Annotated in this window: 61 protein-coding genes (2 of these 61 only partly in view); 46 read left to right on the top strand and 15 right to left on the bottom strand. The window is 49.5% G+C overall.

Annotation, left to right across the window (positions count from 1 at the left end):
* The 4 genes in view from ACYVSB_RS08765 to ACYVSB_RS08780 are tightly spaced (at most 11 nt apart) and all read left to right on the top strand, a layout consistent with a single transcriptional unit that may run on beyond the window.
* A protein-coding gene (locus ACYVSB_RS08765; RefSeq protein ID WP_461219135.1) for a thiolase family protein crosses the window boundary here: on the top strand, positions 1 to 198 show its 3' end. 972 nt of this gene lie to the left of the window's left edge; 198 of the gene's 1,170 nt are visible here — the last part of the coding sequence; its start codon lies off the left edge, out of view; it ends in the stop codon at positions 196 to 198.
* A gap of 11 nt (positions 199 to 209) precedes the next feature.
* The gene (locus ACYVSB_RS08770; RefSeq protein WP_461219136.1) at positions 210 to 1,481 is read left to right on the top strand and encodes a hydroxymethylglutaryl-CoA reductase, degradative; all 1,272 of its coding nucleotides are present in this window, start codon (positions 210 to 212) and stop codon (positions 1,479 to 1,481) included.
* A gap of 8 nt (positions 1,482 to 1,489) precedes the next feature.
* Entirely contained in the window at positions 1,490 to 2,674 is a 1,185-nt protein-coding gene (locus tag ACYVSB_RS08775) for a hydroxymethylglutaryl-CoA synthase (protein ID WP_461219177.1), read from the top strand.
* Complete coding sequence (locus ACYVSB_RS08780) at positions 2,671 to 3,669, top strand: NAD(P)-dependent oxidoreductase (protein ID WP_461219137.1); 999 nt, start codon at positions 2,671 to 2,673, stop codon at positions 3,667 to 3,669. The genes ACYVSB_RS08775 and ACYVSB_RS08780 overlap by 4 nt, the downstream gene beginning before the upstream one ends.
* Positions 3,670 to 4,648: 979 nt before the next feature.
* Here the strand turns inward: ACYVSB_RS08780 and ACYVSB_RS08785 are convergent.
* The 4 genes from ACYVSB_RS08785 to rlmD form a co-directional block, all read right to left on the bottom strand.
* Positions 4,649 to 5,122: a nucleoside 2-deoxyribosyltransferase gene (locus ACYVSB_RS08785; protein WP_461219138.1), complete on the bottom strand. Its 474-nt coding sequence runs from the start codon at positions 5,120 to 5,122 to the stop codon at positions 4,649 to 4,651.
* Positions 5,123 to 5,155: 33 nt separating this feature from the next.
* Positions 5,156 to 5,917 carry a DUF975 family protein gene (locus ACYVSB_RS08790; RefSeq protein ID WP_461219139.1) on the bottom strand — a complete coding sequence of 254 codons (762 nt, stop codon included), beginning with the start codon at positions 5,915 to 5,917 and terminating at the stop codon, positions 5,156 to 5,158.
* Between the two features lie 38 nt (positions 5,918 to 5,955).
* Positions 5,956 to 6,720: a DUF975 family protein gene (locus ACYVSB_RS08795; RefSeq protein WP_461219140.1), complete on the bottom strand. Its 765-nt coding sequence runs from the start codon at positions 6,718 to 6,720 to the stop codon at positions 5,956 to 5,958.
* A gap of 169 nt (positions 6,721 to 6,889) precedes the next feature.
* Entirely contained in the window at positions 6,890 to 8,308 is a 1,419-nt protein-coding gene (gene rlmD, locus ACYVSB_RS08800) for a 23S rRNA (uracil(1939)-C(5))-methyltransferase RlmD (protein ID WP_461219141.1), read from the bottom strand.
* 98 nt (positions 8,309 to 8,406) lie between these two features.
* Here rlmD and recX point away from each other — a divergent pair, with 98 nt between their 5' ends.
* A complete protein-coding gene (gene recX, locus ACYVSB_RS08805) occupies positions 8,407 to 9,210 on the top strand; it encodes a recombination regulator RecX (protein ID WP_461219142.1) in 804 nt (267 codons plus the stop codon).
* Here recX and ACYVSB_RS08810 read toward each other — a convergent pair.
* Positions 9,170 to 9,436, bottom strand: a complete 267-nt coding sequence (locus ACYVSB_RS08810; protein ID WP_461219143.1) for a hypothetical protein — start codon at positions 9,434 to 9,436, stop codon at positions 9,170 to 9,172. The genes recX and ACYVSB_RS08810 overlap by 41 nt on opposite strands.
* A gap of 216 nt (positions 9,437 to 9,652) precedes the next feature.
* On the opposite strand from ACYVSB_RS08810, the gene ACYVSB_RS08815 reads away from it, so the two are divergent.
* The 4 genes from ACYVSB_RS08815 to ACYVSB_RS08830 all read left to right on the top strand — a co-directional run bounded on the left by ACYVSB_RS08815 (position 9,653) and on the right by ACYVSB_RS08830 (position 12,451).
* Positions 9,653 to 9,934, top strand: coding sequence for a hypothetical protein (locus tag ACYVSB_RS08815; protein ID WP_461219144.1), 282 nt, complete (start codon positions 9,653 to 9,655; stop codon positions 9,932 to 9,934).
* A 182-nt stretch (positions 9,935 to 10,116) separates the two neighbouring features.
* On the top strand, positions 10,117 to 10,656 hold the full coding sequence (locus ACYVSB_RS08820; RefSeq protein WP_125596548.1) for a DUF402 domain-containing protein: 540 nt from the start codon (positions 10,117 to 10,119) through the stop codon (positions 10,654 to 10,656).
* 313 nt (positions 10,657 to 10,969) lie between these two features.
* Positions 10,970 to 11,818 (top strand): DNA/RNA non-specific endonuclease, encoded by an 849-nt coding sequence (locus ACYVSB_RS08825; protein ID WP_461219145.1) that lies wholly within the window; start codon positions 10,970 to 10,972, stop codon positions 11,816 to 11,818.
* Positions 11,819 to 11,923: 105 nt separating this feature from the next.
* Entirely contained in the window at positions 11,924 to 12,451 is a 528-nt protein-coding gene (locus ACYVSB_RS08830; protein WP_461219146.1) for a hypothetical protein, read from the top strand.
* 112 nt (positions 12,452 to 12,563) lie between these two features.
* Here ACYVSB_RS08830 and ACYVSB_RS08835 read toward each other — a convergent pair whose 3' ends face one another.
* A complete protein-coding gene (locus ACYVSB_RS08835; RefSeq protein ID WP_461219147.1) occupies positions 12,564 to 13,025 on the bottom strand; it encodes a hypothetical protein in 462 nt (153 codons plus the stop codon).
* Between the two features lie 16 nt (positions 13,026 to 13,041).
* Positions 13,042 to 13,497, bottom strand: a complete 456-nt coding sequence (locus ACYVSB_RS08840) for a GNAT family N-acetyltransferase (protein ID WP_461219148.1) — start codon at positions 13,495 to 13,497, stop codon at positions 13,042 to 13,044.
* Between the two features lie 82 nt (positions 13,498 to 13,579).
* Between ACYVSB_RS08840 and ACYVSB_RS08845 the strand changes: the two genes are divergently transcribed.
* Complete coding sequence (locus ACYVSB_RS08845) at positions 13,580 to 14,716, top strand: AI-2E family transporter (RefSeq protein ID WP_461219149.1); 1,137 nt, start codon at positions 13,580 to 13,582, stop codon at positions 14,714 to 14,716.
* On the opposite strand, the gene ACYVSB_RS08850 is transcribed toward ACYVSB_RS08845, so the two are convergent.
* Entirely contained in the window at positions 14,660 to 14,941 is a 282-nt protein-coding gene (locus tag ACYVSB_RS08850; RefSeq protein WP_461219150.1) for a hypothetical protein, read from the bottom strand. The genes ACYVSB_RS08845 and ACYVSB_RS08850 overlap by 57 nt on opposite strands.
* 92 nt (positions 14,942 to 15,033) lie before the next feature.
* Between ACYVSB_RS08850 and ACYVSB_RS08855 the strand changes: the two genes are divergently transcribed.
* The 6 genes from ACYVSB_RS08855 (at position 15,034) to ACYVSB_RS08880 (ending at position 19,977) form a co-directional block, all read left to right on the top strand.
* Positions 15,034 to 15,399, top strand: a complete 366-nt coding sequence (locus tag ACYVSB_RS08855) for a hypothetical protein (protein ID WP_125596527.1) — start codon at positions 15,034 to 15,036, stop codon at positions 15,397 to 15,399.
* 150 nt (positions 15,400 to 15,549) lie between these two features.
* On the top strand, positions 15,550 to 15,912 hold the full coding sequence (locus tag ACYVSB_RS08860; RefSeq protein ID WP_461219151.1) for a hypothetical protein: 363 nt from the start codon (positions 15,550 to 15,552) through the stop codon (positions 15,910 to 15,912).
* 45 nt (positions 15,913 to 15,957) lie between these two features.
* Positions 15,958 to 17,301 (top strand): hemolysin family protein, encoded by a 1,344-nt coding sequence (locus ACYVSB_RS08865; protein WP_461219152.1) that lies wholly within the window; start codon positions 15,958 to 15,960, stop codon positions 17,299 to 17,301.
* Positions 17,302 to 17,520: 219 nt separating this feature from the next.
* Complete coding sequence (locus ACYVSB_RS08870; RefSeq protein ID WP_461219153.1) at positions 17,521 to 19,101, top strand: peptide chain release factor 3; 1,581 nt, start codon at positions 17,521 to 17,523, stop codon at positions 19,099 to 19,101.
* Between the two features lie 142 nt (positions 19,102 to 19,243).
* A complete protein-coding gene (locus ACYVSB_RS08875) occupies positions 19,244 to 19,369 on the top strand; it encodes a hypothetical protein (RefSeq protein ID WP_263853211.1) in 126 nt (41 codons plus the stop codon).
* Positions 19,370 to 19,647: 278 nt separating this feature from the next.
* Positions 19,648 to 19,977 carry a hypothetical protein gene (locus ACYVSB_RS08880; RefSeq protein ID WP_461219154.1) on the top strand — a complete coding sequence of 110 codons (330 nt, stop codon included), beginning with the start codon at positions 19,648 to 19,650 and terminating at the stop codon, positions 19,975 to 19,977.
* On the opposite strand, the gene ACYVSB_RS08885 is transcribed toward ACYVSB_RS08880, so the two are convergent.
* Complete coding sequence (locus tag ACYVSB_RS08885) at positions 19,957 to 20,790, bottom strand: LysR family transcriptional regulator (RefSeq protein ID WP_461219155.1); 834 nt, start codon at positions 20,788 to 20,790, stop codon at positions 19,957 to 19,959. The genes ACYVSB_RS08880 and ACYVSB_RS08885 overlap by 21 nt on opposite strands.
* A gap of 323 nt (positions 20,791 to 21,113) precedes the next feature.
* On the opposite strand from ACYVSB_RS08885, the gene ACYVSB_RS08890 reads away from it, so the two are divergent.
* The 5 genes from ACYVSB_RS08890 (at position 21,114) to ACYVSB_RS08910 (ending at position 26,816) form a co-directional block, all read left to right on the top strand.
* A complete protein-coding gene (locus ACYVSB_RS08890) occupies positions 21,114 to 22,382 on the top strand; it encodes a YeeE/YedE family protein (protein ID WP_461219156.1) in 1,269 nt (422 codons plus the stop codon).
* Between the two features lie 107 nt (positions 22,383 to 22,489).
* A complete protein-coding gene (locus tag ACYVSB_RS08895) occupies positions 22,490 to 24,196 on the top strand; it encodes an FAD-dependent oxidoreductase (protein WP_461219157.1) in 1,707 nt (568 codons plus the stop codon).
* Positions 24,197 to 24,232: 36 nt separating this feature from the next.
* Positions 24,233 to 24,997 (top strand): ABC transporter permease, encoded by a 765-nt coding sequence (locus ACYVSB_RS08900; protein WP_461219158.1) that lies wholly within the window; start codon positions 24,233 to 24,235, stop codon positions 24,995 to 24,997.
* An 83-nt stretch (positions 24,998 to 25,080) separates the two neighbouring features.
* Positions 25,081 to 26,070 (top strand): taurine ABC transporter substrate-binding protein, encoded by a 990-nt coding sequence (locus ACYVSB_RS08905; RefSeq protein WP_461219159.1) that lies wholly within the window; start codon positions 25,081 to 25,083, stop codon positions 26,068 to 26,070.
* Positions 26,067 to 26,816 (top strand): ABC transporter ATP-binding protein, encoded by a 750-nt coding sequence (locus tag ACYVSB_RS08910; protein WP_461219160.1) that lies wholly within the window; start codon positions 26,067 to 26,069, stop codon positions 26,814 to 26,816. The genes ACYVSB_RS08905 and ACYVSB_RS08910 overlap by 4 nt, the downstream gene beginning before the upstream one ends.
* Before the next feature lie 99 nt (positions 26,817 to 26,915).
* Here ACYVSB_RS08910 and ACYVSB_RS08915 read toward each other — a convergent pair whose 3' ends face one another.
* From ACYVSB_RS08915 to ACYVSB_RS08925, 3 genes are all read right to left on the bottom strand, one after another.
* Complete coding sequence (locus ACYVSB_RS08915; protein ID WP_461219161.1) at positions 26,916 to 27,941, bottom strand: MucBP domain-containing protein; 1,026 nt, start codon at positions 27,939 to 27,941, stop codon at positions 26,916 to 26,918.
* A 32-nt stretch (positions 27,942 to 27,973) separates the two neighbouring features.
* The gene (locus ACYVSB_RS08920; protein ID WP_125596485.1) at positions 27,974 to 28,255 is read right to left on the bottom strand and encodes a DUF1827 family protein; all 282 of its coding nucleotides are present in this window, start codon (positions 28,253 to 28,255) and stop codon (positions 27,974 to 27,976) included.
* A 407-nt stretch (positions 28,256 to 28,662) separates the two neighbouring features.
* Positions 28,663 to 30,897 carry an ATP-dependent Clp protease ATP-binding subunit gene (locus tag ACYVSB_RS08925; RefSeq protein ID WP_461219178.1) on the bottom strand — a complete coding sequence of 745 codons (2,235 nt, stop codon included), beginning with the start codon at positions 30,895 to 30,897 and terminating at the stop codon, positions 28,663 to 28,665.
* Between the two features lie 226 nt (positions 30,898 to 31,123).
* Here ACYVSB_RS08925 and ACYVSB_RS08930 point away from each other — a divergent pair, with 226 nt between their 5' ends.
* From ACYVSB_RS08930 to ACYVSB_RS09050, 25 genes are all read left to right on the top strand, one after another.
* Positions 31,124 to 31,318 (top strand): hypothetical protein, encoded by a 195-nt coding sequence (locus ACYVSB_RS08930; protein WP_125596482.1) that lies wholly within the window; start codon positions 31,124 to 31,126, stop codon positions 31,316 to 31,318.
* Positions 31,319 to 31,481: 163 nt separating this feature from the next.
* On the top strand, positions 31,482 to 31,748 hold the full coding sequence (locus ACYVSB_RS08935) for a phosphocarrier protein HPr (RefSeq protein ID WP_125596480.1): 267 nt from the start codon (positions 31,482 to 31,484) through the stop codon (positions 31,746 to 31,748).
* Entirely contained in the window at positions 31,748 to 33,466 is a 1,719-nt protein-coding gene (gene ptsP, locus ACYVSB_RS08940) for a phosphoenolpyruvate--protein phosphotransferase (RefSeq protein ID WP_461219162.1), read from the top strand. The genes ACYVSB_RS08935 and ptsP overlap by 1 nt, the downstream gene beginning before the upstream one ends.
* 509 nt (positions 33,467 to 33,975) lie before the next feature.
* Positions 33,976 to 34,347, top strand: coding sequence for a type II toxin-antitoxin system RelE/ParE family toxin (locus tag ACYVSB_RS08945; RefSeq protein WP_461219163.1), 372 nt, complete (start codon positions 33,976 to 33,978; stop codon positions 34,345 to 34,347).
* On the top strand, positions 34,340 to 34,615 hold the full coding sequence (locus ACYVSB_RS08950) for a helix-turn-helix domain-containing protein (protein WP_461219164.1): 276 nt from the start codon (positions 34,340 to 34,342) through the stop codon (positions 34,613 to 34,615). The genes ACYVSB_RS08945 and ACYVSB_RS08950 overlap by 8 nt, the downstream gene beginning before the upstream one ends.
* 289 nt (positions 34,616 to 34,904) lie before the next feature.
* Positions 34,905 to 35,114, top strand: a complete 210-nt coding sequence (locus ACYVSB_RS08955; RefSeq protein WP_461219165.1) for a hypothetical protein — start codon at positions 34,905 to 34,907, stop codon at positions 35,112 to 35,114.
* Positions 35,115 to 35,260: 146 nt separating this feature from the next.
* A complete protein-coding gene (locus ACYVSB_RS08960) occupies positions 35,261 to 35,722 on the top strand; it encodes a CopY/TcrY family copper transport repressor (RefSeq protein WP_461219166.1) in 462 nt (153 codons plus the stop codon).
* Positions 35,719 to 37,968, top strand: a complete 2,250-nt coding sequence (locus ACYVSB_RS08965) for a heavy metal translocating P-type ATPase (RefSeq protein WP_461219167.1) — start codon at positions 35,719 to 35,721, stop codon at positions 37,966 to 37,968. The genes ACYVSB_RS08960 and ACYVSB_RS08965 overlap by 4 nt, the downstream gene beginning before the upstream one ends.
* A 493-nt stretch (positions 37,969 to 38,461) precedes the next feature.
* Entirely contained in the window at positions 38,462 to 38,770 is a 309-nt protein-coding gene (locus tag ACYVSB_RS08970) for a hypothetical protein (RefSeq protein WP_461219168.1), read from the top strand.
* A 484-nt stretch (positions 38,771 to 39,254) separates the two neighbouring features.
* Complete coding sequence (gene nrdD / locus ACYVSB_RS08975) at positions 39,255 to 41,468, top strand: anaerobic ribonucleoside-triphosphate reductase (RefSeq protein ID WP_125596462.1); 2,214 nt, start codon at positions 39,255 to 39,257, stop codon at positions 41,466 to 41,468.
* Positions 41,465 to 42,067: an anaerobic ribonucleoside-triphosphate reductase activating protein gene (gene nrdG / locus ACYVSB_RS08980; protein ID WP_191987490.1), complete on the top strand. Its 603-nt coding sequence runs from the start codon at positions 41,465 to 41,467 to the stop codon at positions 42,065 to 42,067. The genes nrdD and nrdG overlap by 4 nt, the downstream gene beginning before the upstream one ends.
* A gap of 253 nt (positions 42,068 to 42,320) precedes the next feature.
* Positions 42,321 to 42,500, top strand: coding sequence for a hypothetical protein (locus tag ACYVSB_RS08985; RefSeq protein WP_125596459.1), 180 nt, complete (start codon positions 42,321 to 42,323; stop codon positions 42,498 to 42,500).
* A 543-nt stretch (positions 42,501 to 43,043) separates the two neighbouring features.
* The gene (locus ACYVSB_RS08990; RefSeq protein ID WP_379860892.1) at positions 43,044 to 43,325 is read left to right on the top strand and encodes a hypothetical protein; all 282 of its coding nucleotides are present in this window, start codon (positions 43,044 to 43,046) and stop codon (positions 43,323 to 43,325) included.
* On the top strand, positions 43,300 to 43,422 hold the full coding sequence (locus tag ACYVSB_RS08995) for a hypothetical protein (protein ID WP_263853210.1): 123 nt from the start codon (positions 43,300 to 43,302) through the stop codon (positions 43,420 to 43,422). Before ACYVSB_RS08990 ends, ACYVSB_RS08995 begins: the two co-directional genes overlap by 26 nt.
* A gap of 145 nt (positions 43,423 to 43,567) precedes the next feature.
* Entirely contained in the window at positions 43,568 to 43,783 is a 216-nt protein-coding gene (locus tag ACYVSB_RS09000) for a hypothetical protein (protein ID WP_379860890.1), read from the top strand.
* A gap of 191 nt (positions 43,784 to 43,974) precedes the next feature.
* On the top strand, positions 43,975 to 44,649 hold the full coding sequence (locus ACYVSB_RS09005; protein WP_125596453.1) for a response regulator transcription factor: 675 nt from the start codon (positions 43,975 to 43,977) through the stop codon (positions 44,647 to 44,649).
* A 10-nt stretch (positions 44,650 to 44,659) separates the two neighbouring features.
* On the top strand, positions 44,660 to 45,733 hold the full coding sequence (locus tag ACYVSB_RS09010; protein WP_125596450.1) for a sensor histidine kinase: 1,074 nt from the start codon (positions 44,660 to 44,662) through the stop codon (positions 45,731 to 45,733).
* Positions 45,726 to 46,538 (top strand): bifunctional hydroxymethylpyrimidine kinase/phosphomethylpyrimidine kinase, encoded by an 813-nt coding sequence (gene thiD / locus ACYVSB_RS09015; RefSeq protein WP_125596447.1) that lies wholly within the window; start codon positions 45,726 to 45,728, stop codon positions 46,536 to 46,538. The genes ACYVSB_RS09010 and thiD overlap by 8 nt, the downstream gene beginning before the upstream one ends.
* Positions 46,539 to 46,838: 300 nt before the next feature.
* Positions 46,839 to 47,615: an ABC transporter ATP-binding protein gene (locus ACYVSB_RS09020; protein ID WP_125596444.1), complete on the top strand. Its 777-nt coding sequence runs from the start codon at positions 46,839 to 46,841 to the stop codon at positions 47,613 to 47,615.
* A complete protein-coding gene (locus tag ACYVSB_RS09025; protein ID WP_164511049.1) occupies positions 47,593 to 49,653 on the top strand; it encodes an FtsX-like permease family protein in 2,061 nt (686 codons plus the stop codon). Before ACYVSB_RS09020 ends, ACYVSB_RS09025 begins: the two co-directional genes overlap by 23 nt.
* A gap of 42 nt (positions 49,654 to 49,695) precedes the next feature.
* Entirely contained in the window at positions 49,696 to 50,433 is a 738-nt protein-coding gene (locus ACYVSB_RS09030; RefSeq protein ID WP_461219169.1) for an MBL fold metallo-hydrolase, read from the top strand.
* A gap of 324 nt (positions 50,434 to 50,757) precedes the next feature.
* Positions 50,758 to 51,156: a transcriptional regulator SpxA gene (spxA, locus tag ACYVSB_RS09035; protein WP_125596435.1), complete on the top strand. Its 399-nt coding sequence runs from the start codon at positions 50,758 to 50,760 to the stop codon at positions 51,154 to 51,156.
* Between the two features lie 250 nt (positions 51,157 to 51,406).
* A complete protein-coding gene (locus ACYVSB_RS09040) occupies positions 51,407 to 52,117 on the top strand; it encodes an adaptor protein MecA (protein WP_125596432.1) in 711 nt (236 codons plus the stop codon).
* Positions 52,118 to 52,243: 126 nt separating this feature from the next.
* The gene (locus ACYVSB_RS09045) at positions 52,244 to 52,684 is read left to right on the top strand and encodes a hypothetical protein (RefSeq protein WP_461219170.1); all 441 of its coding nucleotides are present in this window, start codon (positions 52,244 to 52,246) and stop codon (positions 52,682 to 52,684) included.
* Between the two features lie 347 nt (positions 52,685 to 53,031).
* The gene (locus tag ACYVSB_RS09050) at positions 53,032 to 53,397 is read left to right on the top strand and encodes a hypothetical protein (protein ID WP_125596426.1); all 366 of its coding nucleotides are present in this window, start codon (positions 53,032 to 53,034) and stop codon (positions 53,395 to 53,397) included.
* 748 nt (positions 53,398 to 54,145) lie between these two features.
* Here the strand turns inward: ACYVSB_RS09050 and ACYVSB_RS09055 are convergent.
* The 3 genes in view from ACYVSB_RS09055 to ACYVSB_RS09065 are tightly spaced (each overlapping or abutting the next) and all read right to left on the bottom strand, a layout consistent with a single transcriptional unit that may run on beyond the window.
* Positions 54,146 to 55,384, bottom strand: a complete 1,239-nt coding sequence (locus tag ACYVSB_RS09055; RefSeq protein WP_461219171.1) for an MFS transporter — start codon at positions 55,382 to 55,384, stop codon at positions 54,146 to 54,148.
* Positions 55,299 to 56,432, bottom strand: a complete 1,134-nt coding sequence (locus ACYVSB_RS09060; protein WP_461219172.1) for an ATP-grasp domain-containing protein — start codon at positions 56,430 to 56,432, stop codon at positions 55,299 to 55,301. Before ACYVSB_RS09060 ends, ACYVSB_RS09055 begins: the two co-directional genes overlap by 86 nt.
* Positions 56,429 to 57,254, bottom strand: partial view of an ATP-grasp domain-containing protein gene (locus tag ACYVSB_RS09065; RefSeq protein WP_461219173.1) — the 3' portion only. Its footprint extends 383 nt past the window's final position; only the last 826 of its 1,209 coding nucleotides appear in the window; its start codon lies off the right edge, out of view — the gene reads right to left on this strand; it ends in the stop codon at positions 56,429 to 56,431. Before ACYVSB_RS09065 ends, ACYVSB_RS09060 begins: the two co-directional genes overlap by 4 nt.

Consider the following 57,254-nt stretch of genomic DNA (forward strand, 5'->3'; position numbering starts at 1 on the left):
ACAGCGCTACAAATTCCAGCGGCGAAGTTGAATCCAACCGGCGGCGCCTTGGCGTTGGGCCATCCTTTGGCCGCTTCCGGAACGCGGTTAGTCACCACCTTACTGAGCGAAATGGGGCGGCGCGACTTACGAAATGGCCTAGTGACTTTATGTATTGGCGGCGGCCAGGGTATCGCCTGGCGCCTGTATCGTGAATGACCGGAGGCAAAATGAAATTTTACGAGCTTTCCCGCACAGAACGCATTCAGCAATTAGTCGCTCAGGGTCAACTGGACACTGACAGCGCGGCTTATTTGTTGACGAAGCCAGCGTTAACCGATGATGTCTTGGCCGCGATCACCGAGAATGATCTGGGCCAGTTTGTGTTGCCTTTGGCGGTGGCCAATCATTTCTTGATTGACGGTCAGTCGTATTTCGTGCCGCTGGTGACCGAGGAACCTTCAGTGGTGGCCGCAGCCAGTAATGGCGCCCAACGAATCGCCGCGGGTGGCGGTTTTCAGACCTTGCAAGTGCAGCATCAACTGCAAGCCCAAGTGATTTTGACCGGGGTGGCCGATTTCGCTGATTTGCAAATCCGGGTGGACCAGGCGTTGGCTCAGATCCAAGCGGTGGCGGCGGCGGCTCATCCCAGTATTGTTCGTCGCGGCGGCGGCTTACGGGACGTGCAGCTGGTTCGACAAAAAAAAGACTGGGCCAGCCTAAATTTGTGGATCGATCCCCAAGCGGCATTTGGCGCTAACTTGGCCAATACGATCGCCGAAGCGGTGGCGGCCTACTTACAAGCACAGGTTCTTCAAGGTTCGGAGCAGGTTTTGGCGGCGATCTTAAGCAATTCCGGCGCGCGAATGCAGGTGCGGGTGCAAGGGCGCGTGCCATACACCCAATTGGCGACAGCGACGCAAAGTGGCGCGGCGGTGGCGGCTCAGATCGTCAACCTCAACCAATTCGCCCAAGCGGACCGTGATCGGGCCAGCACCGAGAATAAAGGAGTGTTGAATGGCGTTTTCGCCGCCACCTTGGCCACAGGTAATGATTTGCGCGCCGTCAGCGCGGCAGTGACCGCGCAATTGCAAGCACAGGCGCAACTAACTTTAGCGACTTGGGTGGATCAGCCTGAGCAGCAATGTTTGCAGGGGCAAGTCAACCTGCCTTTGCCGATCGGGCGGGTCGGCGGCGCGATCAATTCACTACCTGCGGCGAAAATCAGCCTGGCGCTCTTGGGCCAACCAACTGTGACTACCTTGATGAGCATCATTGCCAGTGTGGGGTTGGCCAACAATTTGGCGGCGTTGCGCTCCTTGGTGACGACGGGCATCCAGGCCGGTCATATGCGCTTGCAGGCGGCGAACTTGGCGATCCAAGCGGGCGCGCAAGGCAAGGAAATCGCCGCGTTGACCACGGCGTTGAATCAACAGCGCCAGGTCGACTTGGCCTTGGCGCAAACTTTATTACAGCAAATACGACAAAAGAAGGAACACTAATTTTGAAAATGGCGATCGGTATTGATAAAATTGGCTTTGCCAGCCCGGAATTCTATTTGGATCTAACGGATCTGGCCCAGGCGCGGCAGGTGGATCCGGCGAAGTATCATCTTGGCATTGGTCAGGACGAAATGGCGGTCATGCCCCAGGATCAAGATGTGGTCACCTTAGCCGCACAGGCCGCAGCGCAGATTTTGACGCCGGCGGAACGGCAGAGTTTGGACTTGATTATTTTCGCCACGGAGAGCGGCGTCGACCAATCCAAGGCCAGCGCGTTGTATGTTCAGCGGTTGCTGGGCTTGAATCAGGCGGCGCGCGCTATTGAGATCAAAGAAGCCTGTTATGGCGCCACGGCCGGGTTACAATTGGCCTATGATCATTTGGCGGCCCATCCAGACAGTCAGCGCGTCTTGGTGCTCGGCGCCGATGAAGCGCGTTACGGCTTGGAAACGGCTGGCGAGGTCACGCAAGGCGCCGGCGCCATTGCATTGTTAGTGACGCGGCAACCGCGGATCTTGGCGTTGGAACAGCCCAGCGCCTATCATAGCGAAGAAGTGATGGACTTTTGGCGGCCGAATTATCGCCAAGAGGCCTTGGCCGATGGACGTTTCTCAACGGAACAATATTTGCGCTTCCTCGCTTTGACCTGGGCGGATTATCAGACCAAAACGCAGCGCGACCTGACGGATCTGGCGGCGGTCATTTTCCACATCCCCTTTACCAAGTTGGGATTAAAAGGGTTACGCCAACTGACGGAGACCGCCAGCGCCGCCCAACAGGCGGATTACTTGGCCTTATTCCAACAGGCGACGAAACTCAATCGGCGCGTGGGCAATTTGTATACCGGTTCGTTGTACTTGAGTTTGTATTCGTTGTTATTGTTTGGCCACCTACCTGCTGGCGCGCGGATCGGCCTTTATAGTTACGGCTCCGGCGCGGTGGCGGAGTTCTTCAGTGGGCTGTTGGTGGCCGGTTACGAAGAGGTGTTGCCCACGGGCGCCACTGTGTTACAGCAATTAGCGACGCGCCAACGCTTGACCATGGCCGAATACGAACAATTATTTAACGCGCAATTACCAACGGATGGCAGTGACTTGACGACTCCGCAACAATCGCGCCAGACCCCGTTTCGGTTGGCCGGGATTGCCGGTCACCAACGACTTTATCAGAATAATGGAGGAACAATTCAATGAAAATCACGGCCTATGGTGTCAGCACAGAAGAACGGCGCATTTTCGAAAAGTGGCAGGCCACTCATCCTGACGTGACCTTGCAGCTGTTGCCTGACTGGCTGACCGCAGCGAACGTGGATCTGGCAGCCGGCAGCTTAGGCATCAGCGCCTTTCAGACCGGACAATATGATGCCGCCCTGTTTGAAAAAATGGCCCGTTTGCAAATACCGGTTTTGGCGATCCGTAATGTGGGCACGGATAACATTGATTTTCCCGCCGCGGCCCAGGCTGGGATTCAAATCAGCAACGTGCCTAGCTACTCACCAGCGGGAATCGCGGAATACGTGGTCGCCTTGGCCCTCCAATTACTGCGACGTTTGCCGGAAGTGACGACGCTGGTGGCCGCTGATCAACTTTTGACGGCCAGGGGCTTGACCGGACGCGAATTGAGTCGGCAAACCGTTGGCGTGGTTGGCTTCGGCCATATCGGTCAGTTGACCGCGAAACTGTTTCACCAGATGGGGGCGCGGGTCTTGGCATATGACGCGTATTATCATGGCGCCGAGCCAACTTGGCTCCGGCTGATGCCTGATCTGCCCAGCTTATTAGCGGAAAGTAATCTAGTAACGCTCCATGTTCCTGGGGTGCCGGCGAATCATCACCTCTTGAACGCCACCAATTTGGCGTTATTGCCAGCAGAGGCCTTGGTGATCAACACAGCTCGCGGCAATTTGATTGATACGCCAGCCTTGATCGCCGCTTTGAAAAAGGGCGCTTTAGGCGGCGCGGCGATCGATACCTTCGAACGGGAAGATCAGATCGAGCCGGCTGTTCAGCAACAACGACCGATCATCGACGCGCTTTACCGGGAATTGCTCGCGTTACCCAATGTACTAGTGACGCCGCACATCGCCTACCACACCAATGTCGCGGTGGAAAATATGGTTCAGGATTCTTTAGCGAATTTGTTGGCCTATGCCAGCAATGGGCAGCTGCAGACACCCGTTACTCATTGATTTGCTCCGTTGAGGCGGCCGTGATGCGGCGGCCTTTTTTGATTCAGGAAAAGATCGCTGGCCACATCTGGCCTGAGCGTGGCTTAACGGATGCGCTGGGCAGGCGCGGCTTCGGACTTACGCTGGGATTGAACGGCTGCCAAGCGCCAAAACAACCCTGTCAGCGGGAGAGAATTTAGGACAAAAGGCGATGTAGCAAGGATTTAGAAAACGCTTTCAATTTTTCGAAAACAAATTTAGCAAAAGCCTTGCAACCGTTTACAAAGCGTGTTAATATAAGAATGTAAAGAGGAACAGGTGCCAGCCAGTCACCGATAGGATTATCATACTGGCAGATTTGGAACTAATGATCATTAGTCAAGCGATGCTCAACGAAAGGCCAAAGTTGAGCCAAGTTTCAAGCAGGAGCAGTATTTAGTAACATAGATCTTGAACTATGGACCAAGTACAAGCAATTGCAACATGGTACTAAGCAATAATGTTTCAAGCACCGAACCAAGTTTTACCAGACTCAATATCAAACTAACGAAACAAGTGATATGGTAATTGCGTCAGAATTGAGTTTGTAGCTAAAGGACTAGAAAAGCTGAGTGAAAAGCAGAATTCTAGTTATCAATCATATCATGGAGGTGGATGTCTGAAATTACTTCGGACAGCACGTTACAACAAGGATCAATTTGATCGCGAGAACAATTAGCCGTTAATCATTTTTGATACGGAACACAGATAGCGTTTAGAAGTAGTGCGTAACGAATCTGATTCTTGTGACAATTGAATAGCATGAGGTGTTAAATATTAAGAACGTTAGAGATGATGCATCTGTAGCCTCTTTACTTAACAAGATGACCTAGTCGAACTTGATCAGTCGACTGGGTCATTTTTGTGTGCAAAAAAACGCCCTCAGCCAAGACGATACACGTCTTGAGTGAGGGCAATCACTTTAAATCCAGATCAAAGCTCAGTGGTAGTTCGGTGGACTTTATTGATAAGTCGCGATCGCCTTGATCAAGTCGGTTTCGTTACTGTAAATGGCGCCGTTCAACTTGATCAAACCGGTGGTATAAAGATTGAGATAATGAAATTGATTCTCGGCGATGGTTTGGAGCGCCGTTAGTTTTTGTTGGTTGTCGGCGCCTTGTTGGCGAGAATCGGTATAAAGGCCGAGGATCGGGATTTCTTTGGCGTAGGCGACGCCGATCTCACTGGCGACGCCGGCGTCAATGACCGGTCCATCCAAGACGGCGATCATCAGATCACTCTTCAAAACCTCCTCTGTGTCGGCGCGAGCGATCATTTTGGAATCGGCGTAGGCTTGTTTGTCGTTGATCGCGGCGTTTTCTTGGGGGAGATAGATGGTCAGTTGGGGATAAGCCGTGCGGATCCGTGCGGCTAGTTCCGCGTTGAAGCGGAAATCTGCCTGTGAGAACAGGCCATTGGCGAAGTAAATGTGCATCTGAAGAACCTCCAGTTTATGATGGTCGCTAAATTAATTGGCGTTAGTGGCGAGCTCGTTATTTTGTAAGCGGATCGATTCGTAGAAACCGGACATGGCCAGGTTGTGGTAAGGTACCAGATAAATGGTCAGTAAGCCACCGGTCAAAGCAACGCCAAGATCCCATAACAAGAAGCTTAATTCGAAGACGAACCAGTCCCATTTGTGGCCTTTCATAAAGGTCCAGCAAGTCTTAAGGAAGGTGAAATAGCCGTCATCGGCGCCAATGTCGCTATAGAGCAGGTAGATCGGTTGAAAAGCCAGGGTCAGCATGATGCCAGGGATGATCAACAGTACCAGGCCGATCAGGGAGGCAAATTGGCTGAGGAAGTAGAGGATGAAGCTCGGAACGAAGAGGGCGGCGGTGAAAACGATGAATTGTTGCTTAAAAGGGTTGGTCAACGGGGTGTCCTTAGGCTGGCGCAACCACCGCAAGCAGACGATGGTAATCCCGGCGGTAATCAGCGTTGAAAATAGATTACCAATCAAACTGGCGTAGGAGAAGGAAATATTAACGTTGCGGGCGAGGTGGAGATTGAAGCCGATGTTGAAGATATTTGACGACTCGAATATCCAGCTTGTTTTGTTACCGGATAGCTGATAGATGCGTTGGTAGGTACCCATATTCAGACTCCAGCTGCCTAAAAAATTGAGAATGATCGCCACACTATTCAGCGCGAGGACATCGCGGCGATTCTCCCGAAACCGTGCTCTTGCAACTTGTTTGGTTTCCGCACGGGTCAAAATTGTTGCCATTTCAAAGAGCTCCTTTCTGAATTCTAAAGCGAGTGGTTTTAGAGCCGAGAATCAGTGTTACTGAGCTCGTTTTTGGCGAGTTCTTCTTGGCGGATCGCGTCGTAGAAAGCGGCAACCGCCAAATTGTGATAGGGCATGAAGTAGATTCCCAACAAGCCTGCGGTCAAGCCAACTCCGATATACCAAGGAATGAAGCTTAATTCAAAGATGAACCAGTCCAGCTTGTGTCCGCGCATAAAGCGCCAGGAATGGCCAATCATCTGGAAGAAGCCATTGTGTTGTCCATCATCGGCGTACAGCAGGTAAATTGGCGTGTAGGCAAGCTGGAGGATAATACCGGGGATAACGAAAGCGATGAGACCTAAGTCAATGATGATTGAGGTCAACATGAATAAAACAATAAAAGGGACGAAAAACTCCGAGAAGCCAACAAATTGTTGGGCGAAGGGCCGTTCCAAGCGGGTGTCAGCGTCTTGGCGCAACCAGCGTAGCGAACTAACGGAGATGCCGGCGCTAAGTAGCGCGCCCAGGATACTACTGATTAGCCCAGCGCCGTATGAGGCTTGATTGCTTGCCATCATCTCAGCGACTGAAGTCTGGGCGTCCAAATCAGAGGGAGCAGCTAACTGGGGATTATTAATGGTCGCAGCAATCGCTAGGGCGCTCACTATGATCGCGATGACGAGAGCGACAATCCCTAAAATGATCGGTAAGCTGTTCAAGGCGAAGGCCTCACGAAAATGACCCTTCATCCGCGCCTTCGCTCGTTGCTTGATTTCACCACGTGTCACTGTTGTTTGCATTATTTTAACCTCCTAAAGTAACGTTTATAAAGCGCTCGAATAAATTATAGCATTATTAGCGATGACAACCTAGTCGCTGGCGGTAGGATTTAGCTTGCGACTAGGTTGTCATCGCATGGGTTACAAAACTCCACGTTGCCTAAGAAGTCACGGGATGAGATGGGGTGACTTAGCGGCGCTGCTTTTTCGCGTCAGCGCGGCGGACCAGTTTGACAACCGTTTCAACGCGGGCGGTTTGCGGGAAGAGGTCGATCATTTGGATATGGGCGACCCGATATTTCTTCGTCAGTTCCACCAAATCTCGTGCCAAGGTCGATTCGTTACAGGAAACATAAACGAATTTCTCTGGTTCCTGCGTCAAAATTGTTTCCAGCAGGCTCGGCGCTAAACCGGTCCGCGGCGGATCAACGACCAAAGCGGTGAAATGTTGGCCTTGGGCGGTTAGCTCAGGCCAAATCGTTTCTACCTTACCGGTTAAATAGCGGGCGTTGGTGATGCCGTTGTGCTGGCAATTCTGTTCAGCGTCTAGGACGGCCTCGGGAATCTCTTCGATACCGACCACGTTTTTGACGGCATGGGCGAGACTAAGACCGATCGTGCCCACGCCTGCGTACGCGTCCAACAGCGTGTCTTGCTTGGTTAAGGCTAATAATTCGGCGACCAATTGGTACATTTTCTCCGTTTGCGTCAAGTTTAACTGTAAAAAGGCGCGGGGTGACAGTAAGAAGCGCAAGTCACCAACTTGTTCTTCTAAGTAGGGTTCACCAGCCAGTAACCAAGTCTCGTCGCCCCAAAATAAACCATCTTTCGTGGGATTGAAGTTTTGGTTGATGCTCACGACTTCGGGGATTTCCTGTTGGATCGCCGCAATCAAGGCTTGCTTTTGCGGTAGTTTTTTCGAATTGGTGATTAGGGTCAACTGGGCCTGGTTGTGCAAGTGGGAATCGCGGACGGCCACGCCTTTGATGATGCCGGAGTTCTGTTCTGGGTCGTAAATCGGCAGCGCCAGTCGTTGTAAAATCGGTAATAATTTGCGGCAGACGGTCAGACTTAACGGACTTTGGGTCGGCATTTCCGGGAGATCGACCAATTCTTGCGTATTTGGTCGGTAGAGACCAGCAATCAATTGGCCAGTCGCGGTCTGGCGAATCGGAAATTGGGCCTTATTGCGATAGTGCCAAGGATCCGTCATCCCGATCGGCGCGGCGAATGGATATTTTTCATAGCCGCGGGGTTTGAATTTAGCCAGAGCTTGGCGAATCAGGTCATCTTTAAAAAGCAGTTGTTGCGGATAACGAATGTGCGCGAATTCCAGACCGCCCACCAGTCCAGCCAATTTGGCGGCGGGATTGTCACCCGTCACTCGCGCGGCGGAAGTTTGACGCAGTCGGTGGATCTGGGCGTTGATATAACGATCCGTGACTTTGTTGACTTGGCAAACGGCGACTTCGTGAGGTAATAACCCGGGCACAAAGACAACTTTGTGGTGATAGTAGCCGATGCCCTCGCCGTTGATACCAATTTTTCGCGCCGTAATCGGGAAGCGCTGACCAATTGTGACATTTGTTGCTGAATTTTCTGATTCCATCGTAGGCCTCAATTCTTAAACTTGCATGTTATAATAACGAAAGTGACTACCATTAGTATAATTGATTTCGCCAGTGAAAGCGATTGGAGATGAGTGAAATGGCCACGATCACCAAAATCAGCGCCCAGAAACGACCGGGACGCTATAATATTTTCCTCGATGAGCAATATGCCTTCCCCGTCAGCGAAGAAGTGCTGATCAAATACGGTTTGCGCAAGGGCATTGTCCTGGACGAGGCCGCCCAAGATGAGCTGAAGCGGGCCGACGCGGATACGCAAGCTTACCAGTTAGCTTTGAGTTATTTAAGTTACCAATTACGCACGGTCAAAGAAATGACCGATTATCTCCGTGATCATGAGGTTTCCGCGGACACGGCCGCGGATGTGATTGCCCGGCTACAAAAGCAAGGTTACATGGACGACGGTGAATACGCCCGCGCTTATATTCGCACGAATATGCGCCTTTCCTTGAAAGGCCCCACCGTGCTAGCGCAAGAACTGAAGCGGCGGGGCATTCGCGATCAAAATCAATTGGAAGACGCATTATTGGAATATGATCAGGCGACCTTGATTGAAAATGGGACCAAACTGGCCCAGCAAGTTTGGCAACGCCAACATAATTTGTCAGGCTACGCGCGCCAGCAGAAGGTCCGGCAGGCGTTACAAACAAAGGGCTATCGTGGCGATGATCTGCAACTTTTCTGGGCGGATCTGGATTTTGAGTTAGATGCCGAGGAGGAAGATTCAGCGTTGACCCTGGCCGCGCAAAAGGCCGCCCGTCATTATCGTCCGCTAACGGAACGCAAGCAATTGCAGAAGTTTAAGCAGGCGTTGATGCGTAAAGGTTTCAACTTTGATCAGATTAACGGGTGGCTGGACGAGCATCTTGACGAGTTGGATTAGTTGGCGGTTGAACTGATCTTGAACTTGAAGTTCTATTCTTGAAGCTTAGCTTGATTGCAGGTGTGGTAGGGTTTGTGTGGAGACGCAACCGCCTCAGGACGTTTGTCGTGGCTGGAACGCGGTGGGCACTGTTTTGAGCCAATCCGCAAAGACCGCGGCTTGTCTCAAAATCAGGCCTTATTCTAAGCGATAAATCGCTAAGAATAATCTCACCGCTGAGCCACACGTCCTGAGGCGGTTGCTAGGCAGAATTGAGCCTATCTGCAATCGAAGTTGCGTATTTGACGAAGTGCATTTGCAAGTAAGCGGTCAAACAATCGCCCTTTTTGAGTGGTACGGCAAGGCCAACGGATTTGGATTAGGAGACCGGTATACTTTGCGTAGGCTGAACATCTCCACTCGTTTTTTTAACAATCCACGAGTGGAAAACCGATCTATTCAGTTGATTCGTCAAGATTCTGCTCGAGTTCATCAAACAAACTGCACTGGTGTCACCAATTTGAAGCTGATGACCACTAGCAACGGCCGTCAATTGCGTGGTTCCCCATCAATTGGCAACAGCTTGCCAGTCGGCGTGAGTGTTCAAACGGCTGTTAAAACGTTGAGCGGCTGGAGCGGAGAAATTCGGGGTGAGATCGCCGTGAAATTGGTCTTAGTGGCTATGCCACTTAGACCAAGGCTCAGCTTTGAGATTTTCTGCGCCCTTCCGGAAAGCTCAAAGTGACGCCCACAGCGAGCTCACCCCGAATTTCGCAGCGCAAGCTGCGGACATCATTGAAAAGAGTTCATCAACCTAGCTAATGCTCAAAGTCAACCCGTTGTGTTCCGCACTCTGCTTTTATCTTGCTCGGTTCTTTGTTATAATAAACTGGAATAAATTTTTTGCACCGGGAAAGTAGGGTAAATATGCAGGTTCCCAAGGAAGGGGACTATATCGCTATCCAAAGTTACAAGCATGATGGCAGTTTGCATCGGACCTGGAAAGAAACAATGGTGCTGAAGACAAGTGACAATTCACTGATCGGTTGTAATGACCATACCTTAGTGACAGAAGACGATGGCCGCCATTGGGTCACACGCGAACCGGCAATCGTTTTTTTTCATAAACATTACTGGTTTAATGTCATTGCGATGATCCGTGACAACGGCGTGGCCTATTACTGTAATTTGGCGACACCGTACACACTGGATCGGCAGGCCTTGAAGTATATAGATTATGATCTGGATGTGAAGGTTTTTCCAGATGGTGAGAAGCGGTTGTTAGATGTGGATGAATACAAGGCCCACAGTGCGCAGTGGCACTATTCGCCGGAGATCGATCATATCTTAAAGGAAAGCACCAAGGTTTTGGTCGATTGGATCAACCAAGGCAAGGGCCCATTCTCCCAGGCTTATGTGGATCTGTGGTACCGTCGTTATCAGGAATTGTTACATCGCCGTGCTTGAGCATCGCGCGTGATATAGTCCAAAAAGGCTGGGACAAGCGATTGTTTCACGCCTTTTTATTTTAAAGAGTGCGGAGCGACCCGGGTAGCTTCTGAGCATTAGCCTAGTCACTGTTTTGGGAGCTGGTCTTAGCTCCCGGAACAGTGACGTAGCTAAGCGGAAAGCACTGGGGTGGTGAGCACGTTTAAAAAGAGAGTGCGAACCACCCCGGGTAGTGCTTGAGCATCAGTCCAGCAAGGCTTTTAGCATCCGGGCCGCGCTGCTCCGAGGGTGTGTGTGGGAAGTCGTGTCAACAAAAGGGGAGAAGAGTTCAATGGCGAAAAGACGACGCCGAAAACAAACAAAAACAAAATTAACTTCGCTGATCGCGGTGCTGATCATTGCCGGTTTGGTCTGGTTGGCGCAAGATCCTAGCAAGTTTCTAAGTCGGTCAGGCGGCGATAACACGCCAACCAGTCAGGTTAGTTCATCCAATCAGGCTAGCGGGAGTTCGCAAGCGCTGACCAATAGCCAAGTCGAAGCGGAGGCGCCGACCAGCTCGGGTTCACAAAAGGCCAGTCAGCAGATCGTTCAGGCCAATCAACTCAGTGGGTTGGCTTTTAGCGGGAAGCAGATCATTGCGGTCAACCAGAATCGGCCGACATTTTCTTCAAGCGAGTTGAGTCTGAGTCGCGGTGCGTGGCAAAGCTTCACGAATCTTGACCAGTTCAACCGGGTGGGGGTGGCCAACGCCATGTTGCAGCAAAGTTTGATGCCAACGACCAAGCGGGAGCGGCTGTATATTCAGCCCAGCGGTTGGCACAATCGTAAAATCACCATCAATGGCCACAGCGATTACCTCTACAATCGTTGCCACTTGATCGGCTATCAACTGACTGGGGAAAATAACAATCCGAAGAATTTAATGACCGGGACTCGCTCGTTGAACGATCCGGCGATGACCTATTATGAAAATGCCGTGGCGGATTATCTTAAAGAAACGGGTCACCATGTGCGCTATCAGGTGACGCCGATCTTTGTGGGGTCGGAACTGGTCGCTCGCGGCATCCACATGATGGGCCGTTCGATCGAGGATGGTCAGATCGCGTTTAATATTTACATTTTCAATGTGCAGGCGAATTATCAAATCAATTACCAAACAGGGACCAGTAAGGCTGCCTAAGCAACCAAGTTTGGCGGTCAAAATTTTTAAGTCTGGTGCGGCGGTTGACGGCCAGACTAAGTTTTGTAGCTTGAACAATTTTACGGATATGTGGAGGAATCAATCATGGAAATCACAGCGAAATCAGCGCTCACACTTGTTGGGCAAGTCGCGTTGGCTCATGACATCAGCGCCAATGGGAGTTTCTATAATGTGTGGCAGGACTTCGAGGACGAGCCAGCGTTGGCGGCCTTAGATCAGCAATTGCTTGCCAGCCAAGGCGCCAGTAACCGGGTGGGACTCTTGATTTTCTCACCGGATGGCTATCAATATTGGACGGGGGTCGCGGTCCCAGATCAAGTGGCCACGCCAGCAGGTTGGCATCGTTATCAAGTTCCAGCGGGGCCCGCTGTCGATTTGGTTCAGGCGGATCCTCAATTCTTGCCACAAGTGCCGGCTAGTTATAAGCTTAATCAGGTTTATGCGGCGGCGGACCAGGCTCAAATCAAGTTGCCTGAGAGTTTGGGTCACGCGGAGTTGCCATACTTTTTGGAACAGTTGACCTTTACGACCAGTCTGGACGCGCCGCAAAGTCAATACTACCGCATTTACGACAGTCCCGAGATCGAAGCGTTGGAGGATGATCTGGACTAAGTTTTTTTAAACGGGAATAATGCAAAAGGTTCAGTCGATGAGTCATCAACTGAACCTTTTTTGACGTGATTTTTGGAAAAAATAAGGCACCGATTTCACCCAGCGCTGGCAGTTAGTGTTGGTCGGGATCGATACTCAACACATCATAGGCCACGTAAGAGCCAACGGCGGTGGAAATGAACATCGCGACAATCAGCCAACCAATCAAGCCCCACATCACCAGACTTTGGGCAAACCAAGTCCGAATCACGAAAACACCGAGGATGGTCAACAGAAAGTCTAGGCCGAAGTTGAACAACACCAGGCGCTTATTGCCGCGAACCAGGAAGAAACGCCCAAAGAGAGCGACCAGAGATTTGGCGTCTTGCAACACCAGCAGATTCAGCGGGCGTTGGATCGTAAGCTTTAGCGCGGACAGGAAAGTCGCGCCAACAATTCCGCCGACACACAGCCGCCACCAGTTGGACCAATGCAGCACCAAAGCGTTGTAGGCACTGGCGACTAGCAAGATCGCGATCAAATAGGGAATCATAAAGAGAAATAAATAAGTAATATTTAGTTTGGAACGAGACATGATTTTTCCTCCACCTTCATTGGTTCTGTTGGGTCAGTGTCTGTTTCATTTCCTGATGTTTGATATTGGCGTCCAGAAAAATCGGCCGGGCCGTCGCTTGATAACCTAAGCGTTCATAGAAACCTTGCGCCGAAAGTTGCGCCGCTAAAATCAAGTAAGGCACCTGTTGCGCTTGGGCCGCAGCCGCGATCTCTGTCAAAACAGCTTCACCGTAGCCATGATGGCGGGCGCTTTTGATTGTGGCCACGCGCTGAATGTGCCATCCACCATCGGGTTCCACCACAACGCGAGCGGTGGCGACGGGTTGGCCCGCCCAATAGCCGACATAATTCACGGCGCGAGCGTCATTGGCGTCGACCTCGATAGCCAGGGGCACATGCTGCTCCACGACAAAAACTTCTTTGCGTATTCCTAGGGCGTCCTGATATAATTGAGTTGTTGTTCCCTGTGCTTGTTTAATGATGAGTGCCATGCTTGACCACCTAACTATTCTGCTATTATTATACCCGATTGTTAGCAATTGTCATCCGCTAATGAGGATTATGGAGAAGTTCATGTATACAAAATTAAAAAATTCCAAGCTACTCTTGATCAGCGTGCAATTATTGGTGCTCGCCACCTTGATATTGGTGTTAAACCAGATCAGCTTCGTTTTCGGCCCGATCCAGACTTTTGCGGCCACGCTCTTTGGCCCGTTCCTGTTCGCCGGGTTCTTATTTTATTTATTGAACCCGTTGATCAATTTGCTGGAAAAGTGGCACGTCAAGCGCGGTTGGGGGATTTTGATCGCCTTCATTCTCCTGTTTGGCCTGCTTTTCTTAAGCATCGCGGCGGTGATTCCGAAATTGACCAGTCAAATGACGACCATTATCAAAAACCTGCCCTCCCTGGCTGGATCTATTCAAAATTCGTTTCAGGATTTTCTGAGTAGTGATTGGGCGCAGAAATATAACATCAGTCAAATGCTAAGTGATAGCAGCTTGCAACCTAGCCAACTTTACACGAGAATCACCAAATTTGTGACCGCGAACTTCGGCAATGTGGGGAGTGTGGTCACCTCAATCAGTGGCTTTGCGGTCAGCGCCTTGACCGTGCCAGTGATTCTTTACTATCTATTGAAGGATGGCCACAAGCTGATCCCCAATATCCAACGTTTCTTCCCTGAGCGGTTTCGGGGTGAGGTCGCTGAATTGTTGCGCAAAATGAACGAAACCATCTCTACCTATTTCGCGGGGCAATTCCTAGATATGCTTTTTGTCGGAACTTTGACCTTTATTGGCTACCTGATCATTGGCATGCCCTACGCGTTACTGCTCGGCGTCGTTGCGGGAATCATGAACATTGTGCCTTATATCGGACCTTGGCTGGGCGTTTTCCCCGCGATTCTGGTCGCGCTGACCGTGTCCTTTCCCAAAGCGATCCTCGTCGCCATTGTGGTGATCATTGTCCAACAGGTCGACGGCAACTTGCTCTATCCCCACGTGATCGGGCGCACCCTGCAGATTCATCCATTGACGATCATTGTTTTGATCCTGGTCGCCGGCAATATGTTTGGTTTCATCGGCGTGGTGCTGTGCATCCCGGTTTATGCTGTCAGCAAAACAATCGTCAAATACTTACTGGATATTTATCGCTTACGGCGCCAGGCCAAGTCCGAAGCCGCGATCACCGAACCGACCGAGAAAAAATAGAGGCGTGGGCAATCGGTTGGATCGATGGCAAAAGTTTAGCTCCTGTTCTTGGATATTCGCTTGATTGCAGGTGTGGTGGGGTGTTGCGCGTGAGCGCAACCGGCTGGGACTGCTGTTGCGGACTGGAACGTGGTGGGCGCTGTTTTGAGCCAATCCGCAAAGTGCGCGGCTTGTCTCAAAATCAGGCCTTGTCCTAAGCGGCAAAGCCGCCAAGGACAATTTCACCACTGAAACGTGTTCGCCGACCTAGCTTCTTCCGCTTAGCTACGCAACTATTCCGGAGGCACAAACCAGCCTCCAAAATAGTTGCTAGGCTAATGCTCAGAAGCAATGCAGGTCGGCTCTCACTCTGGATAGAGCCGCGCAGTCCCAGCCGGTTGCTGGTCAAAATTGAGCCTATCTGCAATCGAGGCGGGGACGCAATCGGGTCGGTCCATTTGTGCGGCTGGAACTCAGTGGGCGTCGTTTTGAGCCTTATTCCAAGCGGCAAAGCCGCCAAGAATAATTCTACTGCTGAGCCGCATGGCCCGACCCGGTTGCTAGGCAGAATTGAGCTTATCTGCAATCGAGGCGAAGGATTTGACGAAGTGCTATTGCAAGCGAGCGCTCAAACAATTGCCCGCTTTTGTGGTGGTACGGCAATACCAACTGATGTGGATTATTTGGTCGGGATATTTCGGTAGTCTAACAGCACATCTCACTTATTTAATTAAATTCTGGCTGGAAATCTTTACCAGTTTCCTCAACAATCCTTAGTTGGAACCCAACCAATTCAGCTGATTCATCAAGAACTTGCCTCAGTTCATCAGATAGGCTTCACTGGTGTTACTAATTTGAAGTTTGTAACCACTAACCACGGTCGTCAATTGCGTGGATCCTCATCAATTGACCATAGCTTGCCGGTCGGCGTGAGTGCTCAAACGGCTGTTAAAACGTTGAGCGGCTGGAGCGGAGAAATTCGGGGTGAGATCGCCGTGAAATTGTCCTTGGCGGCTCTGCCGCTTAGGACAAGGCCTGATTTTGAGACAAGCCGCGTCCTTTGCGGATTGGCTCAAAACAGCGCCCACAGCGAGCTCACCCCGAATTTCGCAGCGCAAGCTGCGGGCACGCTACTTTCCAACAATTCAACCAAAAAGATGTTCTGCACTCTTTTGGTCGGGGATATTGAAAGCTTTATATTCTATTGGTATAATTAAGCGATTGAACTAATTTTGGAAATATGAAAGTGAGTGGATTTATTAATGAGTGGTGACCCGGCCAGTTCTTCGTTGGGTGGACAGATACTTTTGATCGCGATTTTGACCTTGGTGAATGCGTTCTTTGCTGCGGCCGAAATGGCGATCGTCTCCGTTAATCGTACTAGGATCGAAACTGAGGCAAGCGATGGCGACAAAAAAGCCCAGTCCTTGCTGCAAGTCATGAATGACTCCAGCAGTTTCCTAGCGACGATCCAAGTTGCAATCACCTTCGCTGGTTTCTTATCATCGGCCAGCGCCGCAACTTCAATGGCCAAACTTTTGACCCCATTATTCGGCGATGCCAGTTGGGGTCCACAGGTTTCAGTGATCGTGATCACGATCATTTTGTCGTATATCTCATTGGTTTTCGGGGAATTGTTCCCGAAGCAGATCGCCTTAGCCAAGGCGGAACAAGTCGCAAAGATGAGTGTGGGACCGATCAAGTTCGTGCGTGGCTTTATGCGGCCCTTTGTCTGGTTGCTTTCCGCGTCAACGAATCTATTGGTCAAAATCACACCCGCCGATTTGTCCACGACGGATAGTCAGGTAACTCGTGACGAAATGCTTTCCGTGATCGAGAAATCGCGGAAAACTGGGGTGATCAATCCTGATGAGTACAATATGCTCGAAGGGATCATCAATTTCAATGATATTATGGCCCGGGAAGTCATGGTGCCGCGGACTGACGCGTTTATGATCGACATCAACGACACTGATAGTGAGAATATCGATTTGATTTTGGATCAACCGTATTCTCGAGTGCCGGTTTATCGTGAGGACAAGGATATTGTGGTCGGCGTTTTGCACATCAAGAAGATTTTGCAACAGGCCCGGGAAGTTGGCTTCGATAATTTGAAGTTGGCCGAGATCATGACGCAGCCTTTGTTCGTTCCCGAAACCATCACCATTAATGAATTACTGTTAGAAATGCAAAAAACCCACCAACAGATGGCAATCTTGCTGGATGAATACGGTGGTGTGGTCGGTTTGGCCACGATCGAGGACTTGATCGAAGAAATCGTCGGGGACATCGATGATGAATCCGACGCGACAGAAACACTTTTCTCAAAGGTCAATGAGCACAAATATGTGATCGCGGGTAAAATGCCGCTGTCCGATTTCAATGATCAATTTTCAACGAATCTGGAAAATGATGATGTTGATACGATCGCTGGCTTCGTGATCACCGAGTTAGGGACGATTCCGCAAAACGGTCAACATTTACAAGTGAAACTGGATAATGGCATGATCTTGACCACAGGCTTAGTCCAGGGCTCACGTTTGGAGAATTTGACCTTAGAATTGCCCCCAGAAGTCACGGAAACAGATTCAGAGGCGCCAGAGTAGCAGGTGCGCGACGGCAAGGTCAGTTCTTGCTGTCGCGCTTTTGTTCGGTGCAAATGTGTGCGGCGCTGTCTTCACTGTTTTTCGGCGAGCGATCCCGGCAATTCCGACGTTCTTGGCTTTAAGTCATGCGGTTTGTCAGCAGCAACAGTGATTTCGCCGCGCGAACACGATAATTTCTGATAATTTCTAGTTGGCATTGTTTTATGAAAGAGGCAAAAAATGGATAATCAACAATTAAAGCAAGCCGTGGAAAAACGGCGGACCTTCGCAATTATTTCTCACCCCGATGCCGGTAAAACCACGATCACCGAGCAAATGTTGCTCTTTGGTGGCGTGATTCGGCAGGCGGGAACGGTCAAGGCCAAGAAGTCGGGCAATTTCGCGACTTCTGACTGGATGGAGATCGAAAAAAAGCGGGGCATTTCGGTAACAAGTTCCGTGATGCAGTTTGATTTCGAAGGCAAACGGGTCAATATTTTGGACACCCCTGGGCATGAGGACTTCTCGGAAGATACTTACCGGACCTTGATGGCCGTGGACGCCGCCGTGATGGTAATCGACTCCGCGAAAGGGATCGAGCCACAAACCAAGAAACTCTTTAAAGTCGTTAAAAAGCGGGGTATCCCGATTTTCACCTTCATGAATAAATTGGACCGTGATGGCCGCGAACCCCTGGATCTGATCGCGGAATTGGAAGAATTACTGGACATCGAAGGCGTTGCCATGAACTGGCCAATCGGCATGGGAAAGGGGCTGCTGGGACTTTACAACCGGCGGCAACAGCGGGTCGAATTATACCGACCGACTAATCCTGATCAGCGTTTTCTGCCGTTGGATCCGGATAGCGGCGATCTGATCGGTGACCAACCATTAAAAGAAGAGTCTGTCTTCCAACAGGCCTTGGCCGATGTGGAGTTGCTCAATGAGGCAGGCAATCAGTTTGATTTGGCCAAGGTTCAACAAGGCCAGCAGACGCCAGTTTATTTCGGCTCGGCGTTGACCAACTTCGGGGTGGAAACTTTTCTGAAAAGTTTCCTGAGTATGGCGCCAGCTCCCAGCGAACATTTATTGCAAGATGGGGGTGAGCTTAGCGCGACGGATGAGGATTTCTCCGGATTTGTTTTCAAGATCCAGGCCAATATGAATCCGGCTCACCGTGATCGGATCGCCTTTATTCGTATTTGCTCTGGCGAATTTACCAAGGGCATGAACGTGACCTTGGCGCGAACGGGCAAGGTGCTCCGTCTGAATAACGCGACGGAATTCATGTCAGATGAGCGAGAACAAGTCTCCAGCGCCGTGGCTGGCGATATCGTGGGTCTTTATGATACTGGCAATTTCCAGATCGGTGATAGTATTTTCGGCGGTAAACGAACGATCGAGTTTGAGAAATTACCGCAATTTACCCCGGAATTGTTCATGGAAGTTCGCGCCAAGAACGTGATGAAACAGAAGTCCTTCCATAAGGGCATGCAACAGCTGGTTCAAGAAGGCGCGGTTCAGTTGTATAAAACTTACACCACCGACGAATATATTTTAGGCGCGGTCGGTCAGTTGCAATTTGAAGTGTTCCAATACCGGATGCTCCACGAATACAATTCGGAAGTGACAATGAAACCAATCGGCTCGCGGATCGCGCGCTGGATCGACTCAGAACAATTGGATCAAAAGATGTCCTCGAATCGTAACTTGTTGGTCAAGGATTTGGCTGGGCAGCCGCTCTTCTTGTTTGAGAATCGCTTCGCCGAGAACTGGTTCCGGGATAAATATCCTGATGTCAAGCTAACCGCTAAACTGTAAAAATAACAACTGATTTACGGCTATCTCAACTTTGTTGGGATAGCTTTTTTGATCTTTTTTGTCGGTCACGGTTCAGGACCAGCGCTCGATTGCGGGTGTGCTCGGGTTTGGGTGGTGACGCAACCGCCTCAGGACGTTTGTCGTGGCTGGAACGCGGTGGGCATCGTTTGAAGCCAATCCGCAAGCCCAGCGGCTTGTCTTCAAATCGAGCCTTATTCTAAGCGATAAATCGCTAAGAATAATCTCACCGCTGAGCCACACGTCCTGAGGCGGTTGCTAGGCAGAATCGAGCCTATCTGCAATCGGAGTCGGATATCTCACGAAGTGCTTTTGCAAGCTAGAGGTCAGAAAATCGCCAACTTTTTTGGTGGTACTGCAACATCAACAGATTCAGATTTGTAGGTTGGTACATTTCGAGTAGAGTCAACATCTTTATCTTACTAACTTAAACGGATTCTGGTTGGAAACTGACCGATTCAGTTGATTCATTGAGAACCTGCCCAGGTTCATCAGACAGACTGTGCTGGTGTCACCAATTTAAAGCTTGTGACCACTAACCACGGCCGTTATTTCCGTGGATCTCCATCAATTGACCATAGCTTGCTGGTTGGCGGGAGTGCTCAAACGGCTGTTATAACGTTGAGCGGCTGGAGCGGAGAAATTCGGGGTGAGATCGCCGTGAAATTGTCCTTGGCGGCTCTGCCGCTTAGGACAAGGCCTGATTTTGAGACAAGCCGCGCACTTTGCGGATTGGCTCAAAACAGCGCCCACAGCGAGCTCACCCCGAATTTCGCAGCGCAAGCTGCGGCCAAGATACTTTTGTCTGCGAAGTGCCGCGTTCCACCACACCAACCCTCAGTAATGAAATTGGGGTAGTAACGTCTTGATCCGATTGATTAGCTTCTGAATCTCAGTTGAACTGGAAATTGTCGGACTCAATAAATAGAACTCCCGTCGGAAGTCACTGGAAAGCTGCTGGTAGGGCAACAAAGTATCTGTGATCGAACGCTTGGAGACGATCGCCTTGCCAATACGCATGCTGACCAGCTTGGTGATCAAATTATCATCGCTGACCTTGATCAAGTGGGTCGGTCGAATATGATGTTCGTTGAAATAGCGTTCGGTATATTCCCGTTGCGTTGAACCGGCACGACCAATGATCCATTCAGGACTTTCTAAGTTGCCGGCCAGGACCAATTCGTCGGAAGTAAAGGCCATCTGTTCGACCTGTTGGGCCACGAAGGGTTTCTCCAAGATGCCAAAAGCGATTTCGTGTTTGAGAATATCTTCCAAGATCACTTCAGAATCAGCGGTAATGATTTCGAAATCAAATTGATCAAAATAGTTTTGCAGATTTTCCATTAATTTTGGCAAAACAAACAACGAGGTCGTCGGCGAAACCCCAATCGCACAGCGGATGCGGGGACTGCGGTGGCTTTTGACCAAATGGTTCAGTGAGTTTTCCCAATTCTGGAGGATAATTTGCGAGTCCCGATAGAAACGGTTGGCGTTTTCGGTGGGCACCACGCCTTTATTGCCGCTACGCTCGAATAATTTGACGCCAAGATGAGCTTCCAGTTTCTTAATTTGAATCGAAATACTGGGTTGAGTCACATAAAGATCCTTCGCCGCTTTGGTGATCGAGCGGGTCTCGTAAACCTTTTGAAAGACAGTTAAATCCTGAAACATCAGCGTTTACTCCCTTTTATAAATATTATTTATGAGAACATATAGAAATATAATATCACGAATTTATTGTGAAATAAACAATTTAAGTATTTTCTACCTAATGCTGTAGTGACAGCGATTATCATTTTATAACATGACGATTCGGTCTAAATCTCGGCTGATTTTATAATAAAATCACAATCAGGAAAGGGCTCCCATTCACATGGTACCCCTTAAACATTAAGAATATTTATGCTAATCTAAGGGTGAGCAATCTTCAGCTGAAAACTCATCATTATTTTTTTATCGCACTTATTCAGGTTTATGGAGAAAGGGATGGCGAAATGAAGCATCTAGATCGGATCTTAGGGTTTGGGTTATTGTTGATTCTACTGGTTGGTGCACCGTTTGTTTTACCAACCAATATGCATTATATTCGTTTATTATTTGGGTTGGCGTTGGGTTATATCTTGTCGCGGTCATATACCGGCTTTGCGGGTAGTGTGAATCGGGCTTACAATACAGGGTCCACGAAATTAATGCGGACGTTGATGTTCATGTTCTTTATCACGTCAGTGGCGGTCGCTGGTTTTCTCATGTTAGAGCCAGATGTGACCAAATATTCATTATGGGTCAATCCAATCAATCTGGGCTTATTGCTCGGTGGTCTGCTGTTCGGATTTGGGATGTCGTTTTCTTCTTGTTGTGCTTCCGGCGTGATGACCGACTTGGCGACGGATTTGCCACGGGCAGGGGTAACTTTGGTTTTCTTCATGCTGGGCGTTTTTCTTGGGTTCCCACTGCAAGCGACGCAATCGTGGGTCAAAGATTCTTGGTTCACCACCGCGACCGGCGCAAAATACTCAAATGGCGTCTTCATGCCGGACTGGTTCAAAGGTGGTATTCTGAACGGCTACTTAGGCGCGGTGATCATTACGGGGATTTTCTGCGCGATCGTCACTTACTTGGCTTACCGTTATGAGAAGAAGCGGCGTAACGCGCATACTTACCGCGGGGTTTTATCAGAGCGGGCGCAAGATGCCAACTATGAAAATAAAGTGGCCGAGTTCGAATTAAAGAGCGACCATACTTATGACGTGTTGTTCACCCGGCCTTGGACTTTGAAACAAGGGGCGGTTGGACTAACGATCATTTTCATTTTAATGATGGCCTTGACCAAGTCAGGCTGGGGCGCCTCCACGCCTTATGGGTTCTGGTTTGGCAAAGTGCTGAATATTTTCGGTGTTTCAGGCGCGTCCCTGGCGGCATTTACCCATCAAAGCGCGGAAGTTTTCACCGGTTCTTGGTTAAGCAACGCGATGACGGTGCAAGATTTCGGGATTTTTCTGGGCGCGGCGGTCTTTATTCTGACCTCAGGATTATTCAAAGAAACGATCCATGCGGTGCCAAGTTTGACGGTCAAGACAACTGTCATGTATGCTTTGGGTGGCTTCACAATGGGCTTTGGCACGCGGTTAGCTAACGGCTGTAACGTGGGTGCTTTATACAGTCCAATCGCCCAATTCTCACTGTCAGGCTGGATTTTCTTGATTGTCTTGGTCCTCGGCGGGATTATCGGCAACCGTGTGTCTCAAGCTGTTTACGGGGATTAAATCGCCTGCGGTTGCTAAGGCAATCGTCGCGGCTAGTAAGTGATTCAGTTAATTATTTTGGCCAGCTGGAAACTAATGCGGTTGGCTTCATTCAAGGAGGACATGACATGACTCATAAAAAAATTGTAATCGTCGGTGGCGTCGCAGGTGGCGCTTCAGCGGCGGCACGGGCGCGGCGGTTAGATGAACACGCGGAAATCACCATGTTTGAACGAGGACCACACGTTTCGTTTTCCAACTGTTCCTTACCGTATTACTTAGGTGGTTTGATTGAAAACGCCGATGATATCGTCTTGATGTCACCAGAGCAATTCAAGGCGCAATATAACATAGACGCGCAAGTCAATTCTGAAGTGATCGACGTGGATCCGGTGGCCAAGACGGTCGCGGTCAAACAGACAAAAACCGGTGAGCTGAAGCAAGTTAGTTATGATGAGCTAGTTCTGTCACCAGGTGCCAAGCCAGTCATGCCAGCTTGTATCAAGGGCATCGATCGCGATAATGTTTTCACCGTCCGGAATGTGGTCGATATCAAGAAGATCCATACCTTCCTTGAGGTCAACCATGTCACTGATGTCGCCATTGTTGGCGGTGGTTTTATCGGTTTGGAGATGTGTGAGAATCTGGCCAAAACCGGTCGCCATATTTCCTTGATCGAAGCGGCTGACCATGTTTTGGGGACGATCGATGAAGATTTCGCCCAATTGATCCACAAAGAATTGTACGACCACGGGATTGATGTGATTCTTAAAGAAGGCTTGGCGGAAATCACCGCTGAAGCCGCGATTCTCGGTTCCGGGCGGGCCATCAAGGCGCAAGCAGTGATCGTGGCGATCGGGGTAGCGCCGGAAACGGAATTGGCGACCAAGATCGGCTGCAAATTAGGCTTGACTGGTGGGATCGCCGTTGATCAACACTATCAGACTTCATTGCCAGACGTTTACGCGGTGGGCGATGCTATTGAAGTCAATCATCTGTTGACCCGGAAGAAGACCCGCCTGGCTTTGGCTTTCCCAGCGCAAATGGAAGCACGGGATGCGGTAGACCATATGTATGGCCGCACTGTGCAAAATAGCGGTTTTATCGGGTCCCAAGCGATTCATATTTTCGATTTGAATGTGGCTTCCACTGGGTTGACCGAGAAACATTGCCAACGGGAGGGCATTGATTTCCGCGCGACCACGGTGATTCCGAAGAATCGGGTCGGCTTGATGCCAGACGCGACCCCACTGTACTTGAAGTTGGTGTTTGCTTATCCAAGTGGTGAAGTGCTCGGCGCTCAAGCAGTCGGCAAATCCGATGTGGACAAACAGATCGATATTGTTGCGACAATGATCGCGATGCACGGGAAAGTCTCCGACCTGACTCATTTGGAGGTTTGCTACTCGCCATGGTTCAGCACGGCCAAGAACGCGGTCAACATGGCGGCCTTAGTCGCTGAGAATATTTTGAACGGTGAGTATCAACAAGTGCCGGTTACCGAAGTGCGGAAATTAGTCGAGAAAAAAGCGCTGATCATTGACGCCCGCGAGCCGAACGAATATGCGGAAGGCCACATTATCAACGCGATCAACATTCCTCTAAGCGAGTTCCGCCAACGTTTGGCGGAGATTCCAGCGGACCGTCCCGTCTATATTCATTGTTTATCCAGCCAACGGAGCTATAACATGGTGCGCGCCCTGGGCAATCTCGGCTATCGTCAGGTTTACAATATTGTCGGCTCGTTCTTAGGTCTGTGTGAATATGAATACTTCCAAGATCAAGTCACCGGACGGCAACCGATCGTCACGAATTACCGCTTCGATTTGTTGTAAGTCATGAAATGATTTCAAAAAAAGGAGGATCCAAAAATGTCCAAAAAACGTAAACTAACTTTGGCCGTTTGGCTGGTCCTCCTTTTGCTTTGGGAAGTCGTGACTCGGCTACATTTAGTTTCGGCGATTTTATTTCCGGCGCCGGAGGAAGTGGTGCGGACTTTCGTGGCGATTTGGCAACACGGTTATAATGGCATTCCCTTCTGGCAACATTTGGGCATCACCTTGTGGCGCTTGTTGAGCGCGATTTTGTTGGCGCTTGTGACCGCGGTACCGCTGGGATTGGCTTCGGGTATGTCGACTACCGTCAATGGCTTGGTCGATTCGCTGGTCCAATTCTATCGGCCGATCCCGCCGCTAGCTTACTATACCTTGCTGATTCTTTGGTTTGGGATCGGCGAGTCCTCGAAGATCATTCTGCTCTACTTGGCGGCGTTCGCGCCGATTTATTTAGCCGGAGTGGAGGGGGTCCGTAATTTGAATCAGGACTACCAACTGAGCGCGCGCTCGCTGGGCGCCAGCAAGGGGCAGATCTTTCGTTGGGTTATTTTTCCTGGGGCCTTGCCTAGCTTGTTCACCGGGATTCGCACGGCGGTGGGCGTGTCCTTCTCCACCTTGGTAGCGGCGGAAATGGTCGCCTCTACCTCAGGCATTGGTTGGATGGTGATCGATGCCTCCAAATATTTGAAAAGTAGTGTGATGTTTCTCGGAATTCTGCTGCTGGGTGGGCTAGGACTATTGCTGGATTGGCTTTTACAGCGACTGGAGCGGCGGCTGATTTTCTGGAAGGGGCAACTCTGATGGGCCGGCACTGGCTGGCGCGGCGCTGGCCTCCCAGAAATCCAAGGAACCACAGGCGGCACCGCAGCTGGTGGCGAGGGCTTATGTTGGGCTTGATGGCGCTGATTTTGGCGCAGGGAGTTAGCGGGTGTCAACGCTCGCAAACAGGTCAGGCCGTGACCGAGATCTGCATTGGTATTTTGAATACGCCCAATGATGTGGCGGTGGCGCGGCAACTGGGCTATTTTCAGGCAGCTTTTCCTCACCAGAAATTGAAGTTTATCACTTTCGATTCGGGGGTAGACGCGAATAAGGCGTTACTTTCCGGTGGGGTGGATTTCGCGACGATGGGTGATACCAACGGCGTGGTGGCCCTGGCCGCGGAGATTCCGGTCCAATTGTGTTGGATCAATGAGATCTGCGGCGCCAATGAGGCCTTGGTCGTGCGGCGCGGCGCGAAAATCAAGCGCGTTGAGGACTTGGTCGGCAGGAAAATCGCCACTCCGTTTGCCTCGACGTCGCACTATAGTCTGATGAGCGCCTTGAGCCAGGCGGGAATTCGGGATCAAGTGACTTTATTGGATATGGATACACAAAATATCGTGGCGGCTTGGCAACGGGGCAATATTGACGCGGCCTATACTTGGCAGCCCACTTTGGCGCAACTGTTGCCCGAGGCGGATGTGTTGTGTGATAGCGCCGATTTGGCTCAGCAGGGGATCACAACAGGGAATATTACCTTGGTGCGGACCCGATTTGCCCAAGATCATCCGCGCTTGACCGCACGCTTCGTTTCGACACTGGATCGAGCGCATCAATTGCGTCGGGAGGATTTCGCCCAGGCGGTCAGCGCTGCGGCTCGACAAGTCGGCATTAGCCAACGCGAGGCCCGCCTACAAATGCAAGGGACAACCTGGCCTGGTGCTAGCGCCGAATTCTCGTCGGCTTATTTAGGGCCGGCAGGCGGCAGTGGCGCCTTTGTTCAGGCGATGACACGGACGGGCCGATTTATGGCCAGCCAGCAAACGATTACGACGGCGCCCTCAGAACAGCAATTCATTGATTTTATTTGGAAAGGTGGGAGGCAGCCATGACTGCATTGATTGTCGCGGATGGGTTAACGGTTCGTTACGGTCAACAGCCGCCAATTTTGTGGCAGACTGATTTGACGATCGCCACCAATGAAATCGTTGCCTTGGTTGGCCCCTCTGGTTGTGGCAAAAGCACTTTGCTCAACGCGATCGCAGGGTTTATTCCCTATGAGGGGCGCTTGACCATGTCCGGCCAAGCAATTACGGGACCGGCCAGCCAACGGGGCGTTGTCTTCCAGAATTCATCCTTGTATCCTTGGTATGATGTCGCCCAAAATATTGGCTTTGGCTTGCGCGCGGCCCAGCAAGCGCCGGCAACGGTCCAGGCGCGAGTGGCGCAGCTGCTGCAATTGATTGACTTGGAAGCGCAGGCGCACAAGAAAGTTTTTGCCTTGTCAGGGGGGATGCGGCAGCGGGTCGCGATCGCGCGGGCTTTGGCGCCGCGACCGCCGTTATTATTGCTGGATGAACCATTCGGCGCGCTGGATGCCTTTACCCGCCAGAAAATGCAACAATTGATGTTGAGTATTTGGCGACAAGAGCAGGTGAGTTTGCTATTGATCACCCATGACCTGAATGAGGCGCTTTTCTGCGGTTCGCGCATTGCGGTGATGACCAGTACCAGCCGCCAGTTGATTGCGACCTTGGCCAATCCTTATCAAGGACAGACTGACCTGGACTTAGGAAACACGCAATTGCAACAGCGTGAGCGGTTCCAGCAGCAGTTACTGGCCCTGATCAACCAATGAAGCATGTTTATAAAAAGAGTCAAGCCGGAAATTCCAGCTTGACTCTTTTTGGCCTTGTTGTAAGTAAACGCCGCGCCAAGTTTGCCGCCCTGACCGCCGCTAGGCCAACAAGTATTTCATTTCAATATAGTAGCCGCTATCTAGCTGGACCCACTGACTGCCGTTTTCCAAAGTTAGCAGACATTTGATCCCGACCTCGGTCTGATCCGCCAGACGTTGCGCCACGACTTGACCGTAAGGAAATGTCCACTGCGAAATCGGAAAGCTGGGACTGGCCTTGATCTGTCCCCGGCGTACTGTCGAATCCCGGGTCATAACGGCAAAGGGCATCGCCGCTAAAAGATTCCGTGATTTCTTCGTTGGGGGAGCTTGGGTGGGCAAATGCGGGTGTTGGCGTAATTGTGTGTTCAAACTGTCAATCCACAAATCACCACCCAAATTGAACCAAATGCTGTGATCTCGCGGATTCTTGATGGTGGTAAAAATTTGCCAGGTCGAGCCCGCTGGTAAGGGCCATTCCAAGGGCTGGCCATAGTGGGGCGCTAAATAGGCTTGCTTGGCTTGCCGCATAGTGACCGCGTTATCCCGCGGTAAGTCGATGGGGCGTTGGCCCGCGGTCAGCCGATATTGGAAGTGTAATTGTTGGACCACTTGGCCGAAAAGCCCCTGAGGATCATGATCCACCCGGACGAAATCTTGCCGATACTGGGCCAAAGGTTCAATGTTATAGCGGCGGTTCAATTCCCCATGAATAAACAGCGGCGGAACCAAAAGCTGGCCAGCCTCATCCTCATGGAAAACCATCAGGGGCGCGGCCAATTGTTTGGTGTAGATTAGGTCGATCTCCGCCTGATTGAGCAGAAATTGGGTCTGATAGTGGCGAATATCGTATAAAAGGTAGCCGGGGATCGTTTGCCAAGGAATATGGAGCTCACTACGAAAAGCCCCCCAAATTTGGCGAGGCTCTGCAAGTTGATGATTGGTACTATCCAAATAGCGGATCCAAACGGCTAGATCTTGATGCTGCCGCCGGGTCACTTGACCAGTGGCGGGCACGGCGGCGCTAGGGTCCGCCGCAGAAGTCAACGGCCTTTCCTTGGCTGGATCCCCATCAGAAAGCGACATGCTGCGACCTCCTAGAAATAGTCCTTGGTGAGTTAGACACGGGTCTGAACAGAAATTTCGGCTAAATGATTGCCACGAATAATTTCTGTTTTCTTCGGCCGTTGTTTGATCAAGGTTTTAATGGCGAAATCGATCTCATCTTCAGAAATGTCACGGTGTTCGCTCTTCATCAGAATTTCCTGGTGGGTGGGCGCCTTCGTGTAGACAACGGTCACGTTGCCTAACGAATATACTTTGACCAATTTAGCGTCTGTTCCAGCTAGTTGGTTATGGACTAATTTACTGAAGCTATTGGTTACATCAAAAAGTCTCATCTGATCCCTCCGAGGTTGATTTTTTTGTGTAGAACTCGCTAACATTAGTATAGAATAAAATGTTCGGTTTTGAAAACGTTTCGTCCCTTATTTCGCGAAAATTCCCTTTTTTCGTTAAAAAAGTTGTCTGGCTGAGTCAAGTGGAAAATTAAGTCGGCTTCATTGCCTTTTAAATCAGCCTGAAAGCGGCAGTTTATCGCTGCGATAGCGGCTTAATTTAGAAAGACGACAATTAGCCATTTAGACTAATCTGTCCGCTGATCCAGCTAGGTTACAGCAAGCCTTCATTCAACAGTCAGATCATCTTTTAACCAAAAACAGCGGCGTCAAGATCCGAGAATCTTGACGCCGCTGTTGGAAAAACTTTTTTAATAGGCTCGCGGTGCTGCGGGCCGTTCGTGGCAAGCTTAGTCTTTCGTAACCTCGCTAGTGGTGGTCACGCTGGGTTCGTCATGCCGTTGTTCACCGATCCTGATCTGGTCGTCAACGATGCGTGCTTCCAATTGCTTGATTTTCGGATGATCAAGATAAAAGTCGGCGACGCGGTCTTCGATCTGCTCCTGGATCACCCGCCGCAATGGCCGCGCGCCCATGGTCGGATCGTAGCCCAGATCGACCAACTTCTCCTTAACCGGTTCGGTAACGTGGATGGTCAACCCTTTATCCGCGATCATAGTATTGGTGTCGTTGATCATCAAATCGACGATCTTCATCAAGTTAGCCTTGGTCAATGAATTGAATTCGACAATGTCATCGAAACGGTTGAGGAACTCCGGCTTGAAGAAATCAGTTAATTTGTCCAAAACCGAATGTGTTTCGCCTGTGGCCGCGGCACCGAAACCAACATTGGCTTCAACATCACCTTGGCCGGCGTTGGAGGTCATAATAATAATGGTATCTTTGAAGGAAACGGTGCGTCCTTGCGAATCGGTCAAGCGGCCGTCATCAAGAATCTGCAGGAACATATGCATGACATCAGGATGGGCCTTTTCGATTTCATCAAGCAGGACTAGGCTGTAAGGATTCCGCCGCACTTTCTCGGTCAATTGACCGGCCTCTTCGTAGCCAACATAGCCAGGAGGTGACCCGATCAATTTCGAAACGCTGTGCTTTTCCATGTATTCACTCATGTCAAAGCGGATCATTGAGTCTTGGGAGCCAAACAGCTCTTGGGCCAATTGCTTGGCCAGCTCGGTTTTGCCGACACCAGTGGGACCAACAAAGAGGAAGGAGCCGATCGGTCGTCCGGATTTATTGAAGCCGATCCGATTCCGTCGAATCGCGCGGGCAACCTTGTCAACCGCTTGATCTTGGCCAATCACCTTGGCCTCCAGATCTTCTGACAGGTTCTTTAATTGCGCTTGTTCTTGCGCCCGCAATTCGCCAACGGGAATATGGGTCTTCTCTTCAACGATCTGTTCCATATCCTTCTCCGTGATCACAGGCCGATCACCATCGGCGGAGGCTTGGTTGTTCTTCATTTTGTTGAGCTTTTCGATTTGATCACGGAAGTAGGCTGCCCGCTCATAATCTTCTTGCTGCAACGCTTCTTGCTTCTGCGATTCCGCTGATTGGATCTTTTCTTCGATCACTTTCGGGTCAATATTGGTCAAAGTGAGATTCTTCTTTGAGCCGGATTCATCGAGCAAGTCAATTGCCTTGTCGGGTAGAAAGCGATCCTGGATATAACGCGCCGACAGGCTGACTGCCGCTTTGATCGCTTCCGCGGAATAGCGCACATGATGATAATCTTCGTAGCGTGGTTGTAAGCCCTTGAGAATCGCGACGGTTTCCGCTTGAGTCGGTTCATTCACCGTGACCGGTTGGAGCCGCCGCGCTAAGGCGGAGTCCTTTTCGATGGTCCGGTATTCATTCATGGTCGTGGCGCCAACTAATTGCAGTTCGCCGCGAGCCAGCGCCGGTTTCAAGACGTTACCCGCATCCATGCCGCCTTCAGCGTTACCGGCGCCGACGATTTCGTGGATTTCATCAATGAATAAAATAATATTAGGGTTGCGTTGCAATTCTTGGATCATTTGCTGCATCCGCTGTTCGAATTGACCGCGGACACCGGTTCCTTGAACTAAGGAAACCACGTCCAAGCGAATGATTTCTTTATTTTGTAATTTGGCGGGTACATCGCCATCGACGATCTTCTGCGCCAAGCCTTCGACAACAGCGGTCTTACCCACGCCGGCTTCCCCGATCAAAACCGGGTTGTTCTTGGTCCGGCGGTTGAGAATCTCGATCACCCGGGCGATTTCGCTATCGCGGCCGATGACCGGGTCGATCTTACCTTGGCGCGCTTGATCGGTCAAATTGACGCCGAATTGGGCGAGCACGCCATTACCCCGCCGATTGCCCCGGCCACCTTGGCCCGGTTGCGCTTGGGATGGGCGCTCTTGTTGCTGCTGCAAGCCAGCGTTGGGATCATTGCCTTGACCGCCAATTGCGCGTAACATATCGTTAAGGTCAGAAAAACCAAATGGATCTTGGGCCATACTTGAATTACCTCCTTGACCAACTTCATTTTTTAGTTGTTGATAGCAGTTTTGGCACAGGTCGATTTCCCGGCGCTGCCCATTAACCGTCGTATATAAATGAATCGTGGCTTCATTTTGATGACAATTTTGGCATAACATTGTCTCCATCACACCTTTCTGGATGTGTCGCTTCTGGTAAAAAAGGTCGGGCAAAGTTTGACCTTTGTTGACCTATGCTTGTATTATAGTATTAGCACTCTATGGGCACAAGTGCTAAGGCTTGTAATTCTGACCAAATTTTCATAAGCTTTAGATGGCACCTTGAACAAAGGGGTCTAGCTCTTAAAACTATTTTAAATCTTCAAAGACAAGGTGGGCAATCAAAATGACTTCCGATTATTCGCAGCAATTACAAGCGTTGGTCAATGGTGAGATATCGTCATTAACAGTGACAGAAAAGGACTTCATGAACTTCCGAAAAGCTTGGTTAGAGTTCCCGCAACGGAAAGAAATCGTGGGTGAAGCCAAGCGAAATGGTACAGTGATCTATCGATTTGATGAAAGCGGTAACGTTCAATAAATAAGCCGATTTTTGGCAGGTTAACGTTCAAAAATTCTTGTAGTATTTGGCAAAAAATGGTAGCATTTAGGTTGTAGCAAACAGCGTCCGAAAACGGACCTGTTTCACGGTTGTGTTTTTTAACGCAACCAAAAATTTTTTATTTATGAAGGAGCTCATTATAATGGAAAAACGCGATTTTCATGTTATTGCTGAGACTGGTATTCATGCTCGTCCTGCAACTCTCTTGGTTCAAACTGCTAGCAAGTTCAACTCAGACATCAACCTTGAATACAAAGGTAAGTCAGTTAACTTGAAGTCAATCATGGGTGTAATGTCCTTAGGCGTTGGTCAAGGCGCAGATGTTACGATCTCTGCTGATGGCGCTGATGAAGCCGAAGCAATCGTTGCCGTTGACGAGACAATGAAGAAAGAAGGACTTTCTGAATAATGACTACAACCTTGAAAGGGATTGCGGCTAGTGACGGCGTTGCAATCGCCAAAGCCTATCTCCTTGTTCAACCTGATTTGTCATTTTCGAAGTCTGCAATCAATGATGTAACGAAAGAAACCGATCGTTTGCAAAGCGCCATCGCTAAATCTAATTCCGAGTTACAACAAATCCGAGATATCGCAAGCAAAAGCTTGGGCGAAGAAGAAGCCCAAGTTTTTGATGCGCATATGATGATTTTAGCGGACCCTGAATTCACAGGCGCCGTCAAACAAAAGATCGAAGATGAGAAAGTCAACGCGGAATCCGCTTTGGATGATGTTGCGACCACGTTCATCAATATGTTTGAGGCGATGACAGATAATCCTTATATGCAAGAACGCGCCGCTGACGTCCGCGATGTTACCAAGCGGATCATGGCGCACTTGTTAGGGGTCGAACTGCCTAATCCGGCCTTGATCGATGAAGAAGTCATTATCGTCGCTCATGACTTGACGCCTAGTGATACGGCACAGTTGAACAAGAAATACGTCAAAGCTTTCGTCACCGATATTGGTGGGCGGACGGCTCATTCCGCGATCATGGCCCGCTCTTTAGAGATTCCGGCCATCGTTGGCGCTGGGACGGTCACCACTGATATCAAAGCTGATCAACAAGTCATTGTCGACGGGAATACCGGCGACATCGTTGTTGAACCAACCGCGGCTGATGTTGCGAAATATCAGCAGCTGGCGAAAGAATATGCGGCCCAAAAAGCTGAATGGGCGAAGTTACGTGACGCTCGGACAGAAACCGCTGACGGTAAGCATTTCGAATTGGCGGCCAACATTGGCACACCAAAAGACCTGGCTGGCGCTACCGATAATGGGGCAGAAGCGATTGGCCTTTATCGGACAGAGTTCCTTTATATGGACTCTCCAGAACTGCCAACCGAAGACGACCAATTCGACGCTTATAAAGCGGTCATCGAAGGCATGAATGGCAAGCCTGTTGTTGTTCGGACCATGGATATCGGGGGCGACAAGCATTTACCATACTTGCCACTTCCTGAAGAAATGAATCCATTCTTAGGCTACCGGGCGATCCGGATCAGCTTGAGCCGACAGGATATTTTCCGGACCCAATTACGTGCGTTATTGCGCGCGTCTGCGTTCGGTCACTTGCGAATCATGTTCCCAATGATCGCGACCTTGCAAGAATTCCGCCAAGCCAAAGCAATTCTTGATGAAGAAAAAGCTAAATTAGTCGCTGAAGGCACTGAAGTCGGCAAATATGAAGTTGGGATCATGATCGAAATCCCTGCGGCGGCTGTTTTAGCCGACCAATTTGCGAAGGAAGTTGATTTCTTCAGTATTGGGACCAACGATCTGATCCAATATACCATGGCTGCTGATCGGGGCAACGAGCACGTTTCTTACCTATACCAACCTTATAACCCATCTATTTTGCGCTTAGTCAAGCATGTAATCGACTCTGCGCATAAAGAAGGCAAGTGGGCTGGCATGTGTGGCGAAGCTGCTGGTGACCCAATCATGGCGCCGATTTTAGTTGGTTTAGGTCTTGACGAGTTCTCCATGAGCGCGACTTCGATTTTGAAGATCCGTTCCTTGATGAAACGTTTGGACACGGCTGAAATGGCTAAAATGGCTGACAAAGCTTTGAACGAATCTTTGACGAATGATGATAACATCAAGTTGGTCAAGGACACCTTGAAGTAAGCCACGCTGACGAATTAAGATTCAACCAGGCTTATCAATGAGCCGTCAGGACATAATTCTAGTTTTAAAAAATAAAGGTCCCAGAATTCCGAACTTTTTCGGAATTTTGGGGCTTTTTACTTAGGTATCGGCACAATCTTCGGACAACCTTAAATCTAACGAAAAAATAAGTGTCAGGAGTTGGTTACTGCGTTCAAATAGGATAGCAATAATCAAACCACTTTATCGATTTCCCTTGAAATATTAGTGGGTTGATAACTTCGATTTCGCATGACATACTAATCACTAGATCGGAGTGAGTAAATAGAAAATGCGCTTAGATCTTGACGCTTAACCAATCCACACTAAAAATACACAACTTTTACGCTTTCATCAGGTTTAAACTATGGTCTAACGCTGTACGATCTAGCTAATCTCATTTGTTTGTTAGCTTTTTGATATTTATGGTATTTTACATCCAATGGTCATTGCCTATTGAACGATTGCAACATATATGTTACAATCGGCATATGAAAAAAGTACATTTTGATTACTATGTTGGTTCCAACGGGAAAAGCGAATTCCTAGACTATATCAACAACTTGCCAATTAAGGATCGAGTTAAGTTATTGACGACAATTCAAACAGTAGAAACTGTTGGAATTGCTACTGCTTCCAGAATGGAGTATGTCAAAAAAATAGATGATAATCTTTTTGAGCTTCGATCCAAGGTTGGTTCAAATATTCAGCGTGCTTTGTATTTTCATGTTCACAATGGGAACTACCTGATCACTCATGGGTTTACTAAGAAAACTAATAAGACGCCAAAAAGAGAGATAGAACATGCCAAGCGTGTTCGTCTAGAATGGCAAACGACAGATGGAGGTGCGCATTTTGATTAAGAAGGCCGTTGATGATTTAATTAGGGAACAATTGAAAGATCCAGAATTTGCTGAACTGTACAAGGAGGAGCATAGCAAGCAGGTTAGTGCCGTGGCCGTTTTCAAGGCAAGGGAAGCCGCGGGTCTTACTCAAACACAATTATCTGAAAGATCAGGTATTCCACGAAATACGATTGCTAGAATTGAGAAAGGGCACAATACAAGCATTGTCACGCTATCAAAAATTGCGAATGCGCTTAATATGAACTTAACTTTGTCGATCAAGTGATTTTATCTTTTTTGAGCTAGGTAGGACACAATTCGATTTTCAAAAATAAAAGCCCCAAAATTCCGAATTTTTCCGGAATTTTGGGGCTTTTTTATGTAAGCACCGCAACCACCTTCTGGTAACCTTAAATTCGACATTATCGATCCCCTTTAAAATAAAAGTCAATGATCAACACGTAGTTCGCATGCTTAGCTTGTTTGTGGATTCTATTCCGGATAATTTTGGCTCACAGAGGATTAACGCTCAACACGGCCAGCCCCTTTTTTATGATTCTCGTCCATTACTTAAAATGCGACTATTTGGTTATTTGCGTGGATCCTCATCAATTGATGATAGCTTGCCAGTCGGCGTGAGTGCTCAAACGTCTGTTAAAACGTTGAGCGGCTGGAGCGGAGAAATTCGGGGTGAGATCGCCGTGTCGTTATTCTTAGCGGCTTTGCCGCTTAGAATAAGGCTCAGCTTTGAGATTTTCGGTGCCCTTCCGAAAAGCTCAAAGTGACGCCCACAGCGAGCTCACCCCGAATTTCGTAGCGCAAGCTGCGGACATCATAGATTTATCTGCGAAAAAAAGTAAGTAAAAGTGGTTGACAAAATAAGTCTACAATTGTAAACTTAACTCATCCTAATGAAAGGCAGGCGGCAACGATGACGTCAACGCAACCTGAAAATTTACCAGAAATCAGCCCAGCAGAGTGGGAGGTCATGCGGATCGTTTGGACCTTGAACGGCGCTCAGACCCATGAACTGATCAGCAGCTTGCAGGAGAAAATGGCTTGGACCGAATCAACGATCAAGACGCTGATTCGACGCCTGCAACAAAAAGGCTATCTGCAACGTCAAGGAACCCAACGTCCTTATGTTTATCAAGCGACGATCACAGAACAAGCGGGGATCAATCAGCAAACCGACGCGCTTTTTGCCAATTTATGCGCGATGCATGTGGGGCCGACCCTGATTCGTCTCGTCAAGAACAATACATTGAGTCAGCAAGATTTGACCGAACTGAGCCAACTGATCGCAACCAAGCAAGCAACTGCGCCGGCGGTTGTCGCCTGTGATTGCTTAGCGGACTGCCAAGTCGAAACCAAAGGGGAGTGTCACGAATGACCAAAAACGAAATGAACGATCACAAGCAGATGGACCACAGTAAAATGGATCACAGTCAAATGGGTCACAGCAAAATGGAACACAGTAAAGTGGACCACAGCAAAATGGATCATAGCCAAATGGATCACAGTCAAATGGGTCACAGCAAAATGGACCACAGTAAAATGGATCATAGCCAAATGGATCACAGCAAAATGAACCATAGCATGATGGGGCATGATATGGCTGGGATGGATCATGACATGGGCGAGATGGATGGCGATATGATGATGCACGGCGGCCACATGATGCACATGGGTAATTTAAAGAAGAAGTTTTGGGTCTCGGTGGTCATGGCGATCCCAGTGCTGTTGTTGTCCCAGATCATGGGCTTCAGTCGGGCGGTGATCCCGGCGTTTCCTGGTTCCGAATGGCTAGTTTTAGTCAGCGCTACTGTGCTGTTCTTCTATGGTGGCTGGACGTTCATTAACGCGGCTTATTATGAACTCAAGGACAAAAAGCCGGCGATGATGACCTTGATTTCTCTGGGAATCTCCGTCTCTTACTTCTATAGTGTCTACGCCTTTATCGCCCGGAATTTCTTAGGCAATCATCATGTGATGGACTTTTTCACTGAATTGGCTACGCTGATCTTGATCATGTTATTGGGTCACTGGATCGAGATGAACGCGATGATGAAGGCCGGCGATGCCCTGGAGAAAATGGCGCAGTTATTGCCCAGCCAAGCGCATGTTCAGCTTGCTGATGGCGCAGTTGTTGAGCGGCCTTTAGCCCAGATCAAGGTCAATGATCTCTTGATTGTCCGTGGTGGGGAGTCAATCCCGGCCGATGGGACGATCCTCAATGGTCAAAGTCAAGTCAATGAATCTTTGGTCACTGGTGAATCAAAGGCGATCAATAAAGAAGTGGGCGCAACGGTGATCGGCGGTTCCGTCAATGGCGATGGTACTTTGACGATCAAGGTCACGGGCACTGGCGAAAGTGGTTATTTATCGCAAGTGATGAAATTGATCGGCCGGGCGCAAAATGACAAGTCGAAATCAGAAACCATGGCGGACAAGGTCGCCGGCTGGTTGTTCTACTTCGCTTTGGTTGCAGGGATCCTGACCTTCGTTGTTTGGGGCTTCAACGCCGACATGGCGACCGCGCTGGAACGAATGGTGGCGGTTTTGGTGATTGCCTGCCCCCACGCTTTAGGAGTGGCGGTACCGTTAGTGGTCGCGCGCAGTACCTCACTAGCCGCGGTCAATGGTTTGTTGATCCAAGAACGTCAAGCTTTGGAGAACGCGAAAACGATCACCCATGTTTTCTTGGACAAGACTGGGACCTTAACAGAAGGTAATTTCACCTTGAATGCTGTCCACAGCTACCAAAAAGAGTTGAGCGATGATCAGGCGCTGCAATTGATCGGTGGGTTGGAGCAACATAGTAGCCATCCAATCGCCACTGGTGTTCTGAGCGCGGTCAAAAAAGCCCAGTTAACTTTGCCTGAAGCTACCGACGTCCAAACAATCAAAGGGGTCGGCTTAGCTGGGACAATCGATGGCCAAGCTTATCAAATCGTCACCGTCAATTATTTACAGCAGCATCAGCTGGCTTATGACCAAGCAGAATTTGCTAACTTGGCTGACCAGGGCAATAGTGTGAGCTATTTGATCCGCGGTCAGCAGGTGGTGGCGATTTTCGCCGCCGGAGATCAGATCAAGGATAGCGCCCGCAGCTTCATCAAGTCCTTACAAGCTCGCGGGATCACGCCGGTTATGCTGACCGGGGATAATCAGGCGACGGCCGCGAAAGTTGCCGCGAGTTTGGGCATCACCGAATTCAAGGCGCATTTACTGCCAGAAGATAAAGAAAAAGTTGTCCGTGAGTATCAAGCTGCTGGTCATCACGTGATGATGGTCGGCGATGGCGTCAATGACGCGCCGGCCTTGGTCCGAGCCGATATTGGTGTGGCGATCGGCGCGGGGACTGATGTGGCCATTGATGCGGCTGATGTGATCTTGGTTCATAGTGATCCGGCGGATATTTTGAACTTCCTCAATCTGGCGCAAGCGACCAATCGGAAAATGATCGAAAACCTTTGGTGGGGTGCTGGTTACAACTTGATCGCGATTCCATTAGCGGCGGGCGTCTTGGCCCCGATCGGCTTCGTCTTGTCCCCGGCGATCGGCGCGATCATCATGTCCTTCTCCACTGTGATCGTGGCGTTGAACGCCATGTCCTTGCGGTTGAAGCGGGCCTAGTGGTGCGGGTCGTGAGGTGGAGCGGGCCTGGCATCGTGAAGCGGGGGCGGGGCTGTGGCCGGGCTACTGAGCGGCTTGCGCAGCCTGGTTGCTCGCACCGCGATGCGCCAATCAATGAGTAAGCTCCAATCATTCAGTTGCGCCAGCGACGAACTAGCTACGGGAGGTTTTCCGTAGCTTTTTTGTTTGCCGTCGTCGTCACAAACCTCGCGACCCTTGTTTTGGCAATGTTGAGCAAGCCTCGCCCCTTTTTTTTGAACCAACCCCGATAAAAAGCGGTCAATCGGCCGATATTTTTTGTGCATTTTTCCTAAAATCCCTTAAATAATTCAAAAAAGTCATTTTTATTTTGAAAAAGAGACTCACATGTCACATTGTGACTAGGGCGTTGTATATAATGCGGTTATAGGGGTATTTCAGGTCGATGCAGCACGAGGGCCAATCGAATCCGAAATCCCTACGGAAAAAATGGTGGATGAAGGGGTTTAGAATAATGAATAGTCAGGAACGAATTTTACGACTCTTTATTTTGTTGATGGGACGTAAGCAAATCTCTAAATCAGAGATGATTGCCGCAGAGGCTGGGCTGTACCAACAAACGGCGGGCGAAAATGATTTAGCGAATCGTAAGAAACGCTTCCAACGCGATATTCAAATTATTCGCGAAGTGTTGCAATCAACAGGGCATTATCGGCTTGAGGACAATCATCGCGGCGTTTATCGCTTAGTTGAGCTGGAAACGCCAGCAACGATCGATTTGGCTCAGAAAGAGTTAGCTGCGAAATTAGCAGTCATGGATTAGGTCTTTGGTTGTTCTACCCGCTAGTGTGATGCTGGCGGGTTTTTTGGTATTGATTCAAGGGGATGGACAAGGCGTGACTAATCGAACCTGAGATGAAATATATTTTTGGGGCGCGTTTTTGAATAAGATGCGACTTTTCTCATGGTTAAGATTCATGCAAAAACGATAGTCAGCACCGGAATTGACCGCGGGTACAGGGCAACTTTATCGAAGATTTATACATTTAGCACAATCGTTTTCCTACTATATCTTGTATATATACATCCTTGAGCCCCTACATATAGCTTGATTTAAATTCTAGTCAGGGTAAAATGGTGCTAGACAGCACCTTTCGTTTTTGAACTATCAGTAATGATAGGCGAGTTTTGAACGATCATTCATGCAAGGCAGCCGGCGATGGTGGAGAAATCGCGGTTGGCTGTGGAGTGAGTGCACTGGTGCCCAAGATAATGATTAAGTATTAATAGAGAGTGGAGCGATGGCAATGGACGAGTTGAAGACCCCGTTACAGACAAAATTACCAACGATCAATGTAATCAAGCGTGATGGTCGAATCATGCGCTTTGAACCGGAGAAGGTCGCCCAGGCGATCCAAAAAGCGGCGACGAAGACGGAACAGGCCGGCGAAGAAGTGTCCGATGTTGAGTTACAAACAGTTCTGGATGACGTGTTGGCGGAGATCACCGATCGGTTCAACACCAATGTTAAGATCTATGAGATCCAGAACATTGTGGAGCATACTTTGCTGGATCACCATCTCTATTCGATTGCGCAAGAATACATTGGTTACCGGACACAACGGGATTTTGCCCGCAGCCAAGCGACCGATATCAATTTTACGATCAAGAAGTTGCTGAACCGTGACGCGACCGTGGTCAACGAGAATGCCAATAAGGACAGCCAAGTGTTCAATACGCAGCGGGATTTGACGTCCGGCACCGTAGCCAAGGCGATCGGGTTGAAAATGTTGCCACCGCAAGTCGCCAATGCTCACCTCAAAGGGGAGATCCACTGGCATGATTTGGATTACCAACCATACAGCCCGATGACCAATTGTTGCTTGATCGATTTCAAGGAAATGTTGACTCACGGCTTTAAGATCGGCAACGCGGAAGTTGAACCACCGCACTCGATTCAAACGGCAACGGCGCAAATGGCCCAGATCATTGCCAATGTGGCCTCCAGTCAATATGGTGGCTGTTCAGCCGACCGGGTGGATGAATTATTGGCCCCGTTCGCGGAAAAGAACCTGATCAAGCACGAAGCCGAGGCCGCGGAATGGATCGATGAGCCAGAACGCCGCAAAGAATACGCGATCAAACGGACTAAGAAAGACATTTATGACGCGATGCAAGCCTTGGAATATGAAATCAACACCTTATATTCCTCCCAAGGACAAACGCCGTTCACCACGCTTGGTTTTGGTTTAGGGACGAGCTGGATCGAACGTGAGATCCAGAAGTCGATTTTACAAATTCGGATTCTCGGATTAGGTAAAGAACATCGGACCGCGATTTTCCCTAAGCTAGTCTTCGCTTTGAAGCGTGGTTTGAACTTGGAACCAACGGATCCCAATTATGATGTGAAACAATTGGCGATCGAATGCGCCACCAAACGGATGTATCCTGACGTGCTAAGCTACGACAAGATCGTTGAACTGACCGGCTCGTTCAAAGCGCCGATGGGTTGCCGCAGCTTTTTGCAAGGTTGGCAAGATCAAGAAGGTCGCGAAGTGAATTCTGGCCGCATGAATCTTGGCGTGGTTACTTTGAACTTGCCGCGGATCGCCTTGGAATCCAAAGGGGATCAGGCTAAATTCTGGACGATCTTGGAACAGCGGCTTCAAGTTTGCGAAGAGGCGTTGGTCTTCAAAGTCAATCGCGCGAAGCAGGCGCATCCTTATAACGCGCCAATTCTTTATCAATACGGCGCTTTCGGCCCACGTTTGCGCAAAGACCAATCTGTCGATGAATTGTTCAAGAATAGTCGCGCCACTGTTTCTTTAGGTTACATTGGGTTATATGAAGTTGGGACGGTCTTCTTCGGACCAACTTGGGAACATGATCCTGCCGCCAAAGCGTTCACGATCAAAGTCGTCAAGGCGTTGCACGATCATTGCGTCGATTGGGAGCAGGAATACGGCTATCACTTTAGCGTTTATTCCACACCATCAGAAAGCCTGACTGACCGGTTCTGCCGGCTTGATACCAAGAAGTTTGGTAAGATCAAGGACATTACCGACAAAGAGTACTACACCAATAGTTTCCACTATGACGTCCGCAAGAATCCCACACCGTTTGAAAAACTCGATTTTGAAAAAGATTATCCGAAATATTGCGCGGGTGGGTTCATTCATTATTGCGAGTATCCTAATCTGAAACAAAACCCCAAAGCGCTAGAGGCGGTTTGGAACTACGGTTATGATCGAATCGGCTATCTGGGAACCAACACGCCGATCGATCAGTGCTTCAAGTGTGGCTTCAAGGGCGAATTCGTCCCAACGGCCAAAGGATTCAAGTGCCCAGAATGTGGTAATTCCGATCCCGCCAGTTGTGATGTCGTTAAACGGACGTGCGGTTATTTAGGTAACCCGAACCAGCGGCCAATGGTCCACGGCCGCCACGAAGAAATTGTTTCACGGGTCAAACATTTAAGCTTCAGCAATAATCAGGTGGCCAATCAACAAAGAAATGGGTGATTTTTACGACAAAAGTAACTTGGCGTTCGCCGCGTCTCCCGAAAAATCCACAGCCTGGTGAATGGCAAGCAGCCCAACTGAGCCAGCAATATATCGCCGACTATAAGCCCTTTAATTTCGTTGATGGGGAAGGGGTGCGTTGCAGTTTATATGTTTCCGGCTGTCAATTCGCTTGTCCCGGTTGCTACAACGCCGCCGCGCAGAATTTCCATTACGGTCAACCCTACACCGATGAGCTACAAGAACGAATTTTGACGGATCTGGGTCAATCGTATGTTCAGGGGTTGACGCTCTTGGGGGGCGAGCCCTTCTTGAATACACAGGTCTGTTTGAAATTAGTTGACGCGATTCGCGCGCGTTTTGGGTCAACGAAAGATATCTGGTCCTGGACCGGGTATACTTGGGCAGAGTTGCAACAAGAAACGCCGGACAAATTGGAATTATTAAGTAAAATCGATATTCTGGTGGACGGTCGCTTTTTGGAGGCGGAAAAGGATCTGACCTTACAATTTCGTGGTAGTCGTAATCAACGGATCATCGACGTGCCGCGCTCCTTGGCCCAAGGCGATGTGGTGATTTGGGACAAATTGGTTAAGTGATCGGGCTTTAAAATGAAACGTCAGAACGAAATGGCAGAGTGAAACGTGACACCAATTCGAAGACAGCGTCTCAGCTTGTAGGTTGAACCCTATGCGGCTGGTGGTGGTGATTCGAGTTGGTGTTTTTTGTTTTGGGTTTTGTTTGAGTGGGACTACTCTTTCAGATTTTTCGCGTAATTGCAGGAGTGGTGGGTTTGGATGGGACGCAACCGGCTGGGACTGCTGTTGCGGACTGGAACGTGGTGGGCATCGTTTGAAGCAAATTCCAAAAGCGGGAATTGTCTTCAAATCGAGCCTTGTCCTAAGCGGCAAAGCCGCCAAGGACAATTTCACCACTGAGCCGCGCAGTCCCAGCCGGTTGCTAGGCAGAATCGAGCCTATCTGCAATCGAGGCGAAGAATTTGACGAAGTGGTTTGGCAAGCTAGAGGTTAAACAACTCCCTTTTTTAGGGTGGTACGGCAATGTCAACGGATTCTGAAAGTCTGGGATCGGTTCTTGAACCTGCGCTTAATTGCAGATGTGGTGGGTTTCGATGTGGACGCAACCGCCTCAGAACGTTTGTCGTGGCTGGAATGTGGTGGGCGCTGTTTTGAGCCAATCCGCCAAGGACAATTTCACCACTGAAACGTGTTCGCCGACCTAGCTTCTTCCGCTTAGCTACGCAACTATTCCGGAGGCACAAACCAGCCTCCAAAATAGTTGCTAGGCTAATGCTCAGAAGCTGACCAGGTCGGCTCTCACTCTAGATAGAGCCGCGCAGTCCCAGCCGGTTGCTGAACAGAATTGAGCCTATCTGTAATCGAGGCGAAGGATTTGACGAAGTGGTTTTGCAAGCTAGAGGTCAAACAATCACCCTTTTTTAGGGTGGTACGGCAATACCAACTGATCTGGATTAGGTAGTCGGGATATTTTGCATAGTCTGAACATCTCTACTTGTTTTCTTAACAATCTACTGGTGGAAACCGACAGATTCAATTGATTCGCCAAGATTATGCCCGAGTTCATCAGACAGACTGGTATGGTGTCACCAATTTAAAGCTGATGACCACTAACCATGGTCGTCAACTGCGTGGATCCTCATCAATTAGCGATAGCTTGCGGAGTGGCGTGAGTGCTCAAACGGCTGTTATAACGTTGAGCGGCTGGAGCGGAGAAATTCGGGGTGAGATCGCCGTGAAATTGTCCTTGGCGGCTCTGCCGCCTAGGACAAGGCTCAGCTTTGAGATTTTCGGTGCCCTTCCGAAAAGCTCAAAGTGACGCCCACAGCGAGCTCACCCCGAATTTCGCAGCGCAAGCTGCGGTCAAACAAATGACCATTTTGGGTGGTACGACAACACCAACGAATTCGGTTTAAGATACCGATATACTTTGCATAGGCCGAACAATTTCTCCTGCTTTCTTAACAATCATTGGGTGGAACCCGACCGAATTAGCCAATTCATCAAGATCATGTCCTAGTTCATCAGACAGACTGCGCTGGTGTCACCAATTTAAAGCTGATGACCACTAACCATGGTCGTCAACTGCGCGGTTCCCCATCAATTGGCGATAGCTTGCCGAGTGGCGTGAGTGCTCAAACGGCTGTTATAACGTTGAGCGGCTGGAGCGGAGAAATTCGGGGTGAGATCGCCGTGAAATTGTCCTTGGCGGCTCTGCCGCCTAGGACAAGGCTCAGCTTTGAGATTTTCGGTGCCCTTCCGAAAAGCTCAAAGTGACGCCCACAGCGAGCTCACCCCGAATTTCGCAGCGCAAGCTGCGGCCTTCATCGCGGACATCATTCAAACAAGTTCTCTCAACAATTAACGCCAAAAAAAGTCGGCGCAAACACTTTCCCAGTCGTCTCTGTATTGTATTTTTTCAGAAAAACCAGTAACATGAAGGCAGACCTTTTCAGCGGAGGATACAGATGTTTAAAATCATGATTATTGAAGATGACGCGACGATCGCCCAATTGATCGCCGAGAATCTTGAGAAATGGGATTTGAAGGCGTACATCATTCAGGACTTCAATCAAGTCATGCCCGAATTTACGGCGGCCAAACCTGATTTAGTCCTAATGGATATCAATTTGCCGGTTTTTGATGGCTTTCATTGGAATCAAAAGATCCGCGAAGTTTCGCAGATCCCGATCATTTTCATTTCGTCGCGCAACACCAACATGGACATGGTGATGGCGATGAATATGGGCGCCGACGATTTTGTCAATAAGCCCTTTTCGATGGAAGTCCTGTTGGCCAAGATCAATGCCTTGCTGCGGCGGACCTATGATTATCAAGATTCGAACGCGAATTTCTTGGAACATAATGGGCTGAAATTGAATTTGCAAAACGGCGATGCCCAGATCAAGGGGCAGACGATCAATCTTTCTAAAAATGAATATAAATTGTTGCAGTTCATGATGCGCCAACATGGCAAGATCATTTCGCGGGATCGGTTGTTGCGCGAGCTTTGGGATGATGAACGGTTCGTTGATGACAATACCTTGACGGTCAATGTGAACCGGTTGCGCCGGAAGATCGAAAAGGCGGGCATCGAAGACTATATCGTGACGAAGGTCGGGCAAGGGTACCTGATCCCTTGAGGTGGGAAAAATGACTTTTTGGAAATTTACGCGGGATCATTTCTTGCAGATCATTTTCTGGTTGCTGGGATTGTTGCTGTTTAATTTGGTGATCTGGCTCGATCCGTCAAATTCGATCGCGTTGGTCAATCTGCTTTATTTGGATCTGCTGTTGGTGATTTTTCTGGCGGTCTTTCTCTTTGTTTTATTTTGGAGTCGGCGTAGTTGGTACCGCCAAGTCGATGACCGGATCACCGATGCCGATAATATTTTGAATCAACCACTGATCAATCCCCAGCGCTGTGACGAACGACAAATCGCTCGTTATTCCGAAGTTTTATTGGAGACCCATCAACAGGTATTGAACAGTTTGGTCAATGAACAGGCGGATCAACGGGAATTTATCGATAGTTGGGTCCACGATATCAAAGTTCCGCTGGCGGCGTTGCGGTTGGTGGGCGATAGTTTGGAAGATGAGATCGGCGAACAGAAATATGATCAATTGGTCGAGGAAATCGACCGAATGAACCATTATGTTGAGGAAGTCTTGTATTATTCCCGGCTGAGTCATTTCGCGAATGATTATTTGATCCAAGAATATTCGCTGAAGGCGATCATCAATCCCGTCGTCCGCGATAATATGAATTATTTTATCCACAAAAAAATCCGTCTTGAACGAAAAAACTTGGATTATACAGTCTTGACCGATCAAAAATGGCTTAGTTTCATTATTCAGCAGATCATTGCCAATAGTTTGAAATATACGCCGCCAGCAGGCGAAATCACGATCGCGGTGGTTTCGGATCGCCGCGGTCTGGACTTGCAGATCACCGATACTGGCGTGGGGATCCCGGAAGCGGATCTGTCGCGGATCTTTGACAAGGGTTTTACCGGTGCCAATGGCCGCCACGCTGACACCCACGCCACCGGACTAGGGTTGTACTTGGCGCAGAAATTAGCGCAGAAGTTGGGACATCAGATCAGCGTATGCTCAACGGTCGGCGTGGGCACGACCTTGACGATCCACTTTCCGTTATTGAGTTATTATAATAGTCCTGATAGTCAAACTAGTTTTCTAGATAAAGAGGGGGAGTACGATGACTAATGAACAGATCCAAGTCGTGACCATCGCCGGCAATGATTCAGACGGCAGCGCCGGGATGCCGGCCGATTTGCATAGTTTTTTCATGCGTCATGTTTATGGCATGGGGATCCTGACGGCGGCGGTTTCGGGGAATTCCTACGGGATCGAAGCGGCCCAAGTTATGCCGGCGGAATTCATCGCCCAACAATTCGCGACTTTAGCCAAGGATTTCAAGATCCGGGCCGCGAAAACTGGCATGTTGGCGGATGCCACGGTGATCAATGTGGTGGCGGATTGCTATCAGAAATATGATTTCGGCCCCTTGGTGGTCGATCCCGTGATCATTACCAAGCACGGCGCGATGTTATTGGAAGAAGAAGCCTATCAAACTTTTCGCCGGCGGTTATTACCCTTGGCGACGGTGTTGACGCCGAACTTCTTTGAAGCGCAAAAACTGACCGGTCTAGAGCTAGCGACCGATGAACAGATCGTGACTGCAGCGCGGCAATTGCAAGCGGCCGGCGCGAAAAATGTGATGATCAAGGGCCGCCATGATGACGAGCACCAGCGTGAAGTTCGCGATTTTGTGCTGACTGCGACGGGCGAGTCCTTCTGGCTGGCGGAGCCCTACGTCAAAACCGATCATGTCAACGGCACTGGCGATTCATTGTCGGCCGTGATCGCGGCAGAATTGGCGAAAGGTCAGACCCCGGCAGCGGCGATCCGCTTGGCGAAGAAATTCGTTCATACGGCGATTGCCCAACCCATCGCGGTCGGTCATAAGTTTGGCCCGATCAACCATTGGGCGACAGCTGATTTCAAATAAGTTAGCGGTCAACGCGGTGGCGGCTGCGCGTTGGCAAATATTGGACGAATACCCTTGGTGGTGTTCGTTTTTTGTTGGTGGCGATTTCGCCGTGTGCGCCAGCAGGATAGAGCGGCTGGGACATCATGCTGGCCAACGAAGCTGCCAGGACGCTTCGCCCAGGACAACGATCAATCGTGGCCCTAACGAAAAGGCACTTGACCGCAAAGCTTCTTTCTGGTTACAAAAGTGTTAGTGTTGTCTTAGGACATTTCCGTGTAAAATGGAAGTGACGACGGTGGCATTGAGAAATGGGGAAGATTGATGCGAATGGCGGAAGTGAAACAAGTCAGCAAGAATTTCGGCGCGCGGCAGAACTTGGTCCGAGCGCTGAACAATATTAGTTTCAAGATCGAGCGCGGCGAATTCGTTGGGGTGATGGGACCATCAGGCGCCGGGAAAACCACATTGCTGAACGTGATGTCAACGATCGATCAGCCAACGATGGGGCGAATCTATTTGGCGGGACAGGAGATCACCACCTTGCCAGAACGAGATCTCGCTGAATTTCGGCGCAATAATATTGGTTTTATTTTTCAAGATTTCAATTTGTTGCCGGCTTTATCGGTCCGGGAGAACTTGGTTATGATCTTGTCGATGTTGCGCCTGCCCGCTGATCAGGTCGAGCAGCGGTTGGCTTATTTCAGCGAACGCTTGAACTTGGCCGAATTGATGAGCCGTTATCCCAATGAACTTTCGATGGGGCAGAAGCAACGGGTGGCGGCGGCGCGGGCTTTGATGACCCGTCCGCAGATCGTTTTCGCGGATGAACCTACCGGAAGTCTTGATTCCAAGTCCGCGACCGAGTTGTTGCAATACTTGGCCACGATCAATTTGGAAGACGAGACCACGATCATGATGGTGACCCATGACGCGTTTACGGCCAGTTATTGTAATCGGATCATTTTCATTAAGGATGGCGCCTTGTACGCTGAAGTCGTGCGTTCCGGCAGTCGGCGGCAATTTTTCCATCAGATCATTGATATGCAGGCGGCCATTGGTGGGGGTAATCTTAGTGATTTCAAAAATCGCCTTTAAGAATTTTCGCCAGCACTTGGCGGGGCGCGTGTTATATTTGGTGGCGATCGCCTTGTTGGTGATGATTTCTTACGACTGTTTGACCACGTTCGAAAATCCGATCATTTTAAAAATGAGTCGGCTCAATCCTATTTTAGGGACGCTATTGATTTTGTTAGTGGCCTTACTGGTTTTTAGTCTATTGATCATCTTCTACGCCAATCGGTTTTTTGTGCATCAACGCCATTCTGAGTTTGGACTCTTGATCGTCTCCGGTTTACCACGGGGTCGGATCGCGTGGCTGTTCTTTCTCGAGACGTTGCTAGGCGAGGTCTTAGCGCTATTGATGGGCTTGGTCTTAGGCCTGTTGACGAATAAATTGTTTGCCATGTTGCTGTTACGGTTCATGGGGATCAGTCAAGAAACGAACCATTGGTGGTCCTTGATCGGTCTGCGTGATGTCAGCGTGGCCTACTTGGTGATCTTCGCGATCGTCGGTGTATTGGATGCCATCCGCATCTTTCAGCTGCGCCCCGTGCGCCTACTTAATCCTGAACAAAGCGCGAGCCAACCGCTGACCGCGCCGTGGCTGGCCCGCTTTTTGGCCTGGCTGGGACCGGTGTTAGTCGCGGGGAGTTATTTGGCGATCTTCAAATTGAATTGGTTGAAGCCGTTTCGTTTGGCCGACCGTGCCTCGTTGAACACCTTATTGATTTTCATGGCGCTATTGTTAGGGGTGTGGTTTGTTTTTCGCGATACTTTACCCCAGCTTTGCGCACGTTTACGGCAATCGAAATGGGCTTATCGGCACCAGCGGATCCTTGACCTGGCGATGACGGGTAGCGAGTTTCGCCGCCATCATCAATCGCTGACCTTGACGACCGTTTTTGTCACGGCCTCGGTGGTGTTATTGGGGATCGCCGCGGTCAGTTACGCGGATAATTATCGCGACTTGGACGAGGAGGCGCCGGTGGATCTGGCCGTGGATCAGGCTTACCATGATCAAGTCGCCCAAGAGATCCGCGACCAAGGTGGCCAGTTGGAACGGCTGACCAGTATTCAAGTCAAGGCGGTCCCCGCGCAAATGATTGGGCCTCACAGCCGCGAGATCATGGGCCAGCGCAATATGCCGGTGGAAGTGATCTCGCTGGCGGCATACCGCCGGGTCCAGCGGCATCAACGGGGCCTGCCGCCATTGCAGCTCCAAGACCGCCAAGCACTTTACATTTCCTATAATTTCCAATACCAAAAATTACCCGCGCAGGTTTTGCGCCAGAATAAAATCAGATTCGCGCAACCGGGCCTGCCACAATTGACGATCAGTGATTATTCACGCCAATATCCCTTAGGTAATTCCTTGTTCTACGCGGATCTGCTGGTGGTGCCGGACGCGTTCTTTGATCAGTTGCAGACTGCGCCCGCACGCCAGTTAACCGGCTACCGGATCAAGAAAATGGCCCCGGACAGCGCCTTTCTACGGAAGATCGATCAGGCGTCCTTCGCCAGTAAGAATCTCCGAAAAATGGTCTACCACGTTGATTCCAGTTTGCGCCGTTCTTGGCTCAAACTCAGCGCCACGAGGCAGAAAAAGTCGGCGAATCTGATCAGTTATTCAAGCAATAGCTATTCTGTTCGAGGACCGTTCCAAGTCATGCTGCGGCGCTTTTTAGGCGTGGTGATCTTTGTCATCGTGTTATTGGCCTTATTGATGACTTTCGCCTGGGCCAGCGTCTTCTCCCTTCGGCAATTGTCTCAGGTCGAACAGAACCGTTTCGATTACCTGACCATGAAGAAACTAGGCGTGGCCGAAGACGAATTGCTACGCTATTCAGACCGGCAAAATCGGCGCGTCTTCTTGACCCCAGTGCTTTTTGGCATCGCCAATGGGCTCTTCATCATGCACTTTGTCGGCTGGCACTTGGATCATTTGCCGTTGAAACTATTGTATTTATTGACGTTGGTGGTCTTCCTCGTCTATTGGTTCTTCTATTTGTTCACAGCCTATAATTATCGCCGCTTGTTGCGGACAACGCAGATCTCCACGCAACGCTTGATTTGACGTGGCGCTAAAGCAGATCAATTCCTGAAAGGATGACAAAAAATGAAATTAACAGTCTTAGGTTATTACGGCGGCTATCCCACCGCCACAGCGGGGACAACCGGCTTCTTGATCGAAGAGGGCGCTTATCGTTTGCTGCTGGATTGTGGCAGCGGCGTCTTGAGTCAGTTGGAGCAGCGCTTGGATCCTTTGCAGTTGGACGCTGTTTTGCTGACCCATTATCATCACGATCATATCGCCGATGTTGGGGTGTTGCAGTATTATTGGCAATTGCGCCAAGGCGAGCGTCACGTGGCGGAGTTACCGATTTATGGGAATACAGAAGATCCTTTGAACTTTGCCAGTCTGACCTGGGCCGGTGCCACGGCGGGTCGGGCTTATGATCCGGACAAGACACTGACCTTAGGACCGTTGCGCCTGACTTTTTTGCGGACCGTTCATCCGGTCCCAACTTATGCGGTCCGCATTGAAAACGCAGAAAAAAAGGTGCTGGTTTTCACGGCCGATTCAGCTTATTTCCCTGAATTAGGAAAATTTGCCCGGGATGCGGATTTATTGATCACCGATACGAATTTCACTAACAATAAGTCAGGCCGCTTGTGGCACATGACGGCAGGCCAATCTGGGCAAATCGCGCAAACGGCTGGCGTCGGCCGCTTATTACTAAGCCATTTACCACAGCAAATTGAGCATCAGCAACTGTTAGTAGAAGCGCAGGCGGCCGCACCGACTATACCAATTGAATTGGCCGCGACTGGAAAAGAAATCAATTTAGGCTGAGTTTATTCAGAGTTTTTCAGTCGCTTTTGGAAAGCACTTTCATTGGCGCTGCTTAGGCATCGTTCACAAGTGACAACATGTTAACCGAAGTTGATTATCGAAATTATAAGGTATTCTTAAGTGTTACATTAATGTTATACGAAGTGAATATCGTGATATTGCTTGATATATCGGGATTGTATATTTCTTAATTGAATCTTATATTTCAAATTCTTTACAATTATTTTGCCGAAAGGTCTAGATTTTTTCTTAATTAGTGGGTATAATGTACTTGTGAATTGATAAGGATTATGTTCATAATCGCGTCATAAGGGAGCGAATGTCATGGTAAATTTATATACATCACCAAGTTGCACATCCTGCCGTAAAGCCCGTGCCTGGTTGAAAGAACATAATATACCGTTTGAAGAACGTAATATTTTCTCTGATCCGTTAAGCAAGGACGAAATCAAGCAAATCTTGCGCATGACCGAAGATGGTACAGAAGAAATCATTTCGACGCGGTCGAAGATTTTCCAAGAATTGGGAATCGACTTAGACGATTTGACCATGGACGAACTGTTGGATCTGGTTGAACAGAATCCCGGTTTGTTACGCCGACCGATCATCATGGATGATAAGCGGCTCCAGGTTGGTTACAATGAAGATGAGATCCGCCGCTTCCTCCCCCGGGAAGTACGGGCATTGGAATTGCAACAGGCACAACGAATGGCAGGTTACTAATTTAGTAGCTAGGCGACAAATATTAAAGTTAAGATATGGAATAACACTTTTTACTGTTGTTCCATATTTTTTTATGGTAAAATCGACAAGTCAACTTATTAATAGTTAGTGAGTTTAAGAGAATCACTTTTTCGGCGAAGAAAAGCCTGGGAGTGGTTTTCATAATGAGAACAGTGTAGTATACTGCAAGAATAGGGATATTGGCGACTTTTGCCAATAATCACTGGTCACAAGAAATGAGGTGGACCTAATGGAAATGGAACGGATCGATGAGAATACGATTCGCGTGATCCTTGGTCGCGAAGATTTAGAAGAGCGTGGTGTCAAGATCTTGGACCTGCTGGCCAATCATCAACAGATTGAGAAGTTCTTTTACAGCATTCTCGAAGAAGTTGACGCTGACCATATGTTTGCCGATAATGACGCCGTCACTTTTCAGGTGATGCCCAATAAAGGTGGGCTTGAGTTGTTGATCAGCAAGTTGGATGAAGATGAGCTGTCCGATCGAGAAGCCTTAGATTCCGCGTTGTCCCAACGGCGTAACCGCGGGAAACATCATCAAAACAAGAGTCAATTAGCCGCACTACAAAAAAAATTACAAAGTTCTGACGAAGATGATGATGAGGATAATCTCAGCCGTTATCTGGAAGATGAAGATGTGGACTATCGGCAAGTTGTCCTGGCGCTACCTGATTTCGAAGCGATGATCCAACTCGCGGACGCGCTTCGTTTGGAATCCGGGATTTCGAATCTTTATCAATACCAAGGGCAATACTATCTGGAATTGGTGCTGTTTGTTGACGATCTCCACGATATTTCGGCGGAGGACGCCATCGCGATCGCCAATGAATATGGCGCGAAGACGGATGTCACCCCGGAAGTGCTCAGCGAATATGGCAAGAAGATCATGGACCAAGTGGCGTTACAGACGACGCGGCATTACTTTTTAGCTCAACATTAAGCGCAAGTCAGCATTTTTTTAAACAACAAACATTTTAAGCAGCCTGCCGGGGATCGGTAGGCTGCTTTTTGTGGCGCTTTGTTAAATGGAGTTGGGTGATTGGTTTGCGCATGATTGCAGGTGTGGGTGGGTGTTGCGCGTGAGCGCAACCGGCTGGGACTGCTGTTGCGGACTGGAACGTGGTGGGCATCGTTTGAAGCCAATCCGCAAAGTGCGCGGCTTGTCTTCAAATCGAGCCTTGTCCTAAGCGGCAAAGCCGCCAAGGACAATTTCACCACTGAGCCGCGCAGTCCCAGCCGGTTGCTAGGCAGAATTGAGCTCATCTGCAATCGAGGCGAAGGATTTGACGAAGTGGTTTTGCAAGTGTGGTGGTCAAAGCCATCACATTTTTTTGGTGGTACAGCAATACCAACTGATTCCAGCAGTCTGTGCTTGATTGCAGGTTTGGGTGGGTTTGGATGGGGACGCAACCGGGTCGGGCCATTTGTGCGGCTGGAACGCAGTGGGCGTCGTTTTGAGCCAATCCGCAAAGCCCGCGGCTTGTCTCAAAATCGAGCTTTATTCTAAGCGGCAAAGCCGCCAAGGACAATTTCACCACTGAGCCGCGCAGTCCCAGCCGGTTGCTAGGCAGAATTGAGCCTATCTGCAATCGGGGCCGGGTATCTGACGAAGTGCATTTGCGAGTAAGTGGTCAAACAATTGCCCACTTTTGGGGTGGTACGGCAATGTCAACGGATTTGGATTAGGAGGTTGGGACACTTTACATAGGCCGAACATCTCTACTTGTTTCCTTAATGATTCATGGGTGAAACCGACCGATTCGGCCGATTCATCAAGAACTTGCCTAAGTTCATCAAGTAGACTTTACTGGTGTCACCAATTTAAAGATCATAACCACTAACCACGGTCGTCAATTGCGTGGATTCCCATCAATTGACCATAGCTTGCCAGTCGGCGTGAGCGCTCAAACGACTGTTATAACGTTGAGCGGCTGGAGCGGAGAAATTCGGGGTGAGATCGCCGTGAAATTGTCCTTGGCGGCTCTGCCGCTTAGGACAAGGCTCAGCTTTGAGATTCGCGCGGGCTTCGCGAAGCTCAAAGTGACGCCCACAGCGAGCTCACCCCGAATTTCGCAGCGTAAACCGCGGCCAACCTACTTTTGGGGGTGGTACGGCAACACCAACAGATTTGGATTAGGAGATCGGTATACTTTGCGTCGGCCGAACAATTTGACTCATTTCCTTAACAATTCGTGGATGGAAACAAACCGATTCGGCTGATTCATCAAGAACTTGCCTCAGTTTATCAAACAGACTGTGCTGGTGTCACCAATTTAAGGCTTGTGACCACTAACCATGGTCGTCAATGGCGTGGATCCCCCATCAATTGACCATAGCTTGTCGATCGGCGTGAGTGCTCAAACGGCTGTTATAATGTTGAGCGGCTGGAGCGGAGCGTGGCGTTGAAACGTGTTCGCCGACCCAGCTTCTTCCGCTTAGCTACGCAATTGTTCCGGAAGCAAAGTGCGGCTTCCAAAACAATTGCTAGGCTAATGCTCAGAAGCTACCCGGGTCGGCTCACACTCTGGCGTTGGTGGTTCGTTTGCTCGTTTGGCGGAAGGTCGGGCTGGGGGTGAGTCAGCCGCGAAACGTGTTCGCCGACCTAGCTTCTTCCGCTTAGCTACGCAACTATTCTGGAGGCATAGACCGGCCTCCAAAATAGTTGCTAGGCTAATGCTCAGAAGCTACCCAGGTCGGCTCTCACTCTGAATCAATTATTGTTGGCGATTTATCGCCTACAATAAGGCCGAGCTTGAAGATTTTCGGTGGTTTTCCGAAAAGCTTCAAGTCGTGCCCGCAGCGTTCCACCACCCCCAGCCCGACCTGGAGCCCCACTACACCTGCCCACCACCAACGCCACGCGCAGCGCAAGCTGCGGACACGCTACTTTTGTCTGCGAATCCACCACTCCCAGCCTAATTCTCTCGGTGGACTTGATTAGCCGCGGACTTAGGTATCCTGCTTGCAGCTACGACATAATCCGCCTTATGGCTGGGAAACAGACAAGATAGATCAAGAGCTGACCACAACCAATCAATTGGAAAATTTGCCAGGATTTGAAGTCAATCATCGCGGCGACCACACTGCCTAAGGGAATAAAGATACCGCTGATGGTAAAAATAATGCTAAAAACGCGACCAAGAAAGCGGGAATCGACCGAAGCCTGAAGATAGGACATCAGCGAGATATTGAAAGTTGTCACGGCGCTTGAAAATAAGCCAAAGAGAAGCAGGAGTAAAGGCTGCGAAGAACGCGCGAACCCAATCAGGATCAGCGCCAGGGATGCTGGTAATAATAAATGGAAGAAGGACTTGGGCGCCAGCTGGATTTTATAAATACTAACAAAAAGCGCGCCTAAAACACTGCCGAGGGATTGGACAATCAAAATGTAGGCATAGATGTGCGAAAAACCAGAAAACGTCGCGGTAAAGGGTAGATAAAATGAATAAATCGCATCTAAGAAATTAAGAAACGCACTGGAGATCAAGATGATCAGGAGGCCTTTTCTGCTGGCGATATAGTGAATCCCCGCCTTTAATCCGGTGAGAAAAGTTGCTTTGGCGGCGGGGACCTCATGTAAGATGACAAAGTTGCCTTCGCAGAGGGCTGAAATAAAGAAAGAGAGCGCATCGATCAACATGCCGTATTTAAAGCCGAATTGTTTGATCACCAGCATGGCCAGCAGTGGCGCCGCGACCGCGATGAGCTCGGCAATTACTTTGGCGGTGGCGTTATAGCGATAGATACCCTTTTGACTTAACAAATCCTTCGTAATGGCTTTATAGGCCGGCACATTAAAGCTAAATAGCACGGCCAGTAAGGCGTTGATAATGATGAGTGCCCAAATATTCTGGGGATCATAGCATAAGAAGAGGAGGAAGGTCAGGGCGCCGGCAATTAGGTCGGTGGCGAGCAGGAGCCGTTTTCTATTGCCGAAATCGGCCAGGTGACCAGCAAAGAGATTAAAGGCCAGCCTGATCAGCGCCTCGCTGGACTGATAAAATGTCATAAAAAAATTGGCGTTCAGTGCCAGCCCGGCAATCAATAGTTTATTTCCATAATCAAAGATGATATTGCCAAGGTTGGTGGTTTGCCCGCGGATGAGCAGCAAGCCGATATTTTTATTTTCTTTGTTCATGTTCGAAGTAACCTCGCAGTGACAGGAAGGTCTGGTTGAATTCGCGATTTCCTGGTAGGCAAAAGACAAGGAGGTAGCGCAGATCCGCCAATGACTTGGCTCGTCGCGCTGGTTGTTGCGGGTATTCTCTGAAGAAAGCTAACGGAACGGTTATTTCTGGAGGCACTTGTTGACGACCGTTTTGGAAGATCGCCAAAGTTACCGCCAGACAAGTGGGGCTGCGCTGATAATCCTTAACTTGGGGCACAGCGGCGTTGTTGACCAAAGCCCAATAGGTCGCGAGGAGATCGAAATTAAAGGCCTGCTTGACCAGCAGCGGTATTTGGCCACCACCGAAACGCTTGCCGATCTCACAAAAACTGAGTTCATCAGTCTCAGTTCGATAAAAAAATTCAGCGTGAAACGGTTGGATCGTATCTGTGCCCAGCCTCGTTAGCACGGCTTGAGTGGCCGCTTCCAGTCGTTCAATCAAATGATCGTTGCTTTGATAGTGTGAATTGGTCCTAATCAAATTGAAAAAATCAGTCTTAATGGCTAGGATATTACCAACATATTCATGGGAGAAAAAATAGCCGATTTCGCCATTGATCGCGATGCCATCGCACGTAAACATGACATCAAACGTCTCAACAGTTTCCAGCAGGTACTCAGTCGAATTGAAATAATCAGGCACCGCTGTGACGATGGCGACGCCTCGGCCAGAGTCTTCGCGGCGGGGTTTGATGATAAATTTGGCCGGGAGCGCGTCAGTTGCGCAAGGGTCGATCAGGCTTGGTTGTTTGATTTTGGGCGCCAAAGTTTGCCGCATCATTTTTTTGTCCTTATAGGCATAGGCAATTTCCCAAGCGTTCTTGTCGTCGGTAAAGATTGCTTTCAAAATACCGACGAGATGGATCAGCCCCTCATCAAGGGAAAAAATATCGTCAATGCTCGGCTGACTTTTGAAGAACAATAGTAGCTCTAATAGGCTAAAATCGGCAACGGTGAAAACTTGCTGCTCGGCGAATCCCACGCTCAGATAGTTCTGGCGTTGCTGGCTGGGGCAGACGATCGCGAGTTGGTTAGCTGGTTGGAGCCCGATGCTTTCAGGCGAAAAACGATAGATGAAATATTTCATTGATCTTGATACCTCGTGTTTGCTTGCGCCCATTGTTCAGCCCGCAGTAACTGCGCTTTTACGCTACGAAAAGAAGCGCCGTAAACTGACAGCCCGATTACCGCATCGGCGCTGTGGGCCGCATTGCCGATCTGACTGCCAACGCGAACATATGCCACCTCATCAAAAATAGAAAATTCGGACTTCACCGCTTCAGTAAATTCTGGCAGAGCTTGGATCGTGCCGGCTTGTTTGGCCGTTAGCAGCCACCCGGTCACCGGATAGTCGCGCCTGATCGCCGGGAGTGGTTCTGCGCAAACCGAATAAATCAGGAGTTTAAGTGGGTTACAGGCCAGTTTGAATTCCAAGTTTTGGCGAATGCGGGCGCCACCGATCCTGCTCCCGATCTCCAGGAAGATGATCTCTTGACCGTCGAAGAACACTTCCAAATGAAAGAGAAAGGTTCCAGTTGGCGCCAGTTTTTTAACGAGATTAGTGGCGTATTGACTGAGTTCAAGATAGCTGGCATCCGTGTGATCCAAAGAGACTGCCGCCGCCGAAACACCGGCTTTGATCAACAGGGGGTTATAGATGTATCGTGCCGGTTCGCAATACAAAACCTGACCGTGGGCAATCAAGCCATCAATATGATAAATATCCGCATAAAGATACTGTTGGACCAGGAATGTTTGCTGAATCCAATCATGATCAGCCTGAAAGCGCGTCAAGTCTGCCTTTTCTTTCAAATGAAAGGTATTTACCGAACCGGCGCCATCCAATGGTTTGACAATCATATCAGGGTTGCGCTTAAAGAACGCTGCTAATGCGGCAGACGAAGAAACG

Source organism: Lapidilactobacillus salsurivasis, from assembly GCF_054785215.1.

Coding starts and splice junctions, on each gene's coding strand:
- ACYVSB_RS08930 (WP_125596482.1), top strand. CDS start 31,124: ATGACTTCCGATTATTCGCAGCAATTACAAGCGTTGGTCAATGGTGAG.
- ACYVSB_RS08905 (WP_461219159.1), top strand. CDS start 25,081: ATGTTGGGCTTGATGGCGCTGATTTTGGCGCAGGGAGTTAGCGGGTGT.
- ACYVSB_RS08845 (WP_461219149.1), top strand. CDS start 13,580: ATGTATACAAAATTAAAAAATTCCAAGCTACTCTTGATCAGCGTGCAA.
- ACYVSB_RS08970 (WP_461219168.1), top strand. CDS start 38,462: ATGAATAGTCAGGAACGAATTTTACGACTCTTTATTTTGTTGATGGGA.
- ACYVSB_RS08825 (WP_461219145.1), top strand. CDS start 10,970: ATGGCGAAAAGACGACGCCGAAAACAAACAAAAACAAAATTAACTTCG.
- rlmD (WP_461219141.1), bottom strand. CDS start 8,308: ATGGAATCAGAAAATTCAGCAACAAATGTCACAATTGGTCAGCGCTTC.
- ACYVSB_RS08890 (WP_461219156.1), top strand. CDS start 21,114: ATGAAGCATCTAGATCGGATCTTAGGGTTTGGGTTATTGTTGATTCTA.
- ACYVSB_RS08795 (WP_461219140.1), bottom strand. CDS start 6,720: ATGCAAACAACAGTGACACGTGGTGAAATCAAGCAACGAGCGAAGGCG.
- ACYVSB_RS08770 (WP_461219136.1), top strand. CDS start 210: ATGAAATTTTACGAGCTTTCCCGCACAGAACGCATTCAGCAATTAGTC.
- ACYVSB_RS09060 (WP_461219172.1), bottom strand. CDS start 56,432: ATGAAATATTTCATCTATCGTTTTTCGCCTGAAAGCATCGGGCTCCAA.
- ACYVSB_RS08965 (WP_461219167.1), top strand. CDS start 35,719: ATGACCAAAAACGAAATGAACGATCACAAGCAGATGGACCACAGTAAA.
- ACYVSB_RS08955 (WP_461219165.1), top strand. CDS start 34,905: ATGCGACTATTTGGTTATTTGCGTGGATCCTCATCAATTGATGATAGC.
- ACYVSB_RS08900 (WP_461219158.1), top strand. CDS start 24,233: ATGTCCAAAAAACGTAAACTAACTTTGGCCGTTTGGCTGGTCCTCCTT.
- ACYVSB_RS08780 (WP_461219137.1), top strand. CDS start 2,671: ATGAAAATCACGGCCTATGGTGTCAGCACAGAAGAACGGCGCATTTTC.
- ACYVSB_RS08920 (WP_125596485.1), bottom strand. CDS start 28,255: ATGAGACTTTTTGATGTAACCAATAGCTTCAGTAAATTAGTCCATAAC.
- nrdD (WP_125596462.1), top strand. CDS start 39,255: ATGGACGAGTTGAAGACCCCGTTACAGACAAAATTACCAACGATCAAT.
- ACYVSB_RS08855 (WP_125596527.1), top strand. CDS start 15,034: ATGCTCAGAAGCAATGCAGGTCGGCTCTCACTCTGGATAGAGCCGCGC.
- ACYVSB_RS08870 (WP_461219153.1), top strand. CDS start 17,521: ATGGATAATCAACAATTAAAGCAAGCCGTGGAAAAACGGCGGACCTTC.
- ACYVSB_RS08830 (WP_461219146.1), top strand. CDS start 11,924: ATGGAAATCACAGCGAAATCAGCGCTCACACTTGTTGGGCAAGTCGCG.
- ACYVSB_RS08895 (WP_461219157.1), top strand. CDS start 22,490: ATGACTCATAAAAAAATTGTAATCGTCGGTGGCGTCGCAGGTGGCGCT.
- ACYVSB_RS08925 (WP_461219178.1), bottom strand. CDS start 30,897: ATGTTATGCCAAAATTGTCATCAAAATGAAGCCACGATTCATTTATAT.
- ACYVSB_RS08835 (WP_461219147.1), bottom strand. CDS start 13,025: ATGTCTCGTTCCAAACTAAATATTACTTATTTATTTCTCTTTATGATT.
- ACYVSB_RS09000 (WP_379860890.1), top strand. CDS start 43,568: ATGACCACTAACCATGGTCGTCAACTGCGCGGTTCCCCATCAATTGGC.
- ACYVSB_RS08820 (WP_125596548.1), top strand. CDS start 10,117: ATGCAGGTTCCCAAGGAAGGGGACTATATCGCTATCCAAAGTTACAAG.
- ACYVSB_RS09040 (WP_125596432.1), top strand. CDS start 51,407: ATGGAAATGGAACGGATCGATGAGAATACGATTCGCGTGATCCTTGGT.
- ACYVSB_RS09030 (WP_461219169.1), top strand. CDS start 49,696: ATGAAATTAACAGTCTTAGGTTATTACGGCGGCTATCCCACCGCCACA.
- recX (WP_461219142.1), top strand. CDS start 8,407: ATGGCCACGATCACCAAAATCAGCGCCCAGAAACGACCGGGACGCTAT.
- ACYVSB_RS08865 (WP_461219152.1), top strand. CDS start 15,958: ATGAGTGGTGACCCGGCCAGTTCTTCGTTGGGTGGACAGATACTTTTG.
- ACYVSB_RS09005 (WP_125596453.1), top strand. CDS start 43,975: ATGTTTAAAATCATGATTATTGAAGATGACGCGACGATCGCCCAATTG.
- ACYVSB_RS08840 (WP_461219148.1), bottom strand. CDS start 13,497: ATGGCACTCATCATTAAACAAGCACAGGGAACAACAACTCAATTATAT.
- ACYVSB_RS08785 (WP_461219138.1), bottom strand. CDS start 5,122: ATGCACATTTACTTCGCCAATGGCCTGTTCTCACAGGCAGATTTCCGC.
- ACYVSB_RS08885 (WP_461219155.1), bottom strand. CDS start 20,790: ATGTTTCAGGATTTAACTGTCTTTCAAAAGGTTTACGAGACCCGCTCG.
- ACYVSB_RS08935 (WP_125596480.1), top strand. CDS start 31,482: ATGGAAAAACGCGATTTTCATGTTATTGCTGAGACTGGTATTCATGCT.
- ACYVSB_RS08775 (WP_461219177.1), top strand. CDS start 1,490: ATGGCGATCGGTATTGATAAAATTGGCTTTGCCAGCCCGGAATTCTAT.
- ACYVSB_RS08960 (WP_461219166.1), top strand. CDS start 35,261: ATGACGTCAACGCAACCTGAAAATTTACCAGAAATCAGCCCAGCAGAG.
- ACYVSB_RS09010 (WP_125596450.1), top strand. CDS start 44,660: ATGACTTTTTGGAAATTTACGCGGGATCATTTCTTGCAGATCATTTTC.
- ACYVSB_RS08790 (WP_461219139.1), bottom strand. CDS start 5,917: ATGGCAACAATTTTGACCCGTGCGGAAACCAAACAAGTTGCAAGAGCA.
- ACYVSB_RS08910 (WP_461219160.1), top strand. CDS start 26,067: ATGACTGCATTGATTGTCGCGGATGGGTTAACGGTTCGTTACGGTCAA.
- spxA (WP_125596435.1), top strand. CDS start 50,758: ATGGTAAATTTATATACATCACCAAGTTGCACATCCTGCCGTAAAGCC.
- ptsP (WP_461219162.1), top strand. CDS start 31,748: ATGACTACAACCTTGAAAGGGATTGCGGCTAGTGACGGCGTTGCAATC.
- thiD (WP_125596447.1), top strand. CDS start 45,726: ATGACTAATGAACAGATCCAAGTCGTGACCATCGCCGGCAATGATTCA.
- ACYVSB_RS08915 (WP_461219161.1), bottom strand. CDS start 27,941: ATGTCGCTTTCTGATGGGGATCCAGCCAAGGAAAGGCCGTTGACTTCT.
- ACYVSB_RS08945 (WP_461219163.1), top strand. CDS start 33,976: ATGAAAAAAGTACATTTTGATTACTATGTTGGTTCCAACGGGAAAAGC.